Consider the following 57671-nt stretch of genomic DNA (forward strand, 5'->3'; position numbering starts at 1 on the left):
GACTGGGAAACCGAGTCGGGACCGTTCGGCGAGAGACTGGTGGAATATGCTCTCGGATCGCTTATCGGGAAAAAGGGAAAGGCGGCCTTCATCAACTTCCTACTTAGCGTCTCGCCGGAATGCGACTGCGTTCCCTGGAGCGACGCGCCAATCGTTCCAGATATCGGTATTCTAGCCTCGACTGACCCGGTAGCCATTGACAGGGCCAGTTATGACCTCGTCAACAGGCAGCCCGGCCTCCCCAGCTCCGCTCTGAAGAAAGCCCACGCGCCCGGCGCCGACAAGTTCAGGGACCTGTGGCCCAGAATAGATGCGATGGTCCAGTTCAGGCACGCCGTGGAGATAGGCCTCGGGAGCGAGGACTATGAGCTCGTTGAAATATAGCCCCGTCAGACCCTTTTCAATCTCTTTACACGCAGCCGGCCGGGGGTTCTCGGTCCGGAAATCCCGGCAGCGCGGAAGGTGGCCTCGAGGGCCTCCATTTATGGAGGAGGACACACGCGCGCCACGGGCGAAAAATTGATGCCCCCCCAAGCCCTCCATGCTGAGAGGTGCGGCGCGATGGCTAGGAAGGGGAGCGATGCCGTTGGGAAAAAGGGCGCCGTTATCGGTGAGAGCGGTGGAAGAATGAAGAGGGTTCTTCTGATTTCCGGGAGCCCGAGGGAGCGAGGAAACACGGTGCAAGTCCTCGAGAGGTGCGCGGAGGCGATAAGGGGACGCGGGGTTGAGGCGGAGCTCATCTCGCTCGCGGGAAAAACAATTCAGGCCTGCACAGCCTGCAGGAGGTGCGTGGAGCTGAAAAAGTGCGTGCTGGAAGACGACTTCGACCCGATTCTTGAGAAGGTCAGAGCCGCAGACGGCCTCATCGTCGGCTCGCCGGTTTATTTTGGGACCGCCCGGGGCGACGTGATGAACCTTCTTCAGAGATTGGGCATGGTCAACCGCTCCGGGGACCGCTTCCTCACCGGCAAGGTCGGCGGGCCTATCGCGATCGCGCGCAGGGGGTCCCACACCGCAACGATTCAGGAAATGATGATGTTCTTCCTCATATCGGACATGATAGTACCCGGCTCCACCTACTGGAACATGGTCTTCGGAAGGGAGCCAGGGGAGGCATTGAACGACAAAGAAGGCATGGACACGGTTCTCCACTTCGCAGAAAATGTGGCGGAACTAGTTAAAAAGCTCTGAGCGCTCACCGCTGGGCCTAGGCGTCCGGTCCATCAACAACTTACTATCTCAGCACTCTCCCCGCGATTTACATATATCTGATTCCACTAATTATAAATAGAAACGGATCCTTAAGTTCTCCAGCACCCGAGAGTGGATACATGATCAGCTGTCCAAAGTGCCGTGCGCTCCATGCGTTAGCGATCTGCGGCCTGATACTTATACCCGCTCCAATATTCTTCACCGGAGCATCCTCCAAATCAATTCCTCAATGCCCCAGCGCATCCCCCTCCACACCTCCCTTTCCACCTTGCACTGTGGATGCTGAGGCCAACTCGTCTCGGGAAGCCGCCTTGTTATCGCCGGAAGGGGGGACCTCCCCGAGAGGTACCGGTTCCCTAATTTATGCGATATTGTGTCCCGCGCGCTTTAAGGACGAGCTTGTCCCCCTCAAGAACTGGAAAACCAAGAAGGGCATGAATGCCGAGATATTCACCCTTGAAGAGATGCTCTCGGCCTATACAGGAAAGCCGGGGGTGCCAACGTTCGCAAAGGTCCATCAGTTCCTGAGGAATCTATATAGAACCAACCCCGAGCTGAAGTGGGTGCTCGTGGTGGGCGACGGCGACGCCGACTCAGAGACCTTTCCCGTGCCCTACATATTCACCAACGCCTCCCACGACGACAGAATGGGGGACGAGAGCATCCTCGACTATGTACCCTCGGACGTGATGTACTCCGGCCTCAACTATGACTGGGACACAGATGGTGACGGCCTCTACGGTGAGTTCGGGGAGGAGGACTGGGTCCCGGAGGTCTACGTAGGCAGATGGCCGTGCAAGTACGAGGGGGAGGTCACGATAAATGTGAATAGGCTCCTCACCTACGAGAGAAACCCCCCCATCGGTGATTGGATGCGCTCCGCCCTGTTTGCGGGCGCCCTGTATGATATTCCGAACATCGTCAACCCGGACCCCAACCAGTGGGTCGAGAATATGTACGAGTGGACTCACGACAACGGCCGGACGCCGATTCTCCAGGCGGCGGCCCAGTTCCCCTCGTATATGAATAAGAAAATGCTATTCGATTACAACGAGACCTACGGCGGCCGCTACACGAAGGAGAATGACACCCTCGATGAGGTGGCCTTTAGGGCAGAGATGAATGCCGGCTACGCGCTAGTTACCACTGCATCCCATGGGTGGATAAGTGGGAACGGCATTAACCACTACTTCGGGAACGGCTCAGACCCCCAGCTGCCCGTATATTCAAAATTCAAATCATTCTATTTCTGGACTGACGCGAGGGATGCCTCGAACGGCGACCGGCTGCCCCTGATGTACTCCTCCGGATGCGACGTTGCCAACTTCACAACATTCTGGCACTACACGGTGGGTGAGAATAGGGACAAGACGCTCGAGCAGCTTCTGAAGAACGCCGGGGGTGGCGCGATTGGGTTTATATCCGGAACCAATGGAGACTACTGGAACCCCACTGATGGTAACTGGTGGCTTCAGGTGACCTTCTGGAGGCTGTTTTTCAACGGCTCATACAGGCCCGGGGAAGCCCTGTATAAGAGCAAGGTGGAGTATGACAACTTCCTCCGCTCCCAGATGATAAACACCGGCCTCCCCAGATACCGCCAGAACAAGGCGGTTTACTGCCTTCTCGGGGACCCGGAGGTGCCGGTCTGGACCGATATCCCCTCGACGCTTCAGGTCACTGTGGACTGGCCCTCGCGGCTCCTCACACTTCCCCAGACCGTCAACGTCACGGTGCGGGACGCCTCCACGATGACCCCGGTGAAGAACGCGATGGTGGCCCTCACCTCGCGCGGCACTTTCGCACGCGGCTTCACCGATGTCTCCGGGAGGGCCAGCGTGCTCGTCGAGCCCGAGGACCCGGGCTATATCAACCTCACCGTCACCGCCCACAACTACCTCCCCCATGAGAGCACGCTTGATGTCGAACTCGCCCCGGCCGACCTGTCGGTCACCCCGGCCAATATCAGGGTTATCTCCTCCGGGCCCGTGGTGGGTGAGGGCGAGGAGGTCACGATAATGGCCAACATAAGCAACCTTGGAAGGCTACCCGCGGAGGAAGTACTCGTCAGGTTCTATGACGGAGAACCCGGGAGCGGCGTCGAGATAGCGAGCCGGACCATTCCTTCCATACCGCCACGCGAGAGAGCCGCCGCCGAGGCCAGATGGACCGCAACCGGCGGCTTCCACCGCCTCTATGTATGGGCGGACCCATTAAACACAGTGACCGAATACGATGAAGAAAACAATCTGGCATCCATCGAGTTACTAGTCGCAGCGCTTGACCTGACTGTCACTCCCGAGAATATTCGGGTCAGTCCCGCGGTGATGCTGAGGGGCGAGCTGACCGCCGCCAACGGCTCCACCCTCACAATAAATGTTACAATCCTCAACCGCGGCGGGGGCTCCGTCGAGGGCGTTTATGTCCGCCTCCTCGACGGAGAACGTGACGGCGGGCTGCCGATAGAGGGGGACAAGAGAATCGACATCATTCCGGGCGGAGGGAGTGGTTCCGCAGAGTTTCTCTGGAGCGACACCAGCGCCGGCCGTCACACCCTCACCGCAATCGTGGACCCCCTCGGAAAGCTGGTTGAATTCGACGAGAGCAACAACGAGGCCAGCATCTCGCTCCGCCTCGACGCCCCGCCCGGCTTCTACAGGCCGCTTGACCCCGCGTTCATAGACGAGGACCGGGGCCAGAGCATCGCCTTCGACCTGCACGATTACGTGACGGACCCGGACACTGACCCGTCGGAGCTTGTCTTCAGCCTCGTGGAAATAACAAGACCGGAGGCCAACGTGACCGTCACGCCCCAGGGTCTCGTAGGCTACAGGCCCCTGCCCGACTGGAACGGAGTCGCCATCGTTACGGTCGCCGTATCGGACGGTGTCTCGGAGGCGAGGGCGAGCTTCGAGCTCACCGTGAGACCGGTCAACGACCCGCCCCGGATAGAGCCGGTACCCGATGTCGAGTTAGAAGAGGGAGACTATTTCCACTGCGTCGTCAACGCGTCGGATGTGGACATCGGCGACATACTGACCTTCTCCGACGACACCCCTCTCTTCGAAATCAACTCCTCGACAGGAAAGATATCGTTCACGCCGAAGAGGAGCGATGTCGGACGCCACACGATCACAATCACTGTGAAGGACTTAGGCGGCCTCTCTGACTTCTTCGTATGGAAAGTAACCATCGTAAAAAGGAACCATCCGCCCCAGCTCCTTCTCGGGCCGGAGGTGGTGATTCGGGGGGTCGAGAGGAGGCCGGTGATTTTCAGGTTCAACGCGTCCGATCCGGATGGGGACCCCCTGACCTTCTCGGACGACTGCCCTTTCCTAGATGTCGACCCTCTTACGGGTGAGCTGAACTTCACACCCTCAAGGGGCTCGGCCGGGAACTACAGCTTCAATATTACAGTGCGCGACACCGGCGGCCTTTCGGACAGCCGCCCCGTGGCGCTCGTAATAGACCCGGCGCCTGCCGTCCACCTTAACGGAGAAACCCGCCCAGCCGTGGAGATGGTCCTCACGGTTTCGGCTATCCTAACCATTCTCGTTTTGGTAGCGGTGAGTGCGATTTTATCCCGGAGGAGGGCGCGGATTGCACTGAAAACCGTCGAGAGGGAGAGATACGAAAGAATCTACGGTGACGGCAGCTATGCCGCGACCCGGCACGTGTCCGGCCGGGTGGCGCCTCTTCCAAGAAAGGAGGAGGAGGGCCAGGCCCCGGGGGGAGCTGAGGGCAAGAGCGGTCCGAGGTGCCCAAAATGCGGCAGCGACCGGGTGCAGCTTTTCGAGGACGGAGGCGGTATCTGCAATATATGTGGAAAAGTAATTAAAAAATAAAATAGAAATAACCCGAGCCCAGAAAAAATCACCCTTCGAATTTTGTATCACTCTTCGATAATTGTATCACTTTTCGAGCCTTGTCCGATAAGGTTTTTATGGACCTCCGGACGAAAAAGAAAGCCAGAGGTGAGGAGTGATGAGAAAGCTCGCACTGACCGTGGGTGCGCTTATGGTGACCGCAATGCTGGCGGGGCTTGTCCCCGGGCTGGACCCCCTCGACCCTAAAGACTCAATGAAGGACTCGGACGGAGACCGCCTGAGCAACCTTCTCGAGTTCATCTACGGTACCGACCCGAACTGCAGGGACACGGACAACGGCGGAGCGGACGATGGCTGGGAGGTCTATTACGACCTTAATAGAGCGCACTGGCCAGTGGGCAGCAGGTGCCACCAGCTCTACGCCAGATACGACAGCGACGGAGACGGCTTCCCGGACGTGAACGTCGACCCGAACTACAGGTTCGACCCGACCAACTTGTGGGACGAGGCCGACCTTGCGGACCAGGACGGCTGGAGCAACCTCAGGGAGTATTTTGAGGGAACCGACCCCACAAACCCGGATACCGACAGTGATGGCAGGATGGACGATGTTGACCCGCAGCCATTGATTCCGAATGATGAGTGGGGCCCCGGCGGGGGAGGGAACATAGGCCAGAACAGCGGCCAGGGTCAGGGGCTCGGGCAGGGAATGGGGCAAGGCATGGGCCAGGGATATGGCCAAGGAATGGGTCAGGGCCAAGGCAACGGCCAGAGCCAGATCCCCGGCAGCGGGAACCCGGGCGTGTCCGGCCCCGGCCAGGGCTCGGGCAACGGCCAGAACCAGCCCGGGCCGCTCCCCTACCATGGCCAGGGAACCCACTATGGAGAGGGCTGGGGGAATGGCCAGAACATCGGTCCGGGGCCCGGCTTCACGCCTCCGTCCAGAATAAGGGTGATATATGCAGAGGCGGGGCGTTTCCTCAATCCAGACGGCAGCTCCGCTACTGGCTCCGCATCGTGGGTTAAGGGGAAGCCCTTTACCGTGCGCGGCCTCGTCGAGGTCTACAATGAAGGCCTAGACTCCTGGGTCCCGATTGATCAGGCAATGGATGTTGTCATCCAGCTCAACCAGACCGGCGCTTCTTATACCCTCTGGGAGGGAAAGGCGGGCGACAGGGGCAACGGAGCCTTCGAGGCCACCTGCGTGATACCGGGGAATGCGGCTGGTGGAGCGGGGGTCATCGCAATCCATGCCCTCGGGAACAGCGCCGCCGGCGAGAGCTGGCTTGTGGAGGGGTGAGAAGACCTCTCTCCCCTTTTTCCTTTCTTTCCTTTTTTCAGCCAGTGGACCCTCTGGCGCAACCCACGCAGACCCTGCGCCCCTCCAAGTCCCGCTCAGCCAGCGCTCAAATGAATCAAATAAATCTCTCGAACCTATCGGCTGTGGCCCTGCAAATCGGACATACCTGAGGAGGCCTCTCACGGGCGCACAGATAGCCGCAGACCCTGCAACGCCAGACTGGGTAGCCACCCTTCAGGCGGGAGGGCATGTCCGCCGCTCCAGAGGCATAGACCTCCTCCCCCGCCTTTCCTCCGGAGGCTGGGGTTATGGGGGTCGTGGACAGCTCTCCCCCCAGCTCTCCCTTTGCCGCACTCCGTCCTGAACCGGCGCCGGCCAGTCCCACCCTCCTCTCTCTAGGTGGCCGGCGCTCCAGGACGACCCTGCGCTCGATTCTTCCCTCAATCCAGTCTCTCGTGACATAGAGTGCGCAGTAGCAGGCGCCGTAATCGCTCAGGTCTGCGTCCCGATAGTCGCAGGGGCATATAATGTCTAGGTCGAGTTCCCTTCGACCGTCGGCGATACGGCACGGGCACGACGGATATCCGTAGCGCTTAATATTGGTCAGAAGGCCTTCGACGAGCGTCATCGTGTCCTCCCTGTTGGGGTTGAGGATATATCCGCCCGCGCTCGCGTCCCTCTCAAGACGCCGAAACAGCTCCTCCGCTTCTCCCATACTATCCCTCCATTAATTTAACGGCTTCCCGCCTCCCTCGAATCTGCCCCGCTCTCTTCCCTCTGCTCTTGATCGGGCCCGGTCTTCTTCCGGTCTTAAATCCATGCCCTTTCGCTTTCCCACGGCGGGGCGCTTCAGGAAATTCCTAGAGCCTCCCTGATTTTCTTCTCGTCGAATCCGACAATGCACCTCTCCCCGATGAGGAGTGTCGGGAATGAGAGGGCGGGGTTGTGCTTCTGCACTTCATTCAGAACCCTCTCCCTCTCCTCACCCTCCAACTCATCCACGTAAATATAATTATAGTCGACGCCGCTGTCCTCCAGAAGACTCCTGGTCTTTTTACACCACATGCAGGTGCTCAGCGCCCAGAGGAAAACCTTTTTGTCCTTCATCTTCCCCTCAACGTGCCTCTTCATAGAACCAATCACCCTCTGCCTCATTTCCCCCTGACCCGTCCATATCTGGCCAGGAAAGATATCAATCTTTGCCCCCTTTTCTCCAGTAGGGCTCCATGAGGTCGTCGAAGGCGGAGAGCGCCGCCACGGCCCCCGCCCCGACTGCGGTCACGATCTGCCTGACGCCGCCCGTGACGTCCCCTGCGGCGTAGACCCTCGGGATGTTGGTCCGCATGGCCTCATCGACTTTGACGAATCCATTCTCGTCCACAGTGACGCCGATTTCTCTAGCGAGCTGTGATGAGGGGACAAGGCCCACCGCGATAAATACCGCATCAACGGGTATTGTAGTAACGGCCCCGGACTTAAGGTTCTTGACACGGACGCTCTCCACCCTCTCCCGGCCCTGAATCTCCTCAACTACGGTCTCCCATAAGATGGTGCCTTTAGTGGCGGCGAAGAGATCCTGGAGCCTTTTCTGGGCGCGGAGCTTGTCCCGTCGGTGAATGATGGTCACGTCCGCCCCAAGGCTCGAGAGATATATTGCGTCGGTCAGCGCTCCATTCCCGCCGCCAACGACTGCAACGCGTTTTCCCCGGTACAGAAATCCGTCGCATGTGGCGCAGTAGCTTACCCCCCTGCCCGCCAGCCTCTCCTCTCCAGGGACCCCGAGCTTGCGATGCTCCGCACCTGTGGCTAAAATCACCGCCCTCCCCAGATACCTCCCCCTCGGCGTCAAGGCCTCGATTTTCCTCCCAACCTTTAGCTCCAGCACAGGCTCGTTCTCTATGACCTCCGCATAGTCCCTGACCTGTGCTCCAATAAGCTCCATGAGCTTGGCTCCGGGGATGTTGCGGAACCCAGGCCAGTTCTCGACAGCGGGCGTCAGGGCGACCTGACCACCGACAACTCTTTTCTCAAGTACGACGGTCTTCAGGCCGCTCCGCTCGGCGTACATTGCTGCCGTGAGCCCCGCCGGCCCGCCGCCAACTACTATTAAGTCCACCTCCCTTTCCAATGATGCAGGCCTGGGAGCCGGCGTGGGCTCCACCCACTCCTTCACGCTCAGAACCCGCTCCACAAACCTCTCTTCGGTCTGGAGACCCTTGCTCACCGTAACTCCATTGACCACCGTCTGCGGGACCCCTCCGAGATGCACCTCTCTTGCCAGGTCCGGATTCTCAAGCGCCTCCACGCACTCAGCGCTCACCAAATCCGGCTTTTCTATGGCGCATTTGAAAGCGTTCAAGACCTCGCCCGGGCAGTACGGGCACGTGGGTGTCACAAAAACCCGGATGTGCCTTTTCTCTTTCAGCCCCGCAAGAAGCTCTTTGGAGCGGGCTCCAAGTCCGCTCTCGCGCATTGATACCCTGAGAATCGTCTGAATCAGGGACCTGGCCTCCTCGCCAAGCGGAGCTCCCGTGTAGCGGATATTAAAGAGCTCAGGCTCTATAAGAACACTGGGGGATCTGCTCACATTCCATCGACGAGATTTGTCACCACCGATATCGTTGATGTTTACCATTATTTTATCTGACAGCTTTGGAAACACGGAGAGCAGTGCGACCGTCAAGTCATTAAAGGGATCATTCTCCCGAGCCTTGATAAACACATCTAGACTTACAGGCCGGCTTAACACGCTGAAGGCTTTTCTAATGGCCTCTTTGTTTTCTTCACTTATCAACTCATCTTGGCTCATTCTCTCCCCCTCCTTATTATCCCCCAACCGTTTTCGGTATTTTATGATTACGAAAGACCTAATTCACCGAACTTAATATACTGGATGTAATCCTTTGCCGTTCACCCATTAGAGGAGCAGCCAGGCGGCCTTCAATAGTATTGCATAACAAGCAACCCAACAATCAAAATCGCTAACCTCATGTATTTAAACTCATGTATTGACACATATATTTAAATGACTATTCATCCCTTATAACCATTATTATTCGAAATTTGTCTTAGAAAGTATATATATCCCACCAACATAAGAAGACTCAAGGAGCTGAACTCCGAGAGAGGTGAGGTGAAATGAAACGGATGTGGGCAACAGTGCTTGCCATGTTGATGGTCGGTGGGGCGCTAACGGGATTCGCCCTAGCGTTGGACCCTCTGGATCCTTCTGACGCTCTGAAGGACTCGGATGGGGACCAGCTGACCAACCTCCAGGAGTTCATCTACGGGACGGACCCGAACAACAGGGACACGGACAACGGCGGAGCAGATGACGGCTGGGAAGTCTATTATGACCTGAACAGGGCCTACTGGCCCGTGGGCCGGTTTGGCCATGACCAGTACGCCAGATACGACAGCGATGATGACGGCTTCCCAGATGTGAACGTCGACCCGAACTACAAGTTCGATCCGACATACATGTGGGACGAGGCCGACCTTGCGGACCAGGACGGCTGGAGCAACCTCAGGGAGTATTTTGAGGGAACCGACCCCACAAACCCGGACACCGACAGTGACGGCAGGATGGACGATGTTGACCCCCAGCCGCTGATTCCTGATGCCCAGTCCGGGCCAGGCAACGACGGCAATGGAGGTGGCCAGAATAGCGGTCAGGGCCAGGGCCAGGGTCAGGGCCAGGGTCAGGGCCAGGGTCAGGGCCAGGGCCAAGGCCAGGGCCAGGGCCAAGGTCAGGGTCAGGGCCAAGGCCAGGGCCAGGGCCAAGGTCAGGGTCAGGGCCAGGGCCAGGGTCAGGGCCAGGGCAACGGTCAGGGCCAAGGCCAGGGCCAGGGCCAAGGTCAGGGTCAGGGCCAAGGCCAGGGTCAGGGCCAAGGCCAGGGCCAGGGCCAAGGTCAGGGTCAGGGCCAAGGCCAAGGCCAGGGTCAGGGCCAGGGCCAAGGCCAGGGCCAAGGTCAGGGCCAGGGCCAAGGCCAGGGCCAGGGTAACGGACAAAACCAACAGGGTGGCCAACAGGGTGGCCAGCAGGGCCAAGGCCAGGGCCAGGGTGGCCAACAGGGCCAGGGCCAGGGCCAAGGAGGCCAAGGCCAAAACCAGAACCAAGGCCAGGGTCAGCAGAACCAAGGCCAGGGCCAGCAGGGAGGTGGAGGCCAGGGCCAGGGCAACGGTCAGAATCAGCAAGGTGGGAATCCCAACAGGCCTCCCACTCGCGTGATACTGACCTTCACCGAGGCTGGCAAATTTACCAACCCAGCGGGTACACCTGCAGTCCAGCCCGGAGCGACCTCTTGGCCGAAGGGCAAACCCTTCACCATCCGCGGCTATATACAATACTACAATGAAGGGACCGACTCGTGGATGACGATTGACTCGGCGATGGATGTGGTCGTGCAGCTCAACCAGAGTTCTGCGTCGTACAAGCTCTGGCAGGGTAAGGCTGGCACGACCGGCGACGGCTCCTTTGTCGCCTCCTGCCTCATCCCCGGCGATGCGGCCGGTGGCGTCGGGCAGATCGCCATCCATGTGCTGGGCAATACCTTCTGGGCGGAGTCATGGCTGGTTGAAGACCTCTGAGCAACTGGCCATTTCTCTTTTTTATTTTTCATTTTAAAATTTTTTATATCTTTTTCCTTTTTATATTCTCTTGCTCCGGCGCTCAGCCTTTAGACGCGCCGGGCGCCGCAGATCATCAAAGTGGCCATGGCAGCGCCCACAAGCAAAATCGACATTGCGCAGGCTGGGCTCGAGGGCACAGCGATTCTCATTGAGGCCGTCCTCGTCTCTGCGGGGTAATGAAGCGGCGATGCCTCCACAGTGAGCCTTACGGTCCTTCCTGCGGCGTCTGCAGGTATAGAGACTCTGACAGGGATCGTGGCGCTCTCGCCTGGAGCGAGCTTTCTGGTAATGTTGCCCTCGGGATAGCCTATCTTCCAGCCGTTCTCGGTCCAGGCCCAAATTTTGAATGCCGCTGCCATCGAGCCAGTATTGGTCACGGTTGCGATATATGTGTTTGCCTTACCAGCCTCAGGAATCTGTTTTTCGGTAGAGAGGGCGATGGTGAAGTTCAGCGTCCTTTCGATGCTCAGATTTAGCTTTACAGATGAATACATGCCGGCCTGGTGAAACGCAGTGACTAGAAGGGAGAAATTACCTTGGGGTGCATTGGGAGGCACAGCCAGCTCCAAGCAAACCTCCACGGCGGGAGGGTGCAGCTCGACAGGCCCGGTGCCCCTGAGTACAGAAACATTCGCGGGGAGTCCGGAGACGCTTAGCATGACCTTTCCAGAGAGGCGCTCTAAAGAATGGAGGACAAGCGAGAACTCTGCGCTCTCCTCTGAGGAGACGAGTGCGCTCGAGTTCTGGGCAGATAGGAGAATGTCCGGCTTATAGAGGCCAACTAGGCAGAGCTCACCTCCTGAAATAACTAGTGCCTCCGCTCCGTTGTGGAACGGGTCCAGCTCTCCGACCCTAGCCACATCGCAGAAACCTTCGGGAGCCCAGACCGTCTCAGATCTCCAATCGGCCCCGCTCCACCAAACGACACTCACACCGTTCCCCCCTGTGACAACCACTTCCGCACCCTCGGAGCCCGTAAGGAGGTCTCCGATAGCAACGCCCCCAAGTGGGCTTCCGGTCCTCCAGAGGATCATCCCGCCCCAGGTCCCACCGACCAGCTCGAGGAGGACGAGTTCCCCGCCCTCAGTAGAAACCAAAAGTTCACAACCGGCATGGCGGGGGTCGGCGTCTCCGTGTGCAAGCCCCGTGACCGCTGAGGGCGAGGTCCAGAGCGTCAGATTCCTCCATCCTTTTCCATCGTTGTAAACCTCAAGGAGCTGGCCGGCGGAGGTGCCTATCACCAGCTCGTCTCCGGCCCTCATCGAATCGATGTCGGCGGCAATGATGGAGCACGCGCCCGCAACCGTGTGAATTCTCCGCGACATCGCGGTGTCCTCCCCAAGGTCCACGAGCGATATTTCTCCTCCGCTATCCACCGCCGCCACTCCCCATCCCCGTCCCTCCTGACACAGCCTTCCAGCGCTCACAGCTAGCACGGGGGCGCTACATATTTGGAGGAGACGTGCAGAGACCTGACGGCCGAGCGCCGAAATCAGGTATATTGCTCCCGAGGCCTGAGCCGTTGCGACTCCCACAGCAAGTTCGAATCCATCAGAGCCGGCATCGAGCTCGCCTGTAGCGATTGAAGTAATCGAGCCATCTGCCTTCCAAGGAGTCTCCGTCCTCCATGCACAGCCCTCCATCCAAACGAGTCGGAGGCTCCCAGAATCCCCTCCTGTCACACCCTCGTCGCCAGGAACGGACGGGATGAAATCGGCCACGGCCAGAGTCGTTAGATTGCCCTCCCCCTCCAGAACAGTTTCGTGATGCCAGATGGAAACCGCGCCCTCCCGGCCGGAAGCTGCCCCGCAGAGGCGATTCATGTTCGATGCGGGAGAGAGGATGAGCAGGGCCAATAAGAGAAGGGCGAGGGCAAAGGCAATACGAGAGCCGGCCCGAATACCCGGGCCGTTGTGCTCCTCTCTGACCGTCATCAGCCGACCAATCCTCTGGGACGTATATCTGGTTTTCCAGCGCGGGCCGGAGAATGGGTCCGAAGAGGCCCTATACACTTGTGGCCTGAACGAGTCTCAGCCAGCTGAGGTCTGGCGCCTTCTTACCCTCCTTTATTTCGGAAAAGGGCACAAGTGTCATCTCCTGATTCCTGAGACCGACCATCTCGCTTTTTCTGCCTTCGAGGAGGGCCTCGACTGCCCTGACGCCGCTCCGCGTAGCGAGAACCCTGTCCCAGGCCGTCGGGTTCCCGCCCCTCTGAATGTGGCCGAGAATCGTCACCCTGTACTCAAGACCTGTGAGCTCCCTAAATTTTCTGGCAATCTCAAAGGCGCCTCCCGCCTCCTCCCCCTCGGCGACTATTACGATTGCGGAGGTCTTTCCCTTCCTCCTCCCCTCGACCAGCTCCCTCGCGGTGTCCTCTAGACTTTCTCTGACCTCCGGCAGGAACACGGCCTCCGCTCCTCCAGCGATGCCCGACCATAGGGCGATGAACCCGCTTCGCCTCCCCATAACCTCGACGAAGAAGATTCTATCATGGGATGCGGCAGTGTCGCGAATTCTGTCGATGGCGTCGACAGCTATATTGACCGCTGTGTCGAAGCCGATGGTGGTGTCGGTGCCGTAGCAGTCGTTGTCTATCGTCCCAGGGACGCCTATCACGGGTAGGCCGAACTCCTTTGTGAACTCCTCCGCTCCCCGGAATGTCCCGTCCCCTCCGATTGCGATCAGCCCATCAATGCCAGCAGCCTTCAGATTCTCAAAAGCCCTCTCCCGGCCGGCGCGCTCCATGAACTCGGGGCAGCGCGCTGTCCGCAGAATTGTTCCCCCGAGGCTTATTATTCCAGACACAGAGCGCGCGTCCATCGGCCTGAACTCACTGCGGATCATCCCCGCGTACCCGCGGAGTATCCCGATGGGCTCTAGACCGTGAAATATCGCGGCCCGCACTGCCGCCCGAATGGCGGCGTTCATACCTGGAGCGTCCCCGCCCGAGCAGAAGATTCCTACACGCTTCATCAGCTCACCCTCATTGCTCGTGAGGGAGCCCGGTAGTATTATAACCCTTCCATTGCTCATATATTGCTCATATATATTACATTCTTACATTCACTCCTACCCTCCCTTCCTGACCTATCCTTCAGCTCACGCTACACTCATATCCCCCATTTCTCATCTGCCAAATCACCATCGGCATGCCCGACAGCCCTCCACCTTGGATTCGTCCAGCGCTTCTGTGGTCACTCGAGGGGCGCTCCGCGCGCTGTGGCCTCTGCGAGCGGCGATGCCTGATTCCGCCCGGGAAATTCGGCTTCTGCCGGACCAGAGAGTTCTCCAACGGAGAGCTACTGACCCACTGCTACGGCAACCTCTCCGCCGTGGAGAGCAGGCCAATCGAGATTAAGCCCTTCTACCACTACTGGCCCGGCTCCACGGCCCTTACATTTTCAACATGGTCCTGCAACCTCGCCTGCATGTGGTGCCAGAACTACCATCTCTCCCGTACCCCTCCCTATGCCTCCAAATCCGATTATATCCCGCCCGAACGACTACTTGATGAGGCCCTTGCCAGCGGCGACTGGGGGCTTTGTGCCTCCTTTCAGGAGCCGACCCTTCTGTACGAGTACTGCGTCGACCTTTTTCCTCTGGCAAGGCAGAAGGGGCTCTACTGCTGCTTCGTCTCAAACGGCTACATGACTTCGGAGGCCCTCTCGGGGCTAGTTCGCGCTGGCCTTGATGGCTTGAAAATCGACATCAAGGGGAATCAGGAGGTTTACAGCAACCACTGTGGGCATGCGGACGCATCTGTTCCTTGGAGGAGGGCGGAGGAAGCTGTAAAGCTCGGAATTCATGTCGAAATCGTAAACCTGCTAGTCACGGACCTGAACGATAGTGAGGACGATGTGAGGGAGCTGGTGGAGGAACACCTCAGACGCCTCGGACCCAATGTGCCGCTCCACTTCACCAGATACCACCCCGCACACAGATTCACCCGACCCCCGACTCCACCGAGTAGGCTAGAGAGGGCGAGAGAGCTTGCGTTCAGGCTCGGGGTACGCTTCCCCTACGTTGGAAACTTGAGGGGCCACAGGTACGAAAGTACTTGGTGCCCGTCCTGCAAGCGTCTTCTGATTCTCCGCGAGGGCCCATGCGTTATTGAGTACAACGTAACTCCCGAGGGTAAATGCCCCAGTTGCGGCGAGCCGATACCGATAACGGGCCGGGGGGGCCCGTCGCACTTGGTCGGCCGGCTCAGACCATTCCCCCTTGACAATTAAACCTGTGGCCTGAGAAATCTCTCGAAGCCCAGGCTGTTCATCAGCTTTCTGTAACTGAGCACAGCCCTCCGGCTGTGCACACCGGTGAACGTGTGGCGGCTGTAGCGCGCCTCCTCGAAAATTGAGGTAAGGAGGTGGAGGCTGTGGAGGTCGAGCCTAAGCTTTCTCGCAAGCTCGGCTTCGTACTCCCTCACGGTCCAGGCCTCCTCTTTGGGTGCTCCCAGCCCCTCCATCTCGGAGAGCATTTTCTTGTAAACCTTGTGAATCGTCCTCCGATACCTGTCGGTCAGCCAGGAGAGGTCCGAACCGCCCTTCGCGAGGCCGGCTCTCTTCAGCGGTACACCGTACTTGTATATAATGTAATAACCGACCAACAAGGTGGCCATCACTGCTACAAGGGCGACCAGCCTGTAGATGAAAACCGGCTCTGCGCTGACCCAGGCGCTCCAGCGAGCAGGCCTGTAGTACTGCTCCCCTTTATAGAGCACCCTAAGCTCCTCCCGCGTCGAGAGCCACGGGAATTCGAGCCGAAAGACCGCTCTTCCGTTAAGGTCCGTGGCCCTGGGCTGCTTCTTGCCCATAAAAATGGCTGTGATATTGTGGCCTGCGACCGGTTCTTCCTTGTCGTCGATAAGGACCACCACTACCTCGAAGCCCCTCCCCTGCTCGATTTTCGCCGGCACCGAGACCCTTAGGGAGCTTCTGGAGTGGACCACTACGCCCGCCCTGCACACGGCGCTCTCCCTATAGCCCTCTCCAGCGTAACCGATTTCTGCCGTCGCCTCTCCAAGGTTCAACGTCAAAGGCACCTCCCCATAGATTTCGAACCCACCCGCCTCGTCGCTCCAGCCCCAGCCGCAGAGTTCCCCGTTGAGCTTCAGTGTCACCTGTGCGTGGCCGATCGGCCGGTGGAGATGGTCCTCGATGCGGCCCGAGGCCCGCACAGATTCGCCTCTAGTCAAATTCTCGGCCACTGCGGCATAGATGTATGAGGGGGAGGTGATGGGCAGGTAGGTGGTGTTGCTGGTCCCGACGTGGAGGGCGCCTCCGAAGAAGTCCACACAGAGCGCCAACATCCCCGTGGGTGTGTCGTCAGGTATTTTGAGTTGGAATCTGAAGTCCCCCGAGCTAAAGGTCACCTTCTCGACGAATTCTTCTTCGCCCGAAGGCATGGACCAGCGCACGTGGACAGTCGCCCCTCGAATGGGGCGGCCAAGGTTGTCTTTGAGGTAGCCGAGGAGCTCCGGTGAGGTCCCGACACTCAAGCTCTCTGTTGGGAGAAGAATTCTCGATGTTCCTTTTACAAGTATCTCCACCTCTCGCGAGCTCTTAACGTAATAATCGTTCCCGGCAAACGAGACTGTGAGCCTGTGGTCTCCGGCCGCGATTCTGTGCTCGGGGAGCTCGATGGTCACCACACCGCCGGCCTTAAAGACGCCGACGAGTTCGCCATCGAATGAGAGCGAGAGGCTCTCGTTGATGGCCTCGCCCTTCTCGCTCAGGAGCCCGAATTCGACGAAGAGCTGGCCTCCCGCCACGGGCTCTTGGGGAAATGTCCTGAGCTCGATGCGCACCCCTGCGGACCTGACCCTGATGACCTTAGTGGCGCAGGAGGCCAAGAGGTACTTCGAGCCATTATAGACAGCGGTGAGGCTGTAGTTACCCGGGGGGTCGCTGACCCAGAAGCTCGACTTCTGCGCGCTCTGCCCGACCCGGATTTCATCGACCTGCGAGTCGTTCCAGCACATCATAACGCTCTGCGGAGAAAGGGGTGGGAGGCCTCCCGAATCCCTCAGGGTTACGGAATAGAAGAGTTCCCCGTTCGAGACGACTTCGCCTTCTGTTTCAATGAAAAGGGTCGTGGCGGAAATCAGCGCGACGCGCTTCATCTGTTGCCAAGGCGTCTCCGATGTATATAGAATTCCTCTGTGGAAAATCGAGGCTGCTAGACCCACCGCTCTTTCTCCGACGGGCATAGCATCGGCGCTGCAGAGGAGCGAGAAGCTCCCGTCGCTCAGGGCGCGACCCCTGCCCACGAGGTTCGCTGGCTCGTCCATGAAGACAGAAACGGTGGCGCAGCCCGAGACCCCGATGGGCACGATAAGCCGGCCACAGACAGTGAAGAGCTCCCCCTTCATTATGACTTCTGGTATTACCTCAAAGTAAAAGATGATGCTCCCATTGACGACACCGATGGGCTCCTGTGTGCTCTCATTGCGAGTTGTCCCCCCTCCACCTCCCCCGACCACGATGGCGCCGCTGCCAGCGTCCCACTGCCCCACGCTCGGGTCCTTCCCTTCCGCGCCGACTACGCCCGGGACCCCCGGGAGCTCCGAATCGCTGGCCTCGAACTGGACCCACCCGAGCTCAGCGAAATGGACCTCGGCCCAGACGTGGTAGTGAGCCGCCCTAATCACCCTCTTCCCACCGAGCTGCTCCCCTAACGCGAAGCCCGTCACGAGCCTCGAGGGGACTCCGCTGTGCCTACACAAGAGGACGAAGGCCGAGGCGAACTCCAGGCTGCTGCCGCGGCGGGAGCCGAAGAGGAAGTTGTCGACCAAGTCCTCGCCTGGGGGGGCGGTGCCGGGAACCGGGTCGAACTCGCAGCTCGTCCTGAGGAAGGAGAGAATCGCCGAGACCTTCTCGTAGGGCCTCTCCAGACCCGCGGTTAGTTTTGCAGCCAGATTCCCAACCCGTGAGGGAAGGTTTTTTCCGGCGCTGCAGTAGGCAGTGCTCACCATCCTCTGGTCAATTGTGGCGTTCTTGAGAGCCTCAAGCGTCAGGGGAAAGACGAAGGTTGTGAAGTTATAGGACCTCACGACCTGCGTGGTGTGGAAGTTGAGAAGTCTGTCCAGTGAGAGGGACACGTCGGGGCGCGCCCCGTAAAGGCGGGTTGTATGGAGGGCGTTCGGCAGATAGCCCGTGCCCTCTCCATTGAACTCCACCCTAAACTCCTCCTCGGGGACCTCCTGAGGGCGCGAAACCTCCAGCTCTATCACCTCGCCGCGGTATCCGGTGCTCAGGGGCACCGGAATAGACCACGTTCCGCAGTCGTAGGTGTCAAATGTGGTGGTCCTCCAGTAGCGCGGCCTGTCGGCTGGTTCGATGAAGAATAGCGCCTGGGCGCCTCCGGAGGCTATTCTCTGGAAGCTTTCGGAGTCGAGAATGGGGGAATCGAGGTTCGTCCAAGCAGGTGCTTCGCCCGAGCCGGGCTCTCCCGGGCCCCCCGGAGGGGGAAGGCTCCCGCTATCCGGGGGAAGGACGTCAGTGCCGGGGCCGCCCGACCCAGCCGCGTCCGGGTGGGCGGGGTCGGTGCCGCCGAACAGCTCCTCTCCGTCAAGGTTGCCGTCCGCGTCTGCGTCAGCATCCCGGATGTTGTTTAGGCCATCCCCCTCGAGATCCCTGTCCGGCCTGTAACGCTGCACGAGCCGGCTCTTTACCTCGTCAGGGAACTTCCCCGCCAGCCATGGGTCTGTTTCATTGCGCTTCAGCTCGAGCTCGCTCCGCTCCGTCCAATACTCGTATTCTTCCCCGTCTCTCAGACCGTCGGCGTCGCTGTCCGGGACTAGAGGGCTGGTGCCGATTTTTCTCTCTATATTGTCGTAGAGCCCGTCACCGTCGGTGTCGGTGCCGGGCATCGTCTGCACGGGCCTTGAGGTACCAAAGGGAATCTGTAAAGAGGACCTGAAGCCCGGGAGGTGGAGGTGCGGGAAGGTCAACAGGAGCACAATGAAAACGGCCAGAGCCACCAGCGAAGGCTCTCTCAGGCTCATATGGCGGTTGAACCGGAAAATTTTCCTCGAACCCATTGAAGCCCCCGACCGTTTCCCTCGGCCCAGGAGTCAAATTAATTATAAGTTATATAAATATTTTATAATACATTTAACGAAAGATGAATTAGCTATGATCAATTCTTGTCGGCATCATTAAACCTAAAATTTATTAATATATTCCAAAATAATTGTTGCGCTATCTAATAAAAGGGCGGCTAAGAAAGGAAATGGAAAATTGTGGTGAGCCGTTTCAATGGTTTGCGATACGGAGGGCAATTGATTTCGAGGAGGGCATCATACCCAATACAACCGCTTCTATTTGAGTTTCATAACATTCACAGGCTTCTCAAAGAGAACGGATTGGCATGGGAATCGCCCAGGAAAGAGAAGCATCGGCATCGGATCTAGGACGATAGTAAAGACAGCAACTCTATTTACCACGCTCAATGAATAAAATAGGCGATGGAAATGTAATCCTCAGAAAGGACGGGACTTCGATGCTGCTCGGTGGGCGCGAGCTCTGATAAAAAGCCCCCGGTCAGACTCTTCTAGGAGCGATTAAAAAAGCCGTAGCAGCTCATGGCAAGTCCGGGGGAGGCTGGAGTGGTATTGAGCCACCATAAATTTCTAAATAGGTATTGTAACCTTAGGCTCGGGAATCACGAGAGGCTGTTTCAGGCTTTTGTTACGAAGATGGAGTATTCTAAAAGTGCAGAGAGGGGGGCCAACACATGAACTTTAATCACAATCCATTTATTTTAAATAACCCTCTTTAATCCAGATAAATCTGAGTAATCTAAGGCAGGGAAGAGGTCAGTCCTAGCCGTTCTTTTTAATTTTAATGAGGTCCCCGAGAGTGAGGCCGCGCCTAGGACCCGGGGGCGGGGGTGCAACGGAGGTCGGCCTCTCCCTCAATTTAATGCCCAGAACCCTCTCGAGCTTCCGGGCCAGAGCGTCATCGGGCCTCATCTCGCCGGCCTCCAGCTTCAGTATCACGCTCTTCTTCTCATTTGCCCTCTTACCGAGCTCCTCGGGCGTCCAGCCAAGCCTCTCGCGTGCGCGTCGAATTCTTTGGGAATAGTCGGCCACGAGCTCCTCCATGGGTTCCTGAAAAATGTCCCTAGGCTGGCTCCGCTTCTCGCGTTTCTCGAGCGCCTCCGCCACGTGAAGAGGGATGTTGCTCTTCTTAGGCTTTGGGGACCGTTCGACCCCAAAGCGGGCGCACTCAGGACAGACATTCAGTTCTGAACCCTCGATAAGCACAGTCCTCAGCTGCTGGCTTTCCCTCCCGCAAACCTCGCAGAGCACTACCGACCCGGGACCCAATCGGGGATGTGGGATATAACTCTTGGCGGTGGTGGGGTAGGGTGGGTGTAGCAAACAATAAATAGGGAGAGCCTAATAGTGATACCTCCGACGAAAGGTGAGCCCGATGGGTGAGCGAGAGGAGGCAAGCGACAGCGGCCCGGACCTGTCCCACTACTTAGCCGATCGCATCTCTGCTCTGGAGAGCAAGAACGCCCAGCTCATGGAGGATGTCCGGCGCGCAGAGAGCGAGAGGCGCTATGTAGAGAACGAGCTCCTCCGTCTCCAGAAGGAGATCAAGAGGCTCAGGGTCGAGCTGGAGCGCCTTAAGACCCCGCCCCTGATTGTGGGCTATGTGCGGGACGTCCTCGAGGATGGCCGGGTCGTGATTCGGAGCAGCACTGGACCCGACTTCATAGTGTTTGCCGCTGACTACATTGACCGGAAGAAGCTCATCCCCGGCACAAGAGTGTCGATGAATAAGCAGACCCTCTCGATAATGGGCATCCTTCCGGCGTCAAAGGACCCCCTCGTCGCCAGCGGTGAGGTCATAGAGAAGCCCGGGGTATCATATGAGGACATCGGCGGACTGCTCGAGCAAATTCGCGAGATAAAAGAGTGTGTCGAGTATCCTCTGACGAGGCCCGAGCTATTTAAAAAGGTTGGCATCGAGCCTCCGAAGGGCGTCCTCCTTATCGGTCCCCCAGGAACAGGAAAGACCCTCTTGGCCAAGGCCGTCGCCCAACAGACCAACGCTACATTCATCAGACTCGTCGGCTCCGAGCTAGTCCAGAAGTACATCGGCGAGGGCGCGAGACTTGTCAGAGAGCTATTCGAGCTAGCGCGGGAGAAAGCGCCGAGCATTCTCTTCATTGACGAGCTCGATGCTATCGGAGCGAAAAGGCTCGAAATCGCAACTTCAGGGGACCGTGAGGTGCAGAGGACGCTGATGCAACTCCTCGCCGAGATGGATGGCTTCGACCCCATAGGCGACGTCAGAATAATCGCCGCAACCAACAGGGTCGACATTCTGGACGAAGCTCTGCTCAGGCCGGGCAGGTTTGACCGAATTATCGAAATTCCCATTCCCAACCTGGAAGCCAGGCTCGAGATATTCAAAATCCACACCCGGAGAATGAATATCGAGCAGGGTGTGGACTTCCTCTCGCTCGCCCAGAAATGCGAGGGGGCCACGGGAGCCGATATCAAGGCAATCTGTACCGAGGCTGGGATGTTTGCGATAAGAGACAACCGCGACAGGGTGACTCAGCGCGACTTCGACCAGGCGCTCGAGAAGCTCCTTCGCGGCTCTACGGTCAAGTGGAACGAGGCCGGCGTGATGTTCGCCTAAATAACATCCCAATCCCAAACGTGGGTCCTAGGGCAGAGAGATGGAGAGGCAGGGACTGTAGAAAGGGGACCTGGAGGGATAGAAAGAAGAGCTGCCTGTGGGCGTCGTGGCCCAGGAACTAGAGGAGACCTATCGCGGCCTGTCGCGTGTCGGTCTGTCTCAAGGGAATTATGGCAGGAGGGTGAAACGCCGTGAAACTAATTGGGGGTGGGGGTAGCGAGGAGGGAGATGCGGAGCGCGCGAATGGAAAGGAAGGGAGAAGAGCGGAGGCGGAGAGGAGGCGAAGGCTGGAGGGAGCAAGCAACGGCGGAGCCCGCCACCTCGTGGAGATATATGCCCACAACGCCGTACTCGAGGTAATTCAGAGGGCGCGGGATGCGGTGAGGGCAGAGCGGGGGAGGTTTTATCTGCCGTCGAAGTTCATGGACGAGTTGATTCTGGAGTGTGAGGGCTGGATTCTGGAGAGGGGCGCGGAGGAAGCCGAGCGACGCGCCCGGGAGAGAATGCTTGCCATTCTCACCGAAAGGGAGCGGCTGAAGAGGGAGGAGGACGAGAGGAAGGTCCGCCTGAGACTCCCTCAAGAGCAGGCGGAGACGGGCAACAAGGCTCACAATAAGGTCCAGAGCAGCACGAACGCCCCTGCGGCGAGGCAGTAGGGTCCGAACCACTGAAATCCCCTTCTCCTCACCACCCATGTCAGAAAGCCCAAGGTGAGGTAGCCGACCACGACCGCCACCGCCGTTCCGAGGAGGGCCGGGAGAAGTGGAGTACCGCTCTCGTGCGCCAGGTCCGGGAGGCGCAGGATGAGGGCGCCCGAGACCGCCGGGAGATAGAGGAGAAAGGAGAGGCGCGCTGCAGTCTCCCCTTCGACTCCGCCCAGAAGCCCCGTCCCTATCGTCCACCCCGACCTGGAGAAGCCGGGAAGGACCGCCAGACCCTGGGCAATTCCCATGACCAGAGCATCCGTCGCACCGAGCTCCAAAACGCCTCGCCCCCGGGTCTCTCGCCCCGGCCGGACGCGCGTGAGGATGAGGAGGACGCCCGTCAGAAGAAAGCCCAACCCGACCAGAGTCAGATGAGTGAAAAGGCTGCCACCGATTGCGTAATTGAACAGGAGGCCGATGAGGGCCGTCGGTATGGTGCCTACGGCGACCAGTGCGGCCATCCTTCGGCCTGCGCTCCTCCGCGCCGCACGCCTGAGGCCCTCCCCACGCCCGAGGGCCTTGGCCAGCTCCAGCCCCCCTCTCAACGCCTCCAAGACCTCCATTCTGAAGAACACGAGAATCACAAAAAGCGTGCCGAAGTGAAGGAACACATCCACAATAAAGGGGACCTCTCCCAGCCAGTGCTGGGCAAGGGCGAGGTGGCCGGAGCTGCTTACGGGAAGCCACTCCGTGAGGCCCTGAATCAGGCCCAGAAAAATAGCCTCAAGCCAATCCACGCCCAAGACACCCTCGACGTGACTAATAAACCCTCCCAAGAAACATTGATATACGGGTCCCCCCATCGTCACCCGTACGGTGAGATAATGGCACTTTGGCAGGGAAGGTCGAGGCGCAAACCGACAGGAGGTATGTATCACCCATTCCGGAAAAAGAGGAAAACCGAGATAGGCAGGGAAGTCCAATTGGCCACGATAGGTGCAACGAAAACCAAGAAGGTGAGGGTGAGAAGCGCCCATTATAAAATCAGGGTCTTACAGGGTGATACAGTCAACTTGCTAGACCCGAAAACGAAGAATGTCCAGAGGGTCAAGATTCTCACAGTGCTAGAAAATCCCGCCAACCCCCACTACGTCCAGCGCAACATCATCACCAAAGGTGCAATTCTCAAAACGGAACTCGGGCGAGCCCGCGTGACATCGAGGCCTGGCCAGCACGGGGTCCTCAACGCGGTCTTGATTGAGTGAGTCCCAGAGAACGTGAGGAGGGGGCGGCACGCCTTCCCGGAAAGAGGGGCTGCTTGTTCTGTATCCCGAGTACTTCGACGCCACTCTGAGTAGGCGGGAAGGCCGGAGGGTGCCAAGAAAGCTGGCGAAGGAGCGTCCCACGGTTCAACAGATTTTGATGGCCGCGCGCTCAACAGACCCCTCTCTAGAACCCCGAGTGGAGGAACGCGCAGCCTTCCCCGGTCGTTGGTGGGCTCAGGGAGGAAGAGTGCTTGTGAGAAAGAAGCATGCCAAGCAAAAACTTCTAAAAATAATTGCACAAAAACTCTAAAAGAAAGTCTACGGCAAATGTCGAAACTATCATTTAACAATATGCGAAAAGAGAAGCGCTATCTTTATATCCATGTATGATTTTTTATGAAACTGTGATTTCCCATTGAGGGAATCATAATAATCAGAAAGAGCGAAAAAGGTGAGGGATATGAATGTGAAGGTACGGAAAGGAGCGACGCTGCTGGTGACGCTAGGTTTTCTTTTCAGCGTCCTGGTGGCGATGGGAGCGCCCTCGGGAGCGTCCTCAGCTAGGGCAGGTAACTTTGACCTCTCCATTGCCTATAAAAATGCAGAAAATAGCTCCGTAACAGAGGGTGCGGTTGGGGTGCTTGTCAAAATAGAGGTCACCGTTGGAATAGCGGCCGGCGGAACGAACGTGAACCAACTCATCGTGACACTCTTCATTAACGACCAACAGTACGGAACGCCGGAGGGGCCTTTCCCCCTAAGCTCCCCCAACACCAAAACGGTGACTTGGGAGTGGACCCCGGACACCTACGGCGACTTCCACATTAAAGTCACGGCAATAAACGACGACGACCAACAGACCCTAACCGATAAGGAAGACACTTTCACCGTGCGGGGATCGGATCTCAAGTTGGGCGAGGTCACGGTATCCCCAGGAGAGGCTGTAATCGGGATTGACGAGGTCACCATCACAGCCAGGGTCTCGAACTCCGGGAACGCCGATGGGATAGCCAACGTCACCTTCAAGCTTGATGGTACGCTGTTAGTGGGCAACAACGAGACCACCATTCCCGCAAGCAGCCACAAAGACGTGATACTCGTCACCACATTCGAGGGTTTACGGATTGAGGACGGGGAGCATTATATAACAGCCGTACTGAACGGACAAACCAATAACTCTCCACCGTTCTCGCTCGCCAACCCAAGGCCAGACATCCAGTTGAAGCAGGAACCCACTGCGGAGCCGCAGGAGGTCACCATTACTAAAGGGGCTGAGGTCAATGTCACCATCACGGCAGTCCTGACAAACGCTGGGAATGTGCCGGCGGTGGACTTCCAGGTCAGCTTCTATGTAGACGACACACTTGCCCCGGCGGCAACGGTCACCATAACAGAGGCGGTAGAGCCGAACGGCACCAAAAGCGTTGAGTGGAACTGGCTAGTCACCGACGCAACCCCTCTGGGCAACCACACGATCTACGTAGGTGTGGGCAGCCAGACCGACTGGCCCTACTGGGCTTCTGTCAACATCACTGTCAGGGGTGAGGCTCATCTCTTTATCCAGAACCTGACGGTCTTCCCGGAGGCCGAGTTCGAGGGAAGCACGGTCACGATAACCGCGACTGTTGCAAACGACGGTACCGCGGACGCTGTTGATGTCCCCGTGACCTTCATCGTCGGGACTGAGACCGTTGAAACCAAGAACGTGACGGTTCTCAAGGGCGCCATAGAGAATGTGGTGTTCACATGGACTCTCCCAGAGGTCGAGGCAGACACCGAATTAACTGTCAAGGTCGCGGTTGCTGGTTTCGAGAGGTCGGCCAACCTGACGGTGAAAAACAGAACACCCGTGATAAACATTACGGACTTCGTCGTGCCAGCCGAGCTTAGAATCGGCGATGAGGTAGAGTTCAGAGCAACCATCAAGAACGAGGGCTCGGGCGACGCCATTGAGCTCCTGGTCGAGTTCTTCGACGGCACCACCAAGCTCACCAACACAACCATAAATCTGACCGCAGGCTCTACAAAGGACGTTGTGGTTATCGTGAATATCACGGGAATAGGCGACGTCAACCACACTTTCTACGTGAAGGCCTTGGGCGCCGAGAAGAACGTGACGGTGCTGGTGGGGCACAAGCTCGCCCCTGCGAACATCATAATAACTGGCTTCACTGTGAAGCCGAAGAAGAAGGAGGGGCAGCCCAAGGACAGCACCCAGAGCTACACGTTGACGATCACCCTAAAGAACACGGGAGAGCTTCCAGGAACGGTGGTGCTCAACGTCACCGAGGGAAAGAAGCTCCTGACCCCCATCCCCATCACCCTCCATATCGAGGGTGGCAAGGAATTCATCCAGAACATCACCTGGAAGGTCAAGGGTGAAGGGAAGCACACCGCGGTGGCGACCATATCCGGCGATGCGGCTGGTTCGCCCAGCACGAAGAGCGTCTCATGCGAGCTGCACTACACACCGGGCTTCGAGGCGCTACTGCTCGTAGCTGCAATAGTGGTGGCTGCGGCGATGATAAGGCGGAGAAAGAAGTAGCACACCTCTTTCTCCTTTTTTTCTTTTTCTCTTTTCTATCTTTCTTCGGGCATTTTTACTTTACTGACAGCCCCTTCTCCCCCACCCCTTGAAATTCTACCCTTCCCGACTCTCCTCCAGCCGGGCAGTGTAGAGCTCACTGGATGATGGCTTCTGCCGGGGGCCGGCTTCTGCTCTGCCCGCCGCGCTAACAACGTTGGCCATGAGCATCGCTACTGTCATGGGCCCGACACCGCCCGGCACCGGTGTGATCGCGGATGCTCTTTCCCTTACCGCCTCGAAGTCGACGTCGCCGACCAACTTTGTACCTCCCAGTGAGGCCGGGTCGGGGACCCGGTTTACGCCAACGTCGATTACCACTGCCCCCTCCTTAACCATGTCGGCCCTGATGGCTCTAGGTCTACCCATCGCCGCTACCAGGATATCGGCCTGACGCGTTATTGAGGCTAGGTCCCGGGTGGCAGTGTGGCAGACAGTCACAGTCGCGTTGGCCCCTTTCCTCTTTTGCATCAGGAGGCAGGCCAGAGGCTTTCCCACGATGTTGCTCCGGCCGCATATGACGACATGTTTCCCCTCAGGGCTGTTTCCAGAGCGGACGAGGAGTTCCTGCACTCCAGCGGGAGTGGCCGGAACAAACAGGGGGTCTCCAGCGACCAATCTTCCCATGTTGAAGGGATGGAAGCCGTCGACGTCCTTGTCCGGCGAAACCGCCTCCAGAACCCTCTTTTCATCAATCTGGGTCGGGAGGGGCAGTTGCACTAGAATTCCGTGGAACCTTGAGTCGCTATTGAGTGTGGCGATGAGTCTGAGAAGCTCAACCTCGCTTGTCGCCTCCGGCAGCCTGAATGTCTTCTCAATAATCCCCAGCTCTGCACAGGCCCTCTCCTTTGTCCTCACATATAAATCGGAGGCGGGGTCCCTCCCAACAAGAATCACCGCGAGGCCCGGTCTAATTCCCCTCTCACCCAGAGCCACCAGCTCCCCCTTGAGAAGGGTTTTTATCCGCTCGCTGTGCTCTTTCCCCGAAAGAATTTTAGCGGTCACGGCACTATCCCTGCCCCTCTCCCTTTGGGGGGAGGATTCTGACCCTCCTCCCCTCAACGACCAGCCTCCCCTCCGAGAAAAGCTGTATCGCCATCGGGTAGGCCCTGTGTTCCTGTTCCAGAATCCGGGCGGCGAGCGTCTCGGGCGTGTCGTCCTCCCTCACCCTAACAGGTATCTGGACGATTATCGGGCCGGTATCCACCCCCTCATCAACGAAGTGGACGGTGCACCCGGAGACCTTCACGCCATACTCGAGCGCCTGTCTCTGCGCATTCTCTCCTGGGAAGGAAGGGAGTAGGGCGGGGTGTATGTTCATGATTCTGTTTCTGAAGCGCCGTATGAAATAGGGGGAGAGGATGCGCATGAACCCCGCTAGGCAGACCAGCTCCACCCCCCTCTTCTCCAGCTCGTCGCCCACCTCCTTCTCGAAATCCTCTCTTGGCCGGCCCTTCGATGGAATATAGAGGGCCTCTATTCCGTGCCTCCTCGCCCTCTCAAGGCCTAGGGCGTCGGCCTTGTTGCTGATGACCACCGAGATACGCGCGTCGAGCTCTCCCCTCTCCGTTGCGTCTATAATCGCCTGGAGATTGGAGCCCCGGCCCGATATCAAAACCCCTAGATTGAGCACACCCGCACCCCCACACAGAATTACATTCCAAATCCATCCATTTTGCGGTTAGCTACTCAGTGCCTGAAGCTCCTCAGGCCAGAGAAAACCATGGCGATTCCTCGCTCGTTCGCCGCAGCAATGACCTCGCCGTCCCTTATGCTCCCACCCGGCTGAAGGATGGCGGTCACTCCGGCGGCGGCAGCCTCGTCCACTCCATCACGGAAGGGGAAAAAGGCGTCGGAGGCGAGCACGCTGCCCTTTATTCTATCCCCGCCCTTTCTCACAGCGATGGCAACGCTGTCGACGCGGCTCTGCTGGCCCGCGCCGATTCCTGTCGTCACGAGGCCTCTAGCGAAAACGACTGCGTTGGATTTAGCGTGCTTCACGACTACCCTAGCAAAGAGGAGATCCCTGAGTTCCTCCTCGGAGGGGCGCCTCTCCGTCACCACTCTGAGGTCGGAGGCGCTGAGCAGCGCGTGGTCCCTCTCCTGAACCAAATATCCGCCAACGATGCGCTTCACGTCAATCCTATCCCTGAACGCCGGCGCCTCAAGCGGGCCGACCCTGAGAAGCCTCAGGTTCTTTTTCCTGCTCAGGACTTCCAGAGCCCCCTCCTCGAAGTCAGGCGCGACGACAGCTTCGATAAAGGTGGAGGCTATCTGCTCTGCCGTGGGTCGGTCGCAGACCCTATTCAGAGCTACAACCCCTCCGAAGGCTGACCTGGGGTCCGCCGCGTGGGCCTCTCGATAAGCCTCTGATATCGACGGCCTGACCGCGGCCCCGGAGGGGCTGGTGTGCTTCACGATGGTCGCTGCCGGCTCTGAAAACTCTTTGACCAACTCGAGCGCGGCGTCTAGGTCTAAATAATTATTGAAGGAGAGGAGCTTACCCTGGAGCACCTCGCCGAACGCGGCGCAAGGCTCCCGCCTGACCGGGTCGCGATAGAAGGCGGCCCTCTGATGCGGGTTCTCTCCGTACCTGAGCTCCAGCGCTTTTGACGCGCTTAGGCAGATTCTCTGCGGAAAAAGCTCCTCGAAGCCCATCAATCGGGGCAAGAGGGAATAAATGGCAGCGTCGTAGGCGGCGGTGTGAGCGAAAGCCTCTAGTGCCAGCCTCCTCCGGGTCTCGAGCGAGACCCGGCCCGTCCTCCTGAGCTCGTCAATGACCGCCGGATAGGCCTCCGGAGAGCAAATAGGAACGACCGCTTCGAAGTTTTTTGCGGCGGCGCGCAGCATCGCCGGGCCCCCAATGTCTATGTTCTCAATGGCCTCTTCGAGGGTGCAGCCGGGCGCTACGGCCGTTTTCTCGAAGGGATACAGGTTGACCGCGACCAGATCCACTTTCCTGATGCCCCTCCTCTCGAGTTCGGCGACATGCTCCTTTACGTCCCTGCGGGCCAGAATTCCCGCGTGAACCGCCGGGTGAAGGGTCTTGACCCTCCCGTCCAGAATCTCCGGGAAGCCTGTTATGTCTGAGACGGAGAGGACCTTAAGACCCGCCTCCCTGAGGACAGTGAGCGTGCCGCCCGTGGAGACGAGCTCAGCCCCGAGCGCCGACAGCTCGCGAGCGAACCCGACCACACCCCTTTTGTCCCAGACGCTGATGAGGGCCAGCTTGACCTCGCGATCGCTCATGGTGTCCTGACAGCGAATAGGGGCGGGCGAAATAAAGATTTGGTAGAGGGGGCGTGGGGCATTGGAACGGCAAGCCGCCGGCCTCCGCGCTCCAGCCTCGGCCAGCCGCTACCCTGCCTTAACACTGGTCACACTCCCCACGAGCTCCCTCCCGCGCAACATCTCCTTTCTGCGCCTGATTATCCCGAGAGAAACTTTCTGCTGATCAATGTTGGCCATCATCCTGGGTAGGAGAATTAGTTTCTTCATAGCCCCAATCGCACCCGGGAACCGGCTGTCATAAAGCTCCTCCCACCTGAAATGCTCTTCGACATTTGCGTAACAACCGAACAGCAGGAGGTTGTATCGACCGATGTTGGCCAGGAGGGCGATGGGAATGCTCGGATCCGTCTTAATTGCATTGAGGAGCTTATCCATTGATTTTCTGACCTCCATAAGATAATAAACCAGAATATAATCAGGCGGCACGAAGAACTTAGGAAACCTACATACCGGGGGACCGATGATTCTGGCCTCGAGCATCTCTTTGATTCTTCGCTCAATTGTCCTCCGATGGACGCCGAGCTTCTGGGCTAGAAGGTTCTCATTAGTCCTTATTCCCTCACCGAAGGTCAGCTTTTTCAGGATATTGAAGCAAATGCTGCTCAATTTGAGGCCGTTCAGGGTTACGGTCTCTCCCCGACTTATCCGCTCTTCTATATTGATTACAGGCGAGTGGGGCTGGTATTTTATCATGTGCTGGTTACTAAACATCATTGCGTCTCCAGGGTATCGAGTCTCTCTAGGTGGGATGAGGTTCTCGGCAACAATCCTTTTCCTCCACTCCCCATAGGTGAACAGATTCTCGAAGAATTCGATAAGAAAGGTATTGTACTCCCCGTCTCGAACATAGAATGCAGCAAAGATGTGTTCATCTTCCTTCAGAAAACGCTCGATTTTTTCCTCCCGGGGAAGGTCGGCCCTCACGGTGATCATCAGGGGATACTCCTGATATATCCAAAGAAAAGGATAGACAGGTGGATTCAGTATCTCGTGCCCGAAGAGCTCCCTGAGATGGTTTTTGATGGTGTTTCGGTGCTTGCTGAACATTGAGGCTAGGGCGCTAATGTTGACCTCCACCCCCGAGCCGGAGCAGAGGTTCTCGAGGATGTCCAGGTTCAGGATGTCTTCAAGCAATTCAGACATAATAAAAGGTATAAATGTCACTTATAATAATATTTCGCTTAAATTTTATCATTATATATCTATTTATTAAACTAAAAATAATAATCATTATTGTATAATATAAATAAATGATAATGTTAAATTATGATATTAATCTCTATATTAAATATTAATATCTATTAAAATATAATTCAAATATATATACATAATATAAATATTCAGACTGTATTCACTCCATCGCAAATGACAAAAATAGAGGGAGAGAGGGCCAGCATCGGTATCCACACGGACAAGCTCCTTGCCTATCTTGAGGATACCAATGTGTTCGCGTTTCTGGACAATTGGGGTCCATCGAAGGTTATCCACGTCTATGAGCCCGAAAGCGGAATGCAGGGCATACTGATAATAGACAATACCACCCAGGGTCCCGGCTGGGGAGGGGTGAGATTTGAGAAAGTCATTAAACCACGTGAGGTTTTCAACAGGGCCCGGAGTAACACATTGGCCTGTGCGCTCGCGGGCGTCCGTCTTGGCGGGGCGGCGGCGGGAATTCGTCTTCTTGAAGGAGGGGAAATTGACAAAAATCAGCTCGTGAGGGCATTTGCTCGAGGTGTATCGCCATGCGTTCCTGACTGTTACGTGGCCGCCCCAGACATCAATACGGGGCAGGCCGAGATGCGCGTTTTCGCAGAAGAAGTCGGGGACAGGCGTGGAGCAACTGGAAAGCCAGTGGAGATGGGTGGTATTCCTTACGAGCTGGGAGTAATGGGCCTCGGTGCAGGTGTGGCTCTTGAGAGCTTTCTCCAATTGAGTGGGGAAGGCAACAACCTCCCAGGGTCACTAGAGGGGGCTACGGTCGCTCTCCAGGGGTTTGAGTGCGTGGGTGCGGCCGTGGCGAGATATTGTGTGAATAAGGGAGCTAAGATAGTAGCTCTCTCAGATGACTGGGGAGCGATTTATGACCCTACCGGAATCGATCTTGGCAAGGCCCTGAAATTTTCTTGCGCAACGAGCGAAAGGCAGTCGCTGGCGCAGTACAAAGTTGGCCATAGAACTTCCCAGGAAGAGATATTGAAGATAGAATGCGACGCCCTCGTGCTCTGTGGGGGGAGGGGAATGGTGACCGAGGAAATCGCTCATATGATTCAGGCGAAGTGTATTGTGGAGGGTCCCGGCGCTCCGCTCACGCCTATTGCAGAGATGGTTCTCACAAGGAGGGGAGTTCCTGTCCTTCCTGACATTCTGACACTTTCCGCGGCGGCGATAGCTTCCTACTCGGAGCTTGAGAGGAAGAGCTGCGAGGAGGCCTTCTCTCTTATCGGGGCTCGGATAAAATCCGCCGTTAAGGAGATTGTCGAGAGCTCAAAAGAGCCTGGGGTTCCATTCCGGCGGGTTGCGAAAGAGTTGGCAAGGGAGAGGATATTGAGAGCGATGGAGGGAGGGAAATGACGGAGAGCATCCCCCAACTGCTCCATCCCCTCATACTTTCATGGAACCTCCGCAATCTGGTCGAGGCTCCTTCGAAGGTCTTTGCGGGCTCCTTTTGCATCGAAAGTGTTGAGGAAGGCGAGTACCCCATTCGAGCCCCTAGGAAGCTTCCCCTAGAACTCCCTTCTGCCGGCAGGAAGACACACATCGCCGGAAGAATGAGCTATGCTGCGGGCCTGGGGATGCCGGAACCCGTCTGGAGCGTCCACAGAACCATAAAGCTTCCGATGTATAGCTCGCCAGGTGGGGTGGGGCCTGAGGTTATGGAGTGTTTGGTGCGTCTCTGGCCATCTACTACCCTGCCAGAGGACATACCCTGCGTCGCCCTCGCCAGCCGGTGCTCTGGCCTCTACACGGACGGGCGCGAGGCCCAGAATGTTGCAGTTCTACTTGTCTGGAGCGACGGGGTTTGCAGAATCGTCACTCTGGACTGGAGCGAGGGCTCTCCAGAGGACTGCGTCACGCCCGAGTGGTGCATCCAGAGCAGTCCTTTAATGGGAATCTCCGCCGCCTCCCAGAGCATGGAGAGCATGCACTCAAATCTGTTGTGGAATAACCCGGAATTCTCCATCACTATCCTTCCGAATTTTCTCGGCGCTGGACTGCGCGGAGAAAGAGTTGAGTGTCCCCGCCGGCCCTGGAGGCGCGAGTGGATCTATAAAGACCCGGCCGTAGCGCGGGAGGACCTGCGGAAAGTCCTTTCGACGGTTCAGGCGCTCTTCAGAGTCGAATTCGCTGCTGGAGCCCCAAACGCCAATGCTGATTTTTATTTTGCTCAAGCCAGAAGAGCCGCTTCAGGAGGTGAGCTGAATGGGTAGCGAATCGGATGCCACTGCACAGGTGAAGAAGGTCTCAGTCAAAGATGAACTCGCTGGGGAGATGAAGGGCTGGAAGAACTTCGTCGACGGCGTGATTGATAGGTACCAAGGGGAGAGGAGATGGCTTATCAACATGCTTTTCGATATTCAGTCCGAGTTCCGATACCTCCCCCACTTCGCCCTGGAGCATCTGGCGAAGAGACTGGAGGTCTCTCTGAGTGAAATCTACGGAATAGCCACTTTCTACAAGGCATTTACCCTGAAGCCGAGAGGAAAGCACGTAGTCACAGTATGTCTCGGCACTGCCTGCCACGTTCGCAAATCGCTGGCGGTGCTGGAGGAGTTTCAGCGAGCTCTTGGAATAGAACCGGGAGAGACCACGAACGATGGCGAGTTCACGCTCGAGACCGTGAACTGCCTCGGCTGCTGCGCCAAGGGTCCGATAGTGGTCGTTGATGGGGAGTACCACGGCAACATGACGCCATCTAGGGTGAGATCGGTGTTGAAAGAGGTGATTAGAGGGGGTAGGGATGGTACTGAAAAATATAGGGGAGCTGGAGACACTCCAGCGCTCGCTTCGTAATGAACACAGCGAGAAGAAAAAGTGGGTGGCGGTGTGCGCCGGCACGGGATGCCTCGCCTCCGGCGCGGAGAGCGTGTTCGCCGCCTTTGAGAAAGAGCTGAAGGAGCGGGGGTTGAAGAAGACTCATGTGTCGATGGTCAAACCGACGGGGTGCCGCGGGTTCTGCGAGCGCGGGCCACATATTGTGATTTATCCTGAGGAAATCTCTTATCAAAAGGTCATGCCGCAGGACGTTCCTGAGATTGTAGAAAAGAGCGTTAAGAAGTCAGAGGTTATCGAGAGGCTTCTCTACACCGACCCTGTTACTGGCGAGAAGGTGGTTCGAGATACCGAGATACCGTTCTACAAGCTGCAGACGAGGCTCATCCTTGGAATGAACCCTACGCTGGACCCCTCGAGCATCCAAGACTATATTTCGCGCGGTGGCTACTCCGCTCTTGCAAAGGTCCTCAACAAAATGTCACCGGAGATGGTGATTGAGGAGATCAAGAGGTCCGGCTTGCGGGGGAGGGGTGGGGCGGGCTTCCCGACGGGTATCAAGTGGGAGACAACTCGTAGGGCGAGAGGCGGGCCGAAATACGTGGTCTGTAATGCGGACGAGGGTGATCCCGGAGCGTTTATGAACAGGAGTACGCTCGAGGGTAACCCTCACAGCGTCCTCGAGGGCATGGCGATCGGGGCCTACGCCATCGGGGCCTCTGAGGGAATCGTTTATGTGAGGAATGAATATCCTCTGGCAGTAAAGAATGTCGAGAATGCTGTTAGGCAGGCTCGCGAGTACGGGCTGCTGGGCAAGAACATACTCGGATCCAACTTCAGCTTCGATGTGAGTGTGGTCAGGGGTGCTGGGGCATTCGTGTGTGGCGAGGAAACTGCCCTGATAGCCTCCGTTGAAGGAAAGAAGGGGGTCCCGAGGCAGCGGCCCCCCTACCCCTCCGAGGAGGGTCTGTGGGGGAGGCCGACCAACATAAACAACGTCGAGACCTGGGCCAATGTGCCATTGATAATAAATAGGGGCGCCGACTGGTACTCGAAGCTTGGGACGCCGGGGAGCAAGGGGACGAAGGTCTTTGCGCTCGTGGGGAAGATAAACAACACGGGCCTCGTCGAGGTTCCAATGGGCACGACCCTATCAAAAATAATTTATGAAATCGGCGGCGGCCTCCCCGGGGGAAAGAAGCTGAAGGGCGTCCAGATCGGTGGGCCCTCGGGAGGAATAATACCCGCGGACAAGGTCAATGTTCCAATAGACTACGACTCCCTGAAGGAGCTCGGGGCGATGATGGGCTCAGGCGGGATGGTGGTGATGGACGAGGACACCTGTATGGTAGACATCGCCAAGTACTTCCTCAAGTTCCTTCTCGAAGAGTCGTGCGGAAAATGCACCACCTGTAGGGAAGGCATAGAGAGGATGCTGGAGCTCGTCACGAAGATTACGGAGGGGGAGGCCACCGAAGCCGACTTGAGCCTTCTCGAGGAGCTCGCGGGCATCGTCAGGGACACCACGATGTGCGGTCTGGGCAACACGGCCCCAAACCCGGTTCTCTCGACGCTCAGGTACTTTAGGGAGGAGTATCTCGCGCATATAAAAGAAAAGAAATGTCCGGCTGGTGTGTGCAAGGCCCTGATACGGTTCTCCATAGAGCCTGATAAGTGCACGGGCTGTGGCGCGTGTGCGAAGGCCTGCCCCCAGGGAGCGATATCGGGAGAGAAGAAGAAGCCCCACGCAATCTCACTGGAGAAATGTATCAAGTGCGGAATTTGCTACACGACATGCAAGTTCGGCGCGGTCAGGAGGGGGTGACGGAGTGGTCAGTCTCAGGATAAATGGACTGGACGTCGTGGCCGAGGAGGGGATGACGGTTCTTGAGGTCGCGAGGCTCTACGGCATCGACATCCCGACGCTGTGCTACGAAGAAGGCCTCTCTTCCTACGGCGGTTGCAGGCTCTGTCTTGTGGAGATAGGCTCCGGGAGGACCGCCAGACTGGTTACCGCCTGCACGTATCCGGCCCTCGAGGGCCTTGAGGTCAGGACGCGCTCCTGGAGGGTAACGGCCGCGAGGAAAATGGTGATTGAGCTCCTACTAGCTCGTTGCCCCTCGTCGAAGACCCTTCAGGACCTCGCGTCCCAATACGGTGTGACGCAGGTTAGATTCAAGCTCAAGAACGAGGACTGCATCCTCTGCGGCCTGTGTGTGAGGATTTGCAAAGAGCAGATGATGGCCGAGGCGATCGAATTTGCGGGGCGGGGCAGGGATATGAAGATAACTACGCCCTTCGATGCAAAGTCCGACGCCTGCCGGCGCTGCGGGGCCTGCATGTACATCTGCCCGGCGTGCATGGCGAGGTGCCAGGGCCCCGACGCGAAAGAGCCTGTCTGCAACGCCTGCCTGAACATGGAGCCAACGTGCCTGGAGCACTACGATGACGCTCAGTGTTTCATGAGCGAGTCGGCTTGTGGGACCTGTGTGCGAGAGAGGAAAAAGGAAGAGGTGGTAAAGAAGGAGGGATAAAGAATGTCTCTGTCTAAGGTGAATGCAACAGCGGCGACGCTGACTAAGAATAGGACCGAAGGGGCAATATCACGGCTGAGCGGGTTGTGCGCGACCTGCGTCGATGGCTGCATAGGAATGTGCGAGGTGGGCAAGTCGGCCTACCGGGGGCGCGAGGTGCTCTATCCCCAGCCCTTCGGAATTATAACTAGTGCATCCGAGAAAATCTATCCGGTGGACTATTCGCACTTCACTATCATGGGAACCACCGTGGGAGCAGTGGGGATAGAGGCCGACAGCAACAAGGCGATTTTCCCAAGTGTGAATCTTGAGAGAAGGATAGGGAGGGATAGGGGTATAAGGCTCCGCCTGCCCTTCATTGTTCCGGGCCTGGGCTCCACTTGGATAGCGAAGGCCAACTGGGAGGGTCTGGCGATCGGCTGCGCCCTCGCAGGCATCCCTCTGACAATCGGTGAGAATGTCTGCGGTATGGACCCGAAGGCTGAGATAAAGGACGGCAGAGTCGTCAGGTCCGAGGAGCTGGAGTGGAGGGTCAATCTCTACAGGAAGTGGCAGCAAGACGGCTATGGTGAAATCGTGGTCCAGGCGAATGTGGAGGACACGATGCTTGGGGTCCATGAGTATGCGATAAAGAAGCTCGGAGTTAGGTGCGTCGAGATGAAGTGGGGACAGGGAGCAAAGGACATTGGGGGTGAGGTGAAAATAAAGGATCTCAGGATGGCCCAGCTCCTGAAGAGCCGGGGCTACATCGTGCACCCCGACCCGATGGATCCGTCTGTGATAAAGGCTTTCGAGAGGGGCACATTTAAGGAATTCGAGAGACACTCGCGGGTGGGAATGGTCTCGAAAGAGGCTTTTTTAAAGAGGGTCGAGGAGCTCCGAAGCATGGGAGCTAAGTACATCTTTCTGAAGACGGGCGCCTACAGACCGGCGGACCTGGCTAGGGCGGTGAAGTTCTCGTCCCTTGCGGGAATTGATCTCCTAACAGTGGACGGCGCCGGCGGCGGGACGGGCATGAGCCCATGGAGAATGATGAACGAGTGGGGGGTACCTCCCGTCGAGCTTCACTCCCTTCTTTATAAATACTGTGAGCGTCTGGCTGGAGAGGGGAAGTACGTCCCGGACATTGCCGTGGCCGGAGGGTTCGCGTTCGAGGACCAGGTCTTCAAGGGCCTCGCCCTCTGTGCCCCCTATGCCAAGCTTGTAGGAATGGCCCGTGCCCCCCTCACGGCTGCGATGGTTGGAAAGACGCTAGGGCGTAAAATAAAGGAGGGTCAGGTGCCCGTGTATGTCAGACGCTTTGGGACCTCGCCGGAGGAGATTTTCGTCACGGCGCCGGAGCTGGCTGCCAGGCTTGGGGAGAGGTTCAAGGAGGTTCCGACGGGTGCGCTCGGCCTCTACACCTATCTCGAGAGGGTTGCGCAGGGTTTGCGCCAGCTGATGTGTGGGAGCCGCAAGTTCTCCTTGGACTATATCTCGCGGGACGATATCGCGGCTCTGACCAGGGAGGCGGCCGAAATCAGTGGAATCAGGTATGTGATGGACGCTGACCGGGAGGAGGCGGAGAGGATTTTAAAGGAATAAGGTTACCCCCTTATATCCAGTCCCTGCATATCCCCTCCCCTCCTCCCTTTTATTTCTTTTCTACTATATTATTAGCGGACGCCCCACTTCGGAGGGACAGCAATTGTTGCGATGCCCCAGCCCTTTTCGCCCTGTGGAATTTGTCCGGCGAAAAGTGCTGGCGGAAATTGCGGGGCAGCAATTGGTATGATGCCCCACGGGCCGGACAAATCCAGGAAGCCCATAAAAAGTGGTCCCGGCTGCCGGATTTGAACCAGCGACCTGAGGATGGCTGCGGGGCACCGGGCTTGCCCGGTCACCTACTACAGTCCCCCGCTCCACCAGTCTGAGCTAAGCCGGGGACAGCGTGCGTCTAGCACATGCTCAGAGTGGTGGTAAGCAGACGCCGGATATATATTATTGGCGGTCTGTAGAACCGCCTGTCTAAGCTAAGCCAAGGATAGCTTGGAGTTAGCCTCGGCTCAGCCGGTGGCAAGGTGGACGGCAGATATAAAGTTTAGGCGTCTCCCGGGCCGGGGCATCACTGCCCCGCCGCCCTCCCGCATTTAGGACAGAACCTAGCATCGGGAGCGAGCTGGGCACCGCAGCCCGCGCAGACACCACCCCCCATCTTTGTGCCACACTTGGGGCAGAAGAGGGCATCCACCGGGACCTGCGCACCACACTTGGCGCAAAGTTTCCCCGGTGGGGTCTGAGGCTTGCCACATTTCGGGCAGAAGCTGGCATCGGCAGGAATCTGCATGCCACAGGCGATGCAGGCCTTGAGGGCTATATTCTGTGCAGGAGCCACGGTTGCGACCGTAGAGGGAGGTTGCTGTCGCATCGCGTCCACCATCATATACCCCATCCCGAACCCCGCGCCCACTCCCACGCCCGCGCCCACCGCTCCTCCTGCTGCGCCGCCGGGCTGCTGGGCGGCGTCGCGCATCGCTTGCCCAGCCTGATACTGCATATAACTCGTTCCCAGAATGGTCATCGACGAGCGGGTGTCAACGGCCTTTTGGACCTCCTCGGGCATGTTGATGTAGAGCCCCGAGATCTTTTCTATGGACAGGCCATACAGCTCGAAGTGGTCCTTGCACCTCTCGAGCACAACCTGCTCTATCGTTGTGAGATTGGCGGCGAGGTCCGCCACCCCCATCCCCTTCTCCTTCATCTTGCCGAGCGAGTCATAAACCACAATCACCATCTGCTCCTTAGTCCTCTCCTCCACCTCCTGAGCGGTATGGGCGTTGAGCGCCCCCACGAACTGGTTGATGAAGTTGGCAGGGTCCTTGACTTTGTATCTGAACTCGCCGAACACACGTAGATTGACCATTCCGAACTCGGGGTCCCTGAACGGGTAGGGCTGTTTGCTACCGAACTTGGCGTCAAAAGCCCTCTTCTGCAGGTAATATACCTCCGCCCATTGCCTCACGCCGGAGAGGAAGTGAATCAGATTGCCAAGTATCGGGGCGTTCTGTGAGGTTAGCGCGTACCTGTCCGGCCTATCCAGATATGCCAGAGCTTTCCCGTCTCTATAAAAGACTGCTATTTCGTCTTCCCTGACAACGATGTTGTCGTTCAGTTTGACATTTCTGGGCAGTTTCCACATCACATTGTTCCTCTTGTTGGCGTCGTCCCAGATGAATGTTTCCGCGCCTATGAGAGTCATCTCACACCACCTCCGTGCCCGTTATCCTCCTAATTCTGGCCTTAAAAGTGTTCTCCAGCTCATCAATCCTGCTACGCAGGGTCTCTATCTCCGCTTTTATCTGCTGTGCTGAGCCCGAGGTAACAGCATTCCTCAAAGGAAGGACTCCTTGTTCTATTGAGAGGATATGGTTGACGAGGCTCAGGTCATACTCATAGAGCTGGTTCAGCTCCGGCTCCTCAATCCGAATCGTCGGCGAGATACCACTGTAGCCCCCCTCGGCATGCCTCAGCTGCCCCTCAACGCTCTTGAATCTATTGATGAGCTGGCCAAGGCTGTCCAGCTGCTGGGTCGCCATATTGTCCACAAGAGTTTTCCGGCACTTCTCCACCTCCGTCCTGGCCCTTCCCAACCTCTCCGCCATCTGAATTCGCAGGAGGTTGTCCGCCGCGCGGAGGTCTTCCCGTCGCCTATAACCAGCGTATCCCGGAATAACTGATTGAATCTTTTTTATAATGCCCCGGTCCTCCTCAACCCTCTCCCTCAGATCCGGCATGTCTCTCCCTCTTGTATGGTCATATAAATGTGCCTATTTATAAATATGCAATTTCCAGATAAATGATGAGTGTTGAGCGTGGGTGAGAGGTGGGTGTAAGCCAAGGCCTGTTGCCCCAATTCCCCAATAATTCTAAAATTGTACCATAAACAATCTATAAATAGAAGTAGTTATAAATAATCGTGCCAATGGCCAAAATCCTAGTTCTCTGCGTGGACAGGGACAACGACTTCGGCACCAAGGCCGGCATAGACAGTCCTATTATTGGCCGGAAGCAGAACCTCAGAGCAGCTGTGAAGCTTGCGCTAGCCGACCCAGAAGACTCTGACTCAAACTCTTTGTTTGCGGCAATCAAATTGTACGATGAGCTGAGAGCGGCTGGAAAGCAGGTCGAGCTGGCAACGGTCTGCGGCGACCCGAAGGTTGGCCGTAAATCCGACCACCTCGTGGCCCTCCAGCTCGGCGAAGTCATCAGCAAGCTCCAGCCGGACAGGGCAATCGTGGTTTCAGACGGCCCAGAGGACGAGTGGGTCCTCCCGATGCTCAAGTCGAAGCTGAAGGTCCACGAGGTCCGCCGAGTGGTGGTCAAGCAGAGCGAGAGAATAGAGAGCACCCTCTACATCATCCGGAAGGGGATGACAAAGGAGAACATCCAGATGAAGGTAATCGTGCCCTTCTCCCTTTTACTCATGGTGTGGGGGGCGTTTGCGATTACAGGCTTCTACACTCCTCAGAATCTCGCGCTCGGCTCCATAGGGTTTTTTATTGGCACCTTTTTCCTTCTCCAGGCCCTGCGCGTGCGGGACAGGGTGGAGGATACAATCAAGGAGCTTCGGGCAGGAATGCTTAGTGCCAAGCTCTCCATTTTCACCTCTCTCACGGCCTTTCTAATCATATTTATTGGCGCCGCCTATACCTACCGGATTACAGCAGCATCTGCCATTCCCACCGTGGATGAGGCTTTCCTCTTTTTTACGTCTGGCTTCATCTGGTGGATCATACCCGCCCACGTCGTAAAAGAGGGGGGGTATTTTGTCGACCAATACCTCAGATTGAAGAGAAGGAGATGGGAGAATGTCTACATGGCCCTTTCCGGTGTTGCCATGCTCTTTCTCTTCAATGCCGCCATCACATTAGTGCGCTTCTTTCTGGGGCACCTGCGGAACCGAACAGCGGACCAGGTGCTGCAGGAGGTAATGATTTATCTTATTGTGACTGTAACGATTGCTGTTCTGGGAGCGGTGCTCTATCGGTTCTCCCGTGAGAAGAGCCCGGGGGAAGCACCGGCCTAGAGGAAAAGCAAGAAACCCAAGGGTTATATAGCGCTCGCGAAATACTCACTCAAGGGATCATGGTCAATTCGTCTTGGATGGTCCTCGGCAGCTTTTTCGCCAGTCGGGAGCCATGCCGCCTGCCTGAGGGGGTGCTGCTTGCGGAGACTCTGCACAGGGTGGGAGAAATTCCCTGCTCCCTCAGCATCAGGGCCGGGCCGCATTTCGTCATCACCCCTGCGAGAAGGATTCCGGGCAGCCCCGAGGGGGCGGAGGCCGTCGAGGTGGCGGACTATGACCCCGTGCGCCACACGGCACTAGTCATCGGACTTGCGGAGCCGAGTCCGGACACGCCCATCCATTGGCTCAGCTATTGGACGGACGAACTAGTTGGTGCGGTTTCTTTCGTCTGGAGCCTCCGCCCACCCGAAGGGATCCCGTGCACCACTGAAAGCCATCCTCCGGGTTCGTTTAGGGAGGCCATGAGCGTAGTCAGGCTCGCCAGAGAGCACGGCAAGGTGGCCGGAATCAGAGGCCGGGGTGTTCTGATGATGGCTCGAAGCGCTGAGGAGCTGGTGAATCTGGTGGGAGAGCTAGCTCTCGAAACTCGGTTACTCAAGGGAGTAGGGAACGATGGAGCCCGGGACCGCCGATGTGGCCTTCAAAATAGGGAGGGAGGTTTGTGAAGGTCAGGATTGGCGGCAGGGCGAGGAACCTCCCCGCCCTCTGGTATGAGAAAAAGACTGTAAAATTCATGGACCAGAGGCTACTCCCACATAAATTGAAAATATACGAGGCACGGAGCGTGCGCTCTGTGGCGTTTGCTATAAGGGAGATGGTGGTGAGAGGCGCGCCCTCTATCGGCGCGGCGGCGGCCTATGGAATGGCACTAGCTTGGGAGACGGGTCAGGACCTTCAGAAGGCCGCGGCCACGCTCCGCGCCACAAGGCCCACGGCTCACGATCTGTTTTACGCCATTGAGCTGATGGAAAAAGCGGCAGCGGGTGGGGAGGATGTGAAGGAGGCGGCGATGGACTTCGTCAATAGTATTGTGAGCCAGTGCCACGAGATTGGCGTCCATGGGGCCCGGTTGATTCAGAGCGGGAGCAGGGTTCTCACCCATTGCAACGCCGGTGCGCTTGCGACGGTGGACTACGGCACCGCTCTGGCGCCCATTCGCGTCGCCCACCATAGCGGGAAAGAGCTCTTCGTGTTTGTTGACGAAACTAGACCGCGCCTGCAGGGTGCAAGGCTGACCTCATGGGAGCTGATGAACGAGGGCATCCCCCACGCGGTCATCGCCGACAACGCCGCGGGACACTTCATGGCCAGGAGGGAGGTTGACCTCGTCATAGTCGGAGCGGACAGAATCACCCTCTCCGGCGACTTTGCGAATAAGATCGGCACCTACGAGAAGGCGGTGGTGGCTAAAGAGAACGGAATTCCTTTCTATGTAGCGGCCCCGCTGAGCACATTCGACAGGACCGCCCGTGACGGCCGCGAAATACCGATAGAGGAGAGGTCTGAGGACGAGGTCCTAATGGTGGGGAGGACGCGGATCACACCCAGGGGAGCTCGGGCCCGCAATCCAGCATTCGACGTCACCCCAGCGAGATACGTCACCGCTTTCATTACCGACAAAGGGCTTCTGAGTCCCAGCAGGATAAGGGATGCCTTATGAGCCCATCAGGGCAGGGGAGGAGGTTCCGGGCCATTCTCTTCGACTTTTTCGGCACGCTCGCCACATCGGAAACCCAGGACGAGGCCCATCTTCGGCTGATGGAGTCGCTCGTCGAGAGATACCACCTGACGACGGAGCCCTCCATCCTTCTCAATGAGTTCAACAGCTTTCTGCGCGCTCCCCTCGGTCGGCGCTCGGTATGGACGCCGCACAGGGAGTTGGTCAGAAACGCCCTGAGCATGCTGGTTGGGGGTATCGGGGGCGGCACTGTCAGGATTGGTGAGGAGGACCGTGATTGGTTCTACAGTGAGTACCTCAACCACCACAAGGCCTTCGTCCGGCTCCATGACGGCGCGAGGGAGGTACTGGAGAGGGTCCGGGCTGAGGGGGCCTATATTGGCCTGCTTGCCGACGCGGATACGGCCTATATCGAGAAGCAGCTCGTCTGGCTCAACCTCTGCGGCCTCTTCGACTCTGTGACGACCGCAGAAGAGGTTGGTGCATCTAAACCGGACCCCCGGATTTTCAAGGTGGCGCTGGGGAAAGCAGGCTGCGGGGGGAACCGAGCGATTTTTATTGGAAGCGCTCCGGGGGAGGAGCTGGAGGTGGCTAGGAGCTTCGGAATGACCACAATTCTAGTGGACCACCGAATGAGCGCCACGGACCTCACCGGTGCCGACTTCGTTGCCAGCCACATGAGCAGGGTCGGCACAATTCTCATCGAGCTGCTTTATCAACCGATGGTTTGAGAGGCTGCCCCGCTGGGTCCCCCGCCCTCTCTTGAAATCGCTCCTGAGGAAGTGACAATTCTCAACTCTCCCCAGGTCCTCCCCATGCCGCCCGGAGCCTCTCAGGAATCTCTCTGAGCCTTACCCCTCTCTTTCTGGCCCAGAAGATGATGCCCCCGGCCGCCAGAATCAGAAATGCTCCGGCTGCCACCATCGCAGGGCCGTAATCTCTCTGAGGGTTGCTAGCCGCCCTAATGTAGTAGGTGTGCGAGACTTCCTGCGACTCGGTTAATCCGTCCGTGGCCCGGACCGTGATGGTGTGGCGGCCGCTCAGGCGGGATATGTCCCACCTGTAGCTCCATGCCTCCCTTCCCTCAGCCGTCCTCCACTTCCCCCCATCGATTCTTATCTGCACGGCCGTCACCTGACCCGCGTCGAAGGCGGTGCCGTAAACAATGACACTTCGATTTGAGGCGTCGAGGACACTCCCATCCGCAGGCGAGCTGATTTTCACATAGGGCGGGGTGTTTGGCAGGTTTCTGACATCAAAGAACGCCTTGAGGAAGTCGTCCCAGAATAGCTCCCGCGAGAAATCGAGGGTGTCGTATCTGAAGTCGTATTGTGTCCTTGGGGTTCCGGGGACAACCCCGCTGTCGCCACTTGGGAAATACATCGTGAGGCCGTGCCCGTCCGGGAAGCGGGGACCGTGCCTCTCAGCGATTCTAGCGAGCTCAATGCTCCTTTGAACACCGAGCAGGTTCTCCTTCAGGCCACTGTCGAGGAGGAGGCCCACAACCGGGCCCCCGGCTGGGCTCAGGAATTGCTCGCAGAAATCATAGACGTCGTAGAGGGGATAGTTTGTGATGTCCAAAAAGACCACATGGCCAGGGTCGTACCCTTGTGTCCTCGCCCGGACCTCGCGCAAGTATGCGTTATAGGTCATCGCTCGGAGTGCGAGCCTCATGCTCATCTGGTTGAAATGCTCGAACAGGGACTCGACCTTTTCCATGTCCCAGGCCGACATCGTGGCCTGAGGAGTATCCTCGGGATCCTCCTTGCCGTCAGTGTAGGAATCCACGTAATCGTCCACTATCTCGGCTGCGAGCTCTTCAGGAGTCATCGAGGGCCTCAAGGCGAGCGTGGGGAGAATCCAGTCATAGGGCCACCCGTCGTTTGGTTCCGTGGTACCAGAGAGAGCGGCGGCGCAACAGGTTCCCCTTAGAGCGTAGAGGACCTCAATACCGGACATGAGGCAAGCGTCGAATCCGACGAGGTCAATGTCTCTACCGAGGTGCTGCCTTAAGGCCCTCACGCATTCCGTTATGTTGGCCAGGTCGAGATAGTCGTCGTCCTTGTCGTCCCAGCATGCCCCGTACCAGCCACCACCGTGGTCCCAGAAAATTACACCGTACCTCTTCGCCGGGTAGTTGTCCACGGCCCATTTCGCGAAGGTGATGAATGTCGCGGGGTCGCCCATGTTGACCTCGCCGAGGTCGGCGAGTTCCCTCGAAGACACGGTCTCGGGGTCGCTGTCTCGAGTTACATAGAACCTCTTCGCGCCCGTCCAGTTGCCGTTCGTGGTGTCCTCGCCATCGGCCCTATCCATCTGAACGATGATGTTCAGCTCCGGCGTTGAGCCCACGGTCTCCATCTCGTTGAGGTCGTGAATGCCGGCACCCTCTAAGTTGTTGTCGGCGTCGAGGTAGACGAGTATGCTCCACTCCGCTAGGCGTGCGCCCGCCTCCCCTCTCGGCTGGTTTATCGGGGCAAGCAGCAGGAGCGCTAGAACCGTCAGGACAACGGTTCTGAAAGGGCTTAACATACGTCTCTACCCTCATTGTTACACGATATAGGTGGTAGATATGATTTTTGGTCTCCATGCACGACCGAGGTGCCCGCCCGCATCTCACATCCGCGGCTCGAGAGGCGGAGTATCAACCAGAGAATCTTTTTGTGAGGCGCCCCTAGAATGGTATTATTACACCCCCGGCCCATCTGCCTCGGGATGATTCCCCGGACCGCCACCCACGCACTATCGTCTCATCACCACCGCATCCCACATATAGACGCCCTCAGGGGTCTTGCGGTCCTCTTCATGCTCGAGGCCCATCTCGGGTTCTGGTGGCTGAAGGAATCGGAAATGGACCACCCTGCCGTCGTCCTAGGCAGTGCGCTCGGTGGAATGGCGGCCCCGATATTCTTCGTTACAGCTGGGACCGGCCTCTATTTATCCATGAGGAAAAAGCCCGCGGGTTTCCTCCGGCGGAGCCTCACGAGGGGCGGCCTACTTGTTGCAACCGGGGTAGTATTTACGGTCTTAGAGAACCACGTCTACGGCTTCTGGGGGTGGGGTGTCTTGCAGTGTATCGGTCTTTCCATCTTGATATGCGCTCCGCTCATGCTTTTAAATCCAACGAGGCGCGCCCTACTCTCCCTTTCTCTCCTGCTTATTGCCCCCGCCCTCCGTTTCTGGGCCGGTGTGCCGGTCAGACTCTTCTCTGACGAGATGTCGGCCGCGTCATCGCCTATGGAGTATATGAGAAACATGTTCCTGTCCGGTTTTTTCCCCCTCCTTCCGTGGGCGCCGGTGATGATGGCGGGGAGCGTGGCTGGGCAGCTCCTCTTCGGCCATGCAGGCAGTGTGCATAGAGGGCGGGTAGCCCCGGGGGTAGAGTGGAGAACGAACGGTGTGGCGATCGTTGTTCTGGCCTCCTTAGTCCTCACTGGCGCTGGAGTCATTCTGGTTGTGTGCGCCAGTCCCCTCGAGTTCTTCCCACCGTCTCTGTCGTTTTCCCTCCTCTCTCTTGGGATTGCCATCCTTGCATTGACGACCGCAACTTTATTCCCATTGCGGCAAGTCTCCCCTTCAGCCCCCGAGCCACAGACTAGCCTACATCCACCCATTCCAGCCCCCGCTCTCTCTTCCCCCCGCCTTTCGTCCCCTCCCTCGCATCCACCAACTGAAGAGCTACAGGCAGCGAGGGAAGAAATCGGGCCACAGAATGAGACGCTTTCCGAGCGGCCGGGCGCTGTGATAGTCCAGCCCGGTCCACTCGCGAGTCTGGGGCGCCTCTCGCTCACAATCTTCGTGATGCACCACTTCATCGGTTATGAGCTTTTTCGCGCCGCAGGCCTCCTCGGCTCTATGACGATGCCTATGAGTGTCTTTTTGATCTGCGTTTTTTGCGCGCTCTCGCTCGCTGCTGCCCTCGTCTGGTCCCGGATTGACTTCAGGTGGAGCCTAGAATGGCTTCTGGCCAGGCTCTCCGGATCAGGCACTGGGGCGAATTGAAGCTCCTGAACCATGAACAGAATATATATATGCCCGCGCCAATGAACTCAGCGCCGGCCCCGTGCGGCCCATGGCGAGGGAGGGTGAACGATGTCCCGCATTGACGAGTTACTGGATAAAGCGGTGTCTGGGGGAATAACGCAGGAGGAGGCGAGAGAGCTGAAGGAGCTGATTCAGAAGGAGGCCTCCCTCAAGAGAATGAATGAGAGAATAAAGATGCTCATCGCCTTCGGAATAGGTGCTGCTGCGGGTTATGCCCTCCCCAGAATCCTTGAGCTGGATCACTCCATGGACGGCAGCGCAGGCGGAGGTGGCGGAGCCCCGGTTGAGAAGAATAAAAAGTGAAGACCCGATATGGACGACTACTACGCAACGCTAGGTATCTCACGAAACGCCACTCCCTCTGAGATAAAGGCCGCATTCAGAAGGCTCGTCCACCGCCTCCATCCCGACGTCTGCGAGGATAAAGAGGACGCCGAGAAGAGATTGATGCGAATTCTCGAGGCCTACGAGGTTCTCAGCGACCCGGAGAAGAGGAGGGCATACGACGAGGCTGGGTCCGACGAGTTCCACTCAGGGTCCGCCGGCTCCGACACCCGCCACCTCATCAATTCCGACGAGCTCGAAGACGTTGTCGCAGGTGAAGTTCTCGAGGAGCTGTTCAAAAGACGGAGGGGGTCGGGACCAGTGAAGGGCAGGGACCTCCGTGTTCACGTCGAGCTGACGCTGGAGGAGGCATTCAGAGGGGTATTTAAGGAGGTCGAGATTCCTCGGGCTTCTGAGTGCCCCGAGTGCGGTGGCACGGGTGCGAGGAGGGGCGGGAGGGCGGCAAGGTGTCCAATCTGCAGCGGACTTGGGCAGGTCAAGGGCGTGATGGCGAGGGGGAGCTCGAGGTTCGTCACGGTCGAGTCGTGCCCAAGGTGCTTCGGGACGGGGACGGTGATTGATAAAGAATGCGCGAGGTGCGCGGGCAGGGGAAGGGTGAGGACGATGGTCCCTGTCAGAATCAGAATTCCGGAGGGTGTGGAGGACGGTGCAGTACTTAGAATGCCCGAGGAAGGCGGAGAGGGTCTCCGGGGCGGGCCGAGAGGGGATCTCTATCTTATGGTTCGCGTCAGGCCCCATGCAGTATTCAGAAGGGAGGCACGGGATCTTCACCGCACAGCCGAGGCATCCTTTGCCCTTTTAGCGCTCGGCGGTAAGTTGCGGGTCGAAACGCTCGACGGCATTGCCTCAGTCCGAATTCCTCCCGGCACCCAGACCCACACCACATTCAGGCTCCAGGGGCTCGGAATGCCGAGCTGCGGTTCCCACGGGAGAGGAGACCTTTATGTGACCGTCGTGGTCAGGACACCGAGAGTCCTCACCGGACGCCAGAAAGAGCTGCTCGCGGAGTTTGAGAGAGAGGAGGGGAGCGCAGAGGGGAGGGCTTGGCTTCCCAGGAGGCGGTAGATGCCCCTCATACCCCGGTCCGCAACGATTGCGTCACGGCCGATAACTGCTCCGGAGGTTCGGGGATGGAGCCTGTTATTCATGTCCTGAGACTCCTTTGCAGGTACCTGAATGAGAACGAGTTGTTCTATGTGTTCACCGGGGAGCTGGCCCTGAAGATGCTCGGCCTCGCTGAGGAGGTCCAGAGTCTGGAGGTGCTCATGAACGTGACGCCCGAGCAGCGCTCGCGTCTCATGAACTACCTCGCTCAGGAAGGCTTCGACATCGAGGCGAGGTGGAGGGGTCCGGTCGAGCTCCGCCACAAAGCAACAGGAATCGCCGTGAGGCTGAGGACGGCTAGGACGGCCTCGGAGACAGGCTCCATAGCGCGAAGGGTTCCTCTGACACTGGGCTACTCCAGCTTCTTCATACCCTCTACAGAGGACCTTCTGCTCACTCTTCTGGAGGGGAGCCCGCGCTCCGCAACCGCGTCGGAACTCTATATAAAATGGAGAAACTTCCTCGACATGGAGTACCTGATTTCCTCCGCCCGCTCGAGGGGGCTCTACGAGCGGCTCATAGAGCTGAGGAAGAGGGCTGAGGCCTGAGCCGCTGAGCTCCGGCGAGAACTGAAGCCGGGCAAATGACATCCGGCGAATGCAACCATTGTAGAAAGCTATTTAACTCCACAAGAATTATCTGCGCTTAATACGGGTGAGAGGGAATGGCCTACCCCGGTTACCAGCCTGGACCCGCGCCTCCTCCAGCTGAGTACGGGAGCGGATACGGGGAGTTTCCATATGGGGGGGGAGTAGAGGGCCCGGAGCAGGCGGAAGAGGGGCCTGAAGAGGACTACGGGTACCTCAGCCCAAAAATCGTGTTGCTCAGGCGCATCAAGGGCGTCATTCTGGTCGTTGAGTTTCTCGTCATGCTCATTCTGATGTACATTGCCTATTCACAGAGAATGGCCGAGTTCGAGGGCCTTAGCCAGAAGCCGATTCTACCCCTTGAGCCGATTCTCTTCACGGCGCTATTAATGGGCGTCGCAATGGCCATCACGGGCATAGTCTTCCGTCTCCTTGAAATCAAGGCCACGGAGAGCAGCAGCCAGAGGGTTCTCCTCGCCCACACCGCCTTCCGCGGAGCCCTGACAGGGATGATAGTAGCGCTGGTCTTCTTCATTTTGCTTTATTATATCCCGCCGAGCGAGAGTGGCAGGGAGCTAATGGCTTCCAAGGACGACAGCGACAAGGGCTATGGGGAGGAGACCTACCGCTTCAAGACCCAGGACGAATTCCAAATAACTAAGGTGACGGACATAAAGGTGACCACGACCTCGCCCGTGGACATAGCGATAATCCCCAGAGACCTCTACGACAATTTCACGATTTATTACAGGCAATACGAAGAGGGTGACCGCAGCCTGGAGAACATCATGAATTTCTCGAAGGAAAATGGAATAGTCTTCAGCCAAAATGTCTCGATGTTACAGAAGGACGCCAGGAGCATGCCCTACGGCGAGCACAGAATCTACACCGTCATAAGGTCGGAGGGGGGGGTGCGAATTCACTATGAGATTCAGAGGGAGATTCAGCCGGGTCTGCTCGGCTCCCTTCTAACCTTCCTCCTGATTTTTGTCGTTCTTGACGGCGTGTGGATGGGCGTGGCCCTCGTCATCAAGCAGAAGTACAAAGAGCAGTCGATTTACAGATAGGGCGGTGGGAGCCTGCTCGGACCGGAAGAGATCTCGAATATCATCCGCGAATACGATGAGAAGAGGGTGCGAATCGGGGCAATAGCCTCGCACTCGGCGCTGGACGTCTTCGACGGCGCCATCGAAGAGGGCTTCCGAACAGTCGCGGTCTGTCAGAGGGGCAGGGAGGCGACCTACGCCCGCTACTTTCGGGCCCTGCGGGACGGGAAGGGGAGTTTGCTCAGAGGCGTGGTTGACGATGTGCTCATCCTCGACAGGTTCTCGCAGCTGCTGGACGAGGCGAACCAGGAGGCGCTGAGGAGTACGAGCACGCTCTTCGTTCCCAACAGGGCCCTGACGTCTTACCTCTCCATTGAAGACGTCGAGGACAGACTTCGCCTCCCACTCCTGGGGAGCCGAAACCTACTAGCGAGCGAGGAGAGGGGGAGGGGAAGAGATTACTACTGGATACTAGAAAGAGCGGGTCTCCCCTTCCCAGAGAGGGTAGACGACCCCAGAAACATAGACCGTCTTGTCATCGTAAAGCTGCACCACGCGGTCAAGAAACTCGAGAGGGGCTTCTTCACAGCCGCATCCTATGATGAATATAGGAAAAAGTCCGAGCAACTCGTCTCGCAGGGAGTGATAACTCGTGAGGACCTCGCCGGCGCCCGCATCGAGCGCTATATTATAGGACCAGTTTTCAACCTCGATTTCTTCTACTCGCCCATTGAGGACAAGATGGAGAGAATCGAGCTTCTCGGAGTCGATTGGCGGTTTGAGAGCAGTCTGGACGGCCACGTCCGCCTCCCGGCGCCCCAGCAGCTCACGCTCGGCGAGGACCAGCGTAACCCCGAATACACCGTCTGCGGCCACAACTCAGCCACGCTCAGGGAATCCCTCCTCGAGAAGGCCTTCGCCCTGGCAGAGAAATACGTCAAGGCCACGCAGGAGCACTACCCCCCCGGCATCATCGGCCCCTTTTGCCTCCAGACATGTGTGGACAAGGACCTCAATTTCTGGATATACGATGTGGCACCGAGGACAGGGGGCGGGACCAACATCCACATGTGGTTGGGCCACCCTTATGGAAACGCCCTCTGGCGCATGCCGATGAGCACGGGGAGGAGGTGGGCGCGGGAGGTCAAGAGGGCAATAGAGACGGGGCAGCTCAATAAAATAGTAACCTAAGCGAGGCCGCGGGGAAATGGGGTTTCATGGTCGGCCGCGGGCCGGGAGCCCCGGGGCCAGAGCTCAGGGAAATCCTAGGGAGTCCACGAATTCCTCTCTGAACTCAACGCTTCCGGCCATCTCTACATACCGAATTCGCCGCGCGATCTCTTCGGCCCTCCTCCTCTCCACTGTCGACAGGAGCATCATTCCCGCGCCCGTCGACGCAGCGTTCCCGAGGGAGAGAATTCTCTCCTCCTCCACCTGAGGGAGCAGGCCGATTCTCAGCGCGCTCCTCCTGTCAAGGTAATTGCCGAAGGCCCCGGCCAGAAGTATTCTCTCGAGCCCCGAAGGTGGGATTCCGGCTCGTCTCAGAAGGACCTTTGCCGCCGCGCAAATCGCGGCTTTGGCGAGCTGCAGATTGCGGACGTCGTCCTGTGATATATACACAATCGAAGGCCTCCGACTGAGCACAACCCTCTTTCCCCACGCTCCGGTCTCCACCAATGGGTGATCGACGAGAGCGCCTCTACGGTCCAAAGCCCCGGCGTCGAGCAGCGCGGCGACAGCATCCACAAGTCCCGAGCCAGCGATTCCGACCGGAGGCGCTCGGCCCGCGGTCTCTATCAGCAGGGCTCCTGTCCCTGCCCTCCCTCCAATGCGACGCCCTTGCCGGGATGATGCGCCCGTACGCGAGACGGGGACGCCTGCGATATTTTGGCCACGCCCTCCCCACCCCGAAAGGTCCTCCTCGCCCTCACCCTTCAGCCTAACGGTGACTATGGCTCCGTCCGCGGCTCTCATACCGCACTCTATTTGCGCCCCCTCGAAGGCTGGTCCGGCGGCGGCGGTGGTCCCCATCACAGTTCCGTTGAAGGCGAGCAGAACCTCGCCGTTCGTGCCTAGGTCAATGTAAAGCGTCGGGCCCTCGCTCCGGTCGAGTCCTGCGGCTAGGGCACCAGCCACGGCGTCGGAGCCGAGGAAGCCATCGACCACAGGCGGCACATAGGCGCGGGCCAGGGGATGAGTTGCGACCCCCAGCTCTTTAGCGGCCAGGCCTCTCGGCTCGCGTGCGGCGGGGGCGTAGGGAGCTTCCGCGAGCGTGTTGAGGGGGAGCCCAAGGAGGCAGTGGTGCATGAAGGTGTTGCCCACCGCACAGATGTCAAATAGCTCGCGCACTGAAATTCCCACCGTTCCACAGACCCTAGCGCTCAGGGCGTTTATCTCCGATAAAAGCGACTCTCTAAGCCTCCTCTCGCCCCCCTTCTCGCCCATAGCGAATGCTATTCTAGTGACAATGTCCTCCCCCATCTCGGTCTGTGGGTTGAGGGAGGCCCCGACGGCCAGTCTCTCCCCGCTTTTCAGATCAAATACGGACGCGACTAGCGTCGTGGTGCCGAGGTCCAGAGCGATTCCGCAGAGTTTGCGCGGCTTTTTCCTCAAGCCATGGGCTTCGTTCTTCTCTCTTGACACCAGAGACCACGTCCCGTTTCTGCGGACAAGCGCAACATCTGGTCGCGGCTCAACTCTTACATACACCCCCTCGGTCAGGACCCGGGCGGAGCTGGAGAGCGTGGAGGGAGGAATCTCAACCACGAGACGGCCCCGTGCCACCGTACGGCAGGCTAGGGCTTCCCTCTTTTTTCTTTCTTTGACCATATATATTCTGCACTTCCCGCAGGTGCCCACACCACCGCACACGCCGCCAATAGAGAGGCCCGCGAGCCGGGCAGCGCTCACGAGGTCGGTTCCGTGGGGGACCCTCACGCACCTTCCAAAGGGCCTGAATAGAACACTTGCAATACGTCCGGACCCGGAAGGCTCAGCGTATCCTTCCCTTCGCCTTTTTCCCGGCATTCTCCCCCCTCGCCCCGCCGTGCTCCTCCCCTTCGCATGGTGAGGCGGAGATGAATATCAAGCTGAGGGCGACCATCAGCGCAACCTGAATCAGGATGTGGATGCTGTCCAGTTTGTAGAGGCCGAGACCGAAGGTCAGGGCCACACCCATCCTGGTGCTGACCGCCCAGATCACATCCCCGATTGAAATCAAGGGGATGCACCAGAGAACCACCCTCAGCCAAGACCCCTTCTTCAATTCAACCACGCCTTAGAATTTTAACGATACAATTTAATTGTTTTGGTCCAGTGCTCGCGCGGGGATTTAGGTCAGGGAGAAAGCCAAAACAATTAATCCCAAGAGGGGAATACCCATTGAGCGGGAAGAGATGGAATGGGTTTGAGGGACTTTGTTGCGGAACTGGACCGACGCCTCGACAGGAGGCTGGAGGGGCTTCCGGACCTCTCTTCCAGAGCGGACCGGGAGAGATACCGTGCTTCGGTTCAGGATTACGTCTCCAGGGCGACCCGGAGGGCCGGGGCGACAATCAAGAGTCTCGACGAACTCGGCGACAGATACGCCGGAAAGCTGAGGCCCAGGAGGGGAACTTGGGACAGAATCATTGACTTCTCGACCAATCACCCATTTCAGATTTTCATCATTCTCACAATAATCACAGCGATTATCGGCTCGCAAGCCGTCAATATCCCCAAGTACATGAGAGGCGACATGGAGATATACCTCCCCCCGGACCACGAGGCAACAAAAATACTCGAGGAGGTCAGGAGGGATTACTCCACAGATGTTATCGTGATCTACATAAAGGCAAAGGACACCGATGGAGACGGGAAGGTGGAGAACCTGACCAGCGTTCCGGTCCTGCTCGAGATGAGTCGCTTCGAGGGCGACGACCTAAACAGGAACGCGCCGGACGAGAGGGACCGGGGCATAGACCCGGACAAGGACGACGGTGGCAAGAACGACCGCGTGAGGTACTGCCTGAGTATCTCCACGATTATCAAGGAGCTAAACAGCACACCAGCGCGTATAGCGCGGGCCCTACAGCTCCCCCCTGTTGCGGGCTCTTACGCCATTCCGCCGGATCAGGAGACCATAGACGCAATAGTCAACACAATTCCCGAAGAGCAGAAAGCCAGCCTTCTCAAGGACACCGACGGCGACGGGATCTATGACAGGGCAGCCATCATAATCGGCGTGCGCGCGGGCACAAGCCCTTCCTACATAGTGGGAAAAGTGGACGCACTCCTGAAGCGCTACGATTCGCAGAGCTGCGAGATGATAAATACAGGGCCTATGACCGTCATAGAAAAGATTCAGGGCAGAACAATATACGAGTTCATTAAGGTCATGCCCTTCACCATCATCTATCTCTTCATCGTTCTCTATTTTTTTCACAGAACCCTCAAAGCCCCCCTGCTCGCCCTGGTCCCTGTGGCCTACGCGCTCGTCATAACCTTCGGAATCGTCGGCGCCCTCCACGAGCGCCTGATAATCAGTCCCCAGATTGCGTTGGTGGCGCCGGTGATGCTGGCCCTCGGAATCTCCTATGGCGTCTACATCGCCAATCGCTTCAGCGAGGAGAGGAAAGGCACGTCAGTCGAGAAGGCTCGCGTGGCAGCCAAGGCGATGAATGCCGCAATCCTCCTCTCTGCGGGAACGACCTCCATAGGCTTCGGCTCGCTGATGTTCGGCACCCTTCCGCCGATAGCGGTGATGGGGATGGCCCTCGCTCTGGGCATCATGCTCACATACGCCCTGACTATGGTGATGGTCCCGATCCTGACCGTTCTTCTCAATTATAAAAAAAGAAAGGAGTGGAGGGGCTGGAGGAGGTTCGCCGCCGTCCCCTCGGACCACAGGAAGAAGACCCTCGTTGCCTTTATTGCGCTGATTCTCCTCTCCCTCTTGCTCATCCCCTCGGTGAGGTTCAACGCGGACTACATGGCGATGGCTCCCTCCGACGACCCTGCCTTCGTCAGCATGAATGAGTATTCCCGGACGATGGGCGGGGGCCAGATAGGGATGGTGATTGTGCGCGGCGCACCCGACTGTGCCAGGAACATCCAGGTTCTGGACAGCATCGAGGCGCTCGAGGGCCGCATCGGTCTTGCCCCCTATACGAACTGTATGAGCGTTGTGGATATAATGAAAATGGTCAAAACACCGGACGAGATAACGATACCGAGGTACGGGACCGTTCACATCGGTGTCAACATCAGCTTCTGGGACGCCGTTCACATGTGGGGCCCTGACAGAGTCAAAGAGTTCCTCGTCAACCTCTTCTACTCCTCTCTCAGCACGGAGATGAGGGGCTTCCTGGTCAACGCCGACTACTCGAAAACCCTGATTTATGTGTTCCAGCCCATGCTGGACATCGAGGGGACCAGAAAGGCGGTCGAGGGTGTGAATAAGGCTGTGGATGAGATTCCCCTCGTGATGAGCACCGCCTCGCACCTGACCGGAGTGGCGGCGATTCAGCTCGCCGTAAATGACCTCCTGATTCAGGGCCAACTCACTTCCCTTGCGGTCTGCATCCTTGCCTCCTGCCTAGTCCTCACAGTTGTTTTCCGCTCCTGGAGGCTTGCGGTCTTCACAATAGTCCCGTGCTGCGTCGTCGTCGGTCTGGAGCCGTTGGTGCTCGTGGGCATCAACATCCCACTCTCCGTCGTGACAGTGATGATTGGCTCCATCGCAATAGGGACGGGCGTGGACTTCAGCATTCAGATATCCCAGAGGGTCCGGGCCGGCGGCCTGAGCATCGAGTCGGTCAAGAGCGCGGTCGAGAACTGCGGGGTTTCGTTCGTAGAGGCTACGGTAACGATGATAATCGGCTTCATGGCGGTCCTCGTCTCTCCGGGCGCTTTAGTCGACCTAGCGATGGGCGTGCAGCCGAGGGACTGGCTCATAATGGGCGTCCCGATACAGTCGGTCCGAGAGTTTGTGCTCATGATTCAGATTCTCCTCGGCCTGAACGCTCTCGCAGCGATTTTCATCCTTCCCGCGATATACACAGTGTGGTTGAGGTTCAGAGAGGCGGAAAAGCTAAGAATTGAGCGCGAGGGTTGGTAGGTGTGGGTGCGGCTGTAGCGACACCACGCGAAGGTTTAGGTACGACCCCCGGCTATTCGGAAAAAGAGGGTCCGGCAATACGCCACCATCGTGGATTTGTAGTAGCCAAAACCTTAAATCACCAGACTCAGATGCCAATCATAATCGGAGGACGGCGCAGGCCGCCCGTAAAGTCCGGTGCATAAGCGAACTAAACTATGGAGCGGTGATGGAATGAGGCGCATGTGGGCTGGAATCGTAGTACTTGTTGTGACGGCGATGTTGATTGCCGGATGCCCGAGCGAAGCTAACAAAGCCCCGAAGGCGAGCATGACGGCAGAGAAAGTGGTTCTTTTCGTCGGAGATACCGCGGTCTTCAACGCATCTGCCTCGAAGGACCCCGATGGGAAAATCAAGTCTTATATCTGGGCTTTCGGCGATGGGGCTACGCTGACCGAGACAAAGAACAAGAGCGCGACCCATCAGTACACGCAGGCCGGTGTCTACAACGTCACTCTGACAGTCAAGGACGATAAGGGGGCGAAGTCGAAACCAATCACCACTGTCATCGTAGTGGCGCCCCTTCCCGTTGCCAGCGTGTCCAGCGCCCTCACCTTCGAGAATATCACATTTTCTCTCGACACATCTGCGCTCGGGGATAGGCTGTCTGAAATAGAGTGGAATTTTGCGGACGGGACCGCCGCCCAGAAAGGTGCGTCGGTCTCCCACCAGTTCAAGGACAATGGGACCTATGATGTGGTTGCGAAAATAACCTGCTCGGGCCAGACGGCCTCGGCAAAGGTTTCCGTTGGAATCACAAACAGGCATCCCGTGGCTAATATAAGCATATCCTCCCCGGCACCTTACTACTCGAACAGAGCGATAGAGTTCACAGGGGCAGCCTCTGGCGACTTGGACGGGACTATAGTCAACTACTCCTGGGACTTCGGGGATGGAAAAAGGGAGAACGGAACCAGTGTCAGTCATAAATACCTCACGCCGGGCGTATATAACATCGTTCTGACGGTTACTGACGACGACGGCGCCACGGGCTCGAGCACCTTCAACATCACGGTCGAGAAGGATCTAATAATAAAGAATGTGACCGTGGAGACGTACGTCGACCCAACCAACCACACCAGAGCAAACCTCCAGATAAAAATCGAAAATAAGGGCGACGCCAAGAGCCCCGGCAGCATACTCATCAACGTCACCTCCTACAAAGCCGACAGGAGCATTAAGATAGACAACAACTCCACCACCAACGAGGGGACCTGGGAGCCCAACACTCCCGGCAACTCAGTCTCCGTGAACGAGCTCCTAACAGATGGCTTCGATGTCGACGGGACCTGGTACTTCATCGAGGTGCAATACCAAGGAACAGTTATAGACAGCGGCTGGTACAAGAAAGGCTGAGAGCAGAAGAAGGCTGACGGAGCGCGTGGTTCCTCTCCCCGAAATTATTTTTTTCCCAGCGCCAGTCAAATCTATGGGCGGTAATCCATCCACTCCCTTCGCCTTTTTATTACGCTCCCTGCCCGCCGCTCCGCCCGCGGCAACTGATTGAGTGGAGGGACTCGGCATGAAGCCTGTCTCGAGCTCGCGACCTCGTGGGACAAGAACGTTGTGATATATTTCAAAGCTACCGACGGTGGCCTGCATAATCGTGTACGAGAAATCTACACGGGGTCCCAAGCAATCTCAAAAGCAGGAGGCTGCGTTTGCGTCAAGGTCGATAGCGACGGGAGACCAGCTCCCCCGTTTGGGCACGGAATCGAAGCTCGAC

The 57671-nt window shown here is 57.8% G+C and carries 46 protein-coding genes and 1 tRNA gene (1 of these 47 only partly in view); 29 read left to right on the forward strand and 18 right to left on the reverse strand.

Annotated features, from left to right (window positions below; genetic code table 11):
- From QW379_00905 to QW379_00920, 4 genes are all read left to right on the forward strand, one after another.
- Positions 1-384, forward strand: partial view of a DUF362 domain-containing protein gene (locus tag QW379_00905; protein MEM2868969.1) — the 3' portion only. The gene continues 720 nt to the left of window position 1, outside the view; only the last 384 of its 1104 coding nucleotides appear in the window; its start codon lies off the left edge, out of view; the stop codon is at positions 382-384.
- A gap of 243 nt (positions 385-627) precedes the next feature.
- Positions 628-1191 (forward strand): flavodoxin family protein, encoded by a 564-nt coding sequence (locus QW379_00910; GenBank protein MEM2868970.1) that lies wholly within the window; start codon positions 628-630, stop codon positions 1189-1191.
- A 140-nt stretch (positions 1192-1331) separates the two neighbouring features.
- Entirely contained in the window at positions 1332-5057 is a 3726-nt protein-coding gene (locus tag QW379_00915; protein ID MEM2868971.1) for a C25 family cysteine peptidase, read from the forward strand.
- A gap of 139 nt (positions 5058-5196) precedes the next feature.
- The gene (locus QW379_00920; GenBank protein MEM2868972.1) at positions 5197-6339 is read left to right on the forward strand and encodes a hypothetical protein; all 1143 of its coding nucleotides are present in this window, start codon (positions 5197-5199) and stop codon (positions 6337-6339) included.
- A gap of 115 nt (positions 6340-6454) precedes the next feature.
- Here the strand turns inward: QW379_00920 and QW379_00925 are convergent, their stop codons facing one another.
- From QW379_00925 to QW379_00935, 3 genes are all read right to left on the reverse strand, one after another.
- Positions 6455-7054: a ferredoxin-thioredoxin reductase catalytic domain-containing protein gene (locus QW379_00925; protein ID MEM2868973.1), complete on the reverse strand. Its 600-nt coding sequence runs from the start codon at positions 7052-7054 to the stop codon at positions 6455-6457.
- A 134-nt stretch (positions 7055-7188) separates the two neighbouring features.
- A complete protein-coding gene (locus QW379_00930; GenBank protein ID MEM2868974.1) occupies positions 7189-7494 on the reverse strand; it encodes a glutaredoxin family protein in 306 nt (101 codons plus the stop codon).
- Between the two features lie 37 nt (positions 7495-7531).
- Entirely contained in the window at positions 7532-9148 is a 1617-nt protein-coding gene (locus QW379_00935; GenBank protein ID MEM2868975.1) for an FAD-dependent oxidoreductase, read from the reverse strand.
- An 810-nt stretch (positions 9149-9958) separates the two neighbouring features.
- On the opposite strand from QW379_00935, the gene QW379_00940 reads away from it, so the two are divergent.
- Both QW379_00940 and QW379_00945 read left to right on the forward strand, forming a co-directional pair.
- On the forward strand, positions 9959-10570 hold the full coding sequence (locus tag QW379_00940; GenBank protein ID MEM2868976.1) for a hypothetical protein: 612 nt from the start codon (positions 9959-9961) through the stop codon (positions 10568-10570).
- The gene (locus QW379_00945; GenBank protein ID MEM2868977.1) at positions 10567-10929 is read left to right on the forward strand and encodes a hypothetical protein; all 363 of its coding nucleotides are present in this window, start codon (positions 10567-10569) and stop codon (positions 10927-10929) included. The genes QW379_00940 and QW379_00945 overlap by 4 nt, the downstream gene beginning before the upstream one ends.
- Before the next feature lie 89 nt (positions 10930-11018).
- Here QW379_00945 and QW379_00950 read toward each other — a convergent pair whose 3' ends face one another.
- Both QW379_00950 and pfkA read right to left on the reverse strand, forming a co-directional pair.
- Positions 11019-12905 (reverse strand): hypothetical protein, encoded by a 1887-nt coding sequence (locus QW379_00950; protein MEM2868978.1) that lies wholly within the window; start codon positions 12903-12905, stop codon positions 11019-11021.
- 70 nt (positions 12906-12975) lie between these two features.
- Positions 12976-13944, reverse strand: a complete 969-nt coding sequence (gene pfkA, locus QW379_00955; GenBank protein ID MEM2868979.1) for a 6-phosphofructokinase — start codon at positions 13942-13944, stop codon at positions 12976-12978.
- Between the two features lie 176 nt (positions 13945-14120).
- Here pfkA and amrS point away from each other — a divergent pair, with 176 nt between their 5' ends.
- A complete protein-coding gene (gene amrS, locus QW379_00960; GenBank protein MEM2868980.1) occupies positions 14121-15203 on the forward strand; it encodes an AmmeMemoRadiSam system radical SAM enzyme in 1083 nt (360 codons plus the stop codon).
- Here the strand turns inward: amrS and QW379_00965 are convergent.
- On the reverse strand, positions 15200-18976 hold the full coding sequence (locus QW379_00965; GenBank protein MEM2868981.1) for a transglutaminase domain-containing protein: 3777 nt from the start codon (positions 18974-18976) through the stop codon (positions 15200-15202). The two genes, amrS and QW379_00965, sit on opposite strands and share 4 nt — an antisense overlap.
- Before the next feature lie 819 nt (positions 18977-19795).
- Positions 19796-20302, reverse strand: coding sequence for a multiprotein bridging factor aMBF1 (locus QW379_00970; protein MEM2868982.1), 507 nt, complete (start codon positions 20300-20302; stop codon positions 19796-19798).
- 106 nt (positions 20303-20408) lie between these two features.
- Between QW379_00970 and QW379_00975 the strand changes: the two genes are divergently transcribed.
- Entirely contained in the window at positions 20409-21632 is a 1224-nt protein-coding gene (locus tag QW379_00975) for a proteasome-activating nucleotidase (protein ID MEM2868983.1), read from the forward strand.
- Positions 21633-21823: 191 nt separating this feature from the next.
- Positions 21824-22288, forward strand: coding sequence for a hypothetical protein (locus QW379_00980; GenBank protein MEM2868984.1), 465 nt, complete (start codon positions 21824-21826; stop codon positions 22286-22288).
- Here the strand turns inward: QW379_00980 and QW379_00985 are convergent.
- A complete protein-coding gene (locus QW379_00985; GenBank protein ID MEM2868985.1) occupies positions 22240-23073 on the reverse strand; it encodes an undecaprenyl-diphosphate phosphatase in 834 nt (277 codons plus the stop codon). The genes QW379_00980 and QW379_00985 overlap by 49 nt on opposite strands.
- An 87-nt stretch (positions 23074-23160) precedes the next feature.
- Here QW379_00985 and QW379_00990 point away from each other — a divergent pair, with 87 nt between their 5' ends.
- Both QW379_00990 and QW379_00995 read left to right on the forward strand, forming a co-directional pair.
- On the forward strand, positions 23161-23541 hold the full coding sequence (locus tag QW379_00990; protein MEM2868986.1) for a 30S ribosomal protein S8e: 381 nt from the start codon (positions 23161-23163) through the stop codon (positions 23539-23541).
- Positions 23542-24001: 460 nt separating this feature from the next.
- Positions 24002-26086, forward strand: coding sequence for a CARDB domain-containing protein (locus QW379_00995; protein MEM2868987.1), 2085 nt, complete (start codon positions 24002-24004; stop codon positions 26084-26086).
- 96 nt (positions 26087-26182) lie between these two features.
- On the opposite strand, the gene folD is transcribed toward QW379_00995, so the two are convergent.
- The 4 genes from folD to QW379_01015 form a co-directional block, all read right to left on the reverse strand.
- Positions 26183-27130, reverse strand: coding sequence for a bifunctional methylenetetrahydrofolate dehydrogenase/methenyltetrahydrofolate cyclohydrolase FolD (folD, locus tag QW379_01000; protein MEM2868988.1), 948 nt, complete (start codon positions 27128-27130; stop codon positions 26183-26185).
- A 4-nt stretch (positions 27131-27134) separates the two neighbouring features.
- Positions 27135-27758 (reverse strand): phosphoribosylglycinamide formyltransferase, encoded by a 624-nt coding sequence (gene purN / locus QW379_01005; GenBank protein ID MEM2868989.1) that lies wholly within the window; start codon positions 27756-27758, stop codon positions 27135-27137.
- A 56-nt stretch (positions 27759-27814) separates the two neighbouring features.
- Complete coding sequence (purH, locus tag QW379_01010) at positions 27815-29374, reverse strand: bifunctional phosphoribosylaminoimidazolecarboxamide formyltransferase/IMP cyclohydrolase (GenBank protein MEM2868990.1); 1560 nt, start codon at positions 29372-29374, stop codon at positions 27815-27817.
- A gap of 108 nt (positions 29375-29482) precedes the next feature.
- Entirely contained in the window at positions 29483-30580 is a 1098-nt protein-coding gene (locus QW379_01015) for a hypothetical protein (GenBank protein ID MEM2868991.1), read from the reverse strand.
- A gap of 201 nt (positions 30581-30781) precedes the next feature.
- Here QW379_01015 and QW379_01020 point away from each other — a divergent pair, with 201 nt between their 5' ends.
- The 6 genes from QW379_01020 to QW379_01045 are packed head-to-tail and all read left to right on the forward strand — an operon-like array spanning position 30782 to position 37524.
- Positions 30782-31987: a Glu/Leu/Phe/Val dehydrogenase dimerization domain-containing protein gene (locus QW379_01020; protein ID MEM2868992.1), complete on the forward strand. Its 1206-nt coding sequence runs from the start codon at positions 30782-30784 to the stop codon at positions 31985-31987.
- Complete coding sequence (locus QW379_01025; protein ID MEM2868993.1) at positions 31984-32844, forward strand: hypothetical protein; 861 nt, start codon at positions 31984-31986, stop codon at positions 32842-32844. Before QW379_01020 ends, QW379_01025 begins: the two co-directional genes overlap by 4 nt.
- Entirely contained in the window at positions 32837-33427 is a 591-nt protein-coding gene (locus tag QW379_01030) for an NAD(P)H-dependent oxidoreductase subunit E (GenBank protein MEM2868994.1), read from the forward strand. Before QW379_01025 ends, QW379_01030 begins: the two co-directional genes overlap by 8 nt.
- The gene (gene nuoF / locus QW379_01035) at positions 33375-35231 is read left to right on the forward strand and encodes an NADH-quinone oxidoreductase subunit NuoF (GenBank protein MEM2868995.1); all 1857 of its coding nucleotides are present in this window, start codon (positions 33375-33377) and stop codon (positions 35229-35231) included. The genes QW379_01030 and nuoF overlap by 53 nt, the downstream gene beginning before the upstream one ends.
- Positions 35232-35235: 4 nt before the next feature.
- The gene (locus QW379_01040; GenBank protein MEM2868996.1) at positions 35236-35940 is read left to right on the forward strand and encodes a 2Fe-2S iron-sulfur cluster-binding protein; all 705 of its coding nucleotides are present in this window, start codon (positions 35236-35238) and stop codon (positions 35938-35940) included.
- Between the two features lie 3 nt (positions 35941-35943).
- Positions 35944-37524, forward strand: coding sequence for an FMN-binding glutamate synthase family protein (locus QW379_01045; protein ID MEM2868997.1), 1581 nt, complete (start codon positions 35944-35946; stop codon positions 37522-37524).
- 230 nt (positions 37525-37754) lie between these two features.
- Here QW379_01045 and QW379_01050 read toward each other — a convergent pair.
- The 3 genes from QW379_01050 to QW379_01060 form a co-directional block, all read right to left on the reverse strand.
- Positions 37755-37864 (reverse strand) — tRNA-Tyr (locus tag QW379_01050).
- A 180-nt stretch (positions 37865-38044) separates the two neighbouring features.
- Positions 38045-39178, reverse strand: coding sequence for an SPFH domain-containing protein (locus tag QW379_01055; GenBank protein MEM2868998.1), 1134 nt, complete (start codon positions 39176-39178; stop codon positions 38045-38047).
- Position 39179: 1 nt separating this feature from the next.
- Positions 39180-39713, reverse strand: coding sequence for a hypothetical protein (locus QW379_01060; GenBank protein MEM2868999.1), 534 nt, complete (start codon positions 39711-39713; stop codon positions 39180-39182).
- A gap of 188 nt (positions 39714-39901) precedes the next feature.
- On the opposite strand from QW379_01060, the gene QW379_01065 reads away from it, so the two are divergent.
- The 4 genes from QW379_01065 (at position 39902) to QW379_01080 (ending at position 43414) form a co-directional block, all read left to right on the forward strand.
- Entirely contained in the window at positions 39902-41005 is a 1104-nt protein-coding gene (locus QW379_01065) for a DUF373 family protein (GenBank protein ID MEM2869000.1), read from the forward strand.
- A gap of 131 nt (positions 41006-41136) precedes the next feature.
- The gene (locus QW379_01070) at positions 41137-41670 is read left to right on the forward strand and encodes a hypothetical protein (protein ID MEM2869001.1); all 534 of its coding nucleotides are present in this window, start codon (positions 41137-41139) and stop codon (positions 41668-41670) included.
- Positions 41667-42665: an S-methyl-5-thioribose-1-phosphate isomerase gene (mtnA, locus tag QW379_01075; protein MEM2869002.1), complete on the forward strand. Its 999-nt coding sequence runs from the start codon at positions 41667-41669 to the stop codon at positions 42663-42665. Before QW379_01070 ends, mtnA begins: the two co-directional genes overlap by 4 nt.
- Positions 42662-43414 carry an HAD family hydrolase gene (locus QW379_01080; GenBank protein MEM2869003.1) on the forward strand — a complete coding sequence of 251 codons (753 nt, stop codon included), beginning with the start codon at positions 42662-42664 and terminating at the stop codon, positions 43412-43414. Before mtnA ends, QW379_01080 begins: the two co-directional genes overlap by 4 nt.
- A 61-nt stretch (positions 43415-43475) precedes the next feature.
- Here the strand turns inward: QW379_01080 and QW379_01085 are convergent, their stop codons facing one another.
- On the reverse strand, positions 43476-45215 hold the full coding sequence (locus tag QW379_01085; protein ID MEM2869004.1) for a clostripain-related cysteine peptidase: 1740 nt from the start codon (positions 45213-45215) through the stop codon (positions 43476-43478).
- A 183-nt stretch (positions 45216-45398) separates the two neighbouring features.
- On the opposite strand from QW379_01085, the gene QW379_01090 reads away from it, so the two are divergent.
- The 6 genes from QW379_01090 to QW379_01115 all read left to right on the forward strand — a co-directional run bounded on the left by QW379_01090 (position 45399) and on the right by QW379_01115 (position 51000).
- Entirely contained in the window at positions 45399-46685 is a 1287-nt protein-coding gene (locus tag QW379_01090; GenBank protein MEM2869005.1) for a heparan-alpha-glucosaminide N-acetyltransferase domain-containing protein, read from the forward strand.
- A 90-nt stretch (positions 46686-46775) separates the two neighbouring features.
- Positions 46776-47030, forward strand: a complete 255-nt coding sequence (locus QW379_01095) for a hypothetical protein (protein MEM2869006.1) — start codon at positions 46776-46778, stop codon at positions 47028-47030.
- A gap of 9 nt (positions 47031-47039) precedes the next feature.
- On the forward strand, positions 47040-48137 hold the full coding sequence (locus tag QW379_01100) for a J domain-containing protein (protein ID MEM2869007.1): 1098 nt from the start codon (positions 47040-47042) through the stop codon (positions 48135-48137).
- Positions 48138-48202: 65 nt separating this feature from the next.
- On the forward strand, positions 48203-48724 hold the full coding sequence (locus tag QW379_01105) for a hypothetical protein (protein MEM2869008.1): 522 nt from the start codon (positions 48203-48205) through the stop codon (positions 48722-48724).
- Between the two features lie 116 nt (positions 48725-48840).
- The gene (locus QW379_01110) at positions 48841-49830 is read left to right on the forward strand and encodes a hypothetical protein (protein MEM2869009.1); all 990 of its coding nucleotides are present in this window, start codon (positions 48841-48843) and stop codon (positions 49828-49830) included.
- A 12-nt stretch (positions 49831-49842) separates the two neighbouring features.
- A complete protein-coding gene (locus QW379_01115) occupies positions 49843-51000 on the forward strand; it encodes a formate--phosphoribosylaminoimidazolecarboxamide ligase family protein (protein ID MEM2869010.1) in 1158 nt (385 codons plus the stop codon).
- A 63-nt stretch (positions 51001-51063) separates the two neighbouring features.
- On the opposite strand, the gene QW379_01120 is transcribed toward QW379_01115, so the two are convergent.
- Complete coding sequence (locus QW379_01120) at positions 51064-52836, reverse strand: ASKHA domain-containing protein (GenBank protein ID MEM2869011.1); 1773 nt, start codon at positions 52834-52836, stop codon at positions 51064-51066.
- The gene (locus QW379_01125) at positions 52802-53083 is read right to left on the reverse strand and encodes a hypothetical protein (GenBank protein ID MEM2869012.1); all 282 of its coding nucleotides are present in this window, start codon (positions 53081-53083) and stop codon (positions 52802-52804) included. Before QW379_01125 ends, QW379_01120 begins: the two co-directional genes overlap by 35 nt.
- A gap of 126 nt (positions 53084-53209) precedes the next feature.
- Between QW379_01125 and QW379_01130 the strand changes: the two genes are divergently transcribed.
- Together QW379_01130 and QW379_01135 are read left to right on the forward strand one after the other, a co-directional pair.
- A complete protein-coding gene (locus QW379_01130) occupies positions 53210-55906 on the forward strand; it encodes an MMPL family transporter (GenBank protein ID MEM2869013.1) in 2697 nt (898 codons plus the stop codon).
- A 213-nt stretch (positions 55907-56119) separates the two neighbouring features.
- A complete protein-coding gene (locus QW379_01135) occupies positions 56120-57301 on the forward strand; it encodes a PKD domain-containing protein (GenBank protein ID MEM2869014.1) in 1182 nt (393 codons plus the stop codon).
- Positions 57302-57671 lie beyond the last annotated feature (370 nt).

It is taken from the genome of Thermoplasmata archaeon, assembly GCA_038851035.1.
In the GTDB taxonomy this organism is placed as follows: domain Archaea; phylum Thermoplasmatota; class DTKX01; order VGTL01; family VGTL01; genus JAWCLH01.

Bases quoted from the DNA above. Each gene is read 5' to 3' on its own strand.
- QW379_00910 (MEM2868970.1), top strand. From the start codon at position 628: ATGAAGAGGGTTCTTCTGATTTCCGGGAGCCCGAGGGAGCGAGGAAAC.
- QW379_00915 (MEM2868971.1), top strand. From the start codon at position 1,332: ATGATCAGCTGTCCAAAGTGCCGTGCGCTCCATGCGTTAGCGATCTGC.
- QW379_00920 (MEM2868972.1), top strand. From the start codon at position 5,197: ATGAGAAAGCTCGCACTGACCGTGGGTGCGCTTATGGTGACCGCAATG.
- QW379_00925 (MEM2868973.1), bottom strand. From the start codon at position 7,054: ATGGGAGAAGCGGAGGAGCTGTTTCGGCGTCTTGAGAGGGACGCGAGC.
- QW379_00930 (MEM2868974.1), bottom strand. From the start codon at position 7,494: ATGAGGCAGAGGGTGATTGGTTCTATGAAGAGGCACGTTGAGGGGAAG.
- QW379_00935 (MEM2868975.1), bottom strand. From the start codon at position 9,148: ATGAGCCAAGATGAGTTGATAAGTGAAGAAAACAAAGAGGCCATTAGA.
- QW379_00940 (MEM2868976.1), top strand. From the start codon at position 9,959: ATGCCCAGTCCGGGCCAGGCAACGACGGCAATGGAGGTGGCCAGAATA.
- QW379_00950 (MEM2868978.1), bottom strand. From the start codon at position 12,905: ATGACGGTCAGAGAGGAGCACAACGGCCCGGGTATTCGGGCCGGCTCT.
- pfkA (MEM2868979.1), bottom strand. From the start codon at position 13,944: ATGAAGCGTGTAGGAATCTTCTGCTCGGGCGGGGACGCTCCAGGTATG.
- amrS (MEM2868980.1), top strand. From the start codon at position 14,121: ATGCCCGACAGCCCTCCACCTTGGATTCGTCCAGCGCTTCTGTGGTCA.
- QW379_00965 (MEM2868981.1), bottom strand. From the start codon at position 18,976: ATGAGCCTGAGAGAGCCTTCGCTGGTGGCTCTGGCCGTTTTCATTGTG.
- QW379_00975 (MEM2868983.1), top strand. From the start codon at position 20,409: ATGGGTGAGCGAGAGGAGGCAAGCGACAGCGGCCCGGACCTGTCCCAC.
- QW379_00990 (MEM2868986.1), top strand. From the start codon at position 23,161: ATGGCACTTTGGCAGGGAAGGTCGAGGCGCAAACCGACAGGAGGTATG.
- QW379_00995 (MEM2868987.1), top strand. From the start codon at position 24,002: ATGAATGTGAAGGTACGGAAAGGAGCGACGCTGCTGGTGACGCTAGGT.
- purH (MEM2868990.1), bottom strand. From the start codon at position 29,374: ATGAGCGATCGCGAGGTCAAGCTGGCCCTCATCAGCGTCTGGGACAAA.
- QW379_01020 (MEM2868992.1), top strand. From the start codon at position 30,782: ATGACAAAAATAGAGGGAGAGAGGGCCAGCATCGGTATCCACACGGAC.
- QW379_01025 (MEM2868993.1), top strand. From the start codon at position 31,984: ATGACGGAGAGCATCCCCCAACTGCTCCATCCCCTCATACTTTCATGG.
- QW379_01030 (MEM2868994.1), top strand. From the start codon at position 32,837: ATGGGTAGCGAATCGGATGCCACTGCACAGGTGAAGAAGGTCTCAGTC.
- nuoF (MEM2868995.1), top strand. From the start codon at position 33,375: ATGGTACTGAAAAATATAGGGGAGCTGGAGACACTCCAGCGCTCGCTT.
- QW379_01045 (MEM2868997.1), top strand. From the start codon at position 35,944: ATGTCTCTGTCTAAGGTGAATGCAACAGCGGCGACGCTGACTAAGAAT.
- QW379_01055 (MEM2868998.1), bottom strand. From the start codon at position 39,178: ATGACTCTCATAGGCGCGGAAACATTCATCTGGGACGACGCCAACAAG.
- QW379_01060 (MEM2868999.1), bottom strand. From the start codon at position 39,713: ATGCCGGATCTGAGGGAGAGGGTTGAGGAGGACCGGGGCATTATAAAA.
- QW379_01065 (MEM2869000.1), top strand. From the start codon at position 39,902: ATGGCCAAAATCCTAGTTCTCTGCGTGGACAGGGACAACGACTTCGGC.
- QW379_01080 (MEM2869003.1), top strand. From the start codon at position 42,662: ATGAGCCCATCAGGGCAGGGGAGGAGGTTCCGGGCCATTCTCTTCGAC.
- QW379_01085 (MEM2869004.1), bottom strand. From the start codon at position 45,215: ATGTTAAGCCCTTTCAGAACCGTTGTCCTGACGGTTCTAGCGCTCCTG.
- QW379_01090 (MEM2869005.1), top strand. From the start codon at position 45,399: ATGATTCCCCGGACCGCCACCCACGCACTATCGTCTCATCACCACCGC.
- QW379_01095 (MEM2869006.1), top strand. From the start codon at position 46,776: ATGTCCCGCATTGACGAGTTACTGGATAAAGCGGTGTCTGGGGGAATA.
- QW379_01100 (MEM2869007.1), top strand. From the start codon at position 47,040: ATGGACGACTACTACGCAACGCTAGGTATCTCACGAAACGCCACTCCC.
- QW379_01105 (MEM2869008.1), top strand. From the start codon at position 48,203: ATGGAGCCTGTTATTCATGTCCTGAGACTCCTTTGCAGGTACCTGAAT.
- QW379_01110 (MEM2869009.1), top strand. From the start codon at position 48,841: ATGGCCTACCCCGGTTACCAGCCTGGACCCGCGCCTCCTCCAGCTGAG.
- QW379_01120 (MEM2869011.1), bottom strand. From the start codon at position 52,836: ATGCCGGGAAAAAGGCGAAGGGAAGGATACGCTGAGCCTTCCGGGTCC.
- QW379_01130 (MEM2869013.1), top strand. From the start codon at position 53,210: ATGGGTTTGAGGGACTTTGTTGCGGAACTGGACCGACGCCTCGACAGG.
- QW379_01135 (MEM2869014.1), top strand. From the start codon at position 56,120: ATGAGGCGCATGTGGGCTGGAATCGTAGTACTTGTTGTGACGGCGATG.